Annotated in this window: 41 protein-coding genes and 3 tRNA genes (2 of these 44 running past the window's edge); 18 read left to right on the top strand and 26 right to left on the bottom strand. The window is 68.5% G+C overall.

The features are described 5' to 3' along the window. The 4 genes from R9X44_RS04550 to R9X44_RS04565 form a co-directional block, all read left to right on the top strand. A protein-coding gene (locus R9X44_RS04550; protein WP_319812666.1) for a 3-isopropylmalate dehydrogenase crosses the window boundary here: on the top strand, positions 1 to 74 show its 3' portion. Its footprint begins 976 nt before the window's first position; 74 of the gene's 1,050 nt are visible here — the last part of the coding sequence; its start codon lies off the left edge, out of view; its stop codon occupies positions 72 to 74. Positions 75 to 278: 204 nt separating this feature from the next. Next, positions 279 to 1,370 carry a branched-chain amino acid aminotransferase gene (locus tag R9X44_RS04555; protein WP_319812667.1) on the top strand — a complete coding sequence of 364 codons (1,092 nt, stop codon included), beginning with the start codon at positions 279 to 281 and terminating at the stop codon, positions 1,368 to 1,370. Positions 1,371 to 1,611: 241 nt separating this feature from the next. Continuing rightward, entirely contained in the window at positions 1,612 to 3,186 is a 1,575-nt protein-coding gene (gene cimA, locus R9X44_RS04560; protein ID WP_319812668.1) for a citramalate synthase, read from the top strand. Positions 3,187 to 3,205: 19 nt separating this feature from the next. After that, positions 3,206 to 3,484 (top strand): GNAT family N-acetyltransferase, encoded by a 279-nt coding sequence (locus tag R9X44_RS04565; RefSeq protein WP_319812669.1) that lies wholly within the window; start codon positions 3,206 to 3,208, stop codon positions 3,482 to 3,484. 51 nt (positions 3,485 to 3,535) lie between these two features. Here R9X44_RS04565 and R9X44_RS04570 read toward each other — a convergent pair whose 3' ends face one another. Next, the gene (locus R9X44_RS04570; protein ID WP_319812796.1) at positions 3,536 to 3,898 is read right to left on the bottom strand and encodes an antibiotic biosynthesis monooxygenase; all 363 of its coding nucleotides are present in this window, start codon (positions 3,896 to 3,898) and stop codon (positions 3,536 to 3,538) included. 256 nt (positions 3,899 to 4,154) lie between these two features. Between R9X44_RS04570 and R9X44_RS04575 the strand changes: the two genes are divergently transcribed. The 3 genes from R9X44_RS04575 to R9X44_RS04585 all read left to right on the top strand — a co-directional run bounded on the left by R9X44_RS04575 (position 4,155) and on the right by R9X44_RS04585 (position 6,094). Continuing rightward, positions 4,155 to 5,147: a cellulose binding domain-containing protein gene (locus tag R9X44_RS04575; RefSeq protein WP_319812670.1), complete on the top strand. Its 993-nt coding sequence runs from the start codon at positions 4,155 to 4,157 to the stop codon at positions 5,145 to 5,147. A gap of 25 nt (positions 5,148 to 5,172) precedes the next feature. After that, a complete protein-coding gene (locus R9X44_RS04580; RefSeq protein ID WP_319812671.1) occupies positions 5,173 to 5,940 on the top strand; it encodes a fumarylacetoacetate hydrolase family protein in 768 nt (255 codons plus the stop codon). 82 nt (positions 5,941 to 6,022) lie between these two features. Beyond that, positions 6,023 to 6,094 (top strand) — tRNA-Gln (locus tag R9X44_RS04585). A gap of 225 nt (positions 6,095 to 6,319) precedes the next feature. On the opposite strand, the gene R9X44_RS04590 is transcribed toward R9X44_RS04585, so the two are convergent. From R9X44_RS04590 to R9X44_RS04625, 8 genes are all read right to left on the bottom strand, one after another. After that, a complete protein-coding gene (locus tag R9X44_RS04590; RefSeq protein ID WP_319812672.1) occupies positions 6,320 to 7,171 on the bottom strand; it encodes a hypothetical protein in 852 nt (283 codons plus the stop codon). After that, positions 7,168 to 8,349, bottom strand: coding sequence for a hypothetical protein (locus R9X44_RS04595; protein ID WP_319812673.1), 1,182 nt, complete (start codon positions 8,347 to 8,349; stop codon positions 7,168 to 7,170). Before R9X44_RS04595 ends, R9X44_RS04590 begins: the two co-directional genes overlap by 4 nt. Beyond that, positions 8,346 to 11,270, bottom strand: a complete 2,925-nt coding sequence (locus tag R9X44_RS04600) for a DEAD/DEAH box helicase (protein ID WP_319812674.1) — start codon at positions 11,268 to 11,270, stop codon at positions 8,346 to 8,348. Before R9X44_RS04600 ends, R9X44_RS04595 begins: the two co-directional genes overlap by 4 nt. A gap of 16 nt (positions 11,271 to 11,286) precedes the next feature. Next, positions 11,287 to 12,126 (bottom strand): hypothetical protein, encoded by an 840-nt coding sequence (locus R9X44_RS04605; protein ID WP_319812675.1) that lies wholly within the window; start codon positions 12,124 to 12,126, stop codon positions 11,287 to 11,289. A gap of 532 nt (positions 12,127 to 12,658) precedes the next feature. Then, positions 12,659 to 13,480 (bottom strand): DISARM system phospholipase D-like protein DrmC, encoded by an 822-nt coding sequence (gene drmC / locus R9X44_RS04610; RefSeq protein ID WP_319812676.1) that lies wholly within the window; start codon positions 13,478 to 13,480, stop codon positions 12,659 to 12,661. Continuing rightward, positions 13,395 to 15,443 carry a DUF1998 domain-containing protein gene (locus tag R9X44_RS04615; protein ID WP_319812677.1) on the bottom strand — a complete coding sequence of 683 codons (2,049 nt, stop codon included), beginning with the start codon at positions 15,441 to 15,443 and terminating at the stop codon, positions 13,395 to 13,397. The genes drmC and R9X44_RS04615 overlap by 86 nt, the downstream gene beginning before the upstream one ends. Continuing rightward, on the bottom strand, positions 15,440 to 19,120 hold the full coding sequence (gene drmA / locus R9X44_RS04620) for a DISARM system helicase DrmA (RefSeq protein ID WP_319812678.1): 3,681 nt from the start codon (positions 19,118 to 19,120) through the stop codon (positions 15,440 to 15,442). Before drmA ends, R9X44_RS04615 begins: the two co-directional genes overlap by 4 nt. 187 nt (positions 19,121 to 19,307) lie before the next feature. Further along, positions 19,308 to 20,093, bottom strand: coding sequence for a tyrosine-type recombinase/integrase (locus R9X44_RS04625; protein ID WP_319812679.1), 786 nt, complete (start codon positions 20,091 to 20,093; stop codon positions 19,308 to 19,310). A gap of 124 nt (positions 20,094 to 20,217) precedes the next feature. On the opposite strand from R9X44_RS04625, the gene R9X44_RS35690 reads away from it, so the two are divergent. Next, positions 20,218 to 20,769 carry a type IIL restriction-modification enzyme MmeI gene (locus R9X44_RS35690; protein WP_413774899.1) on the top strand — a complete coding sequence of 184 codons (552 nt, stop codon included), beginning with the start codon at positions 20,218 to 20,220 and terminating at the stop codon, positions 20,767 to 20,769. Positions 20,770 to 20,827: 58 nt separating this feature from the next. On the opposite strand, the gene R9X44_RS04630 is transcribed toward R9X44_RS35690, so the two are convergent. Further along, positions 20,828 to 24,853, bottom strand: coding sequence for an Eco57I restriction-modification methylase domain-containing protein (locus tag R9X44_RS04630; RefSeq protein WP_319812680.1), 4,026 nt, complete (start codon positions 24,851 to 24,853; stop codon positions 20,828 to 20,830). After that, complete coding sequence (drmD, locus tag R9X44_RS04635) at positions 24,850 to 28,035, bottom strand: DISARM system SNF2-like helicase DrmD (protein WP_319812681.1); 3,186 nt, start codon at positions 28,033 to 28,035, stop codon at positions 24,850 to 24,852. Before drmD ends, R9X44_RS04630 begins: the two co-directional genes overlap by 4 nt. 1,314 nt (positions 28,036 to 29,349) lie before the next feature. Between drmD and R9X44_RS04640 the strand changes: the two genes are divergently transcribed. Continuing rightward, positions 29,350 to 30,513: a hypothetical protein gene (locus tag R9X44_RS04640; RefSeq protein WP_319812682.1), complete on the top strand. Its 1,164-nt coding sequence runs from the start codon at positions 29,350 to 29,352 to the stop codon at positions 30,511 to 30,513. Positions 30,514 to 30,563: 50 nt separating this feature from the next. Here the strand turns inward: R9X44_RS04640 and R9X44_RS04645 are convergent, their stop codons facing one another. The 10 genes from R9X44_RS04645 to R9X44_RS04690 form a co-directional block, all read right to left on the bottom strand. Then, entirely contained in the window at positions 30,564 to 31,301 is a 738-nt protein-coding gene (locus tag R9X44_RS04645) for an ABC transporter permease (RefSeq protein WP_319812683.1), read from the bottom strand. 11 nt (positions 31,302 to 31,312) lie between these two features. Continuing rightward, a complete protein-coding gene (locus R9X44_RS04650; protein ID WP_319812684.1) occupies positions 31,313 to 32,275 on the bottom strand; it encodes an aliphatic sulfonate ABC transporter substrate-binding protein in 963 nt (320 codons plus the stop codon). Continuing rightward, positions 32,272 to 33,054 carry an ABC transporter ATP-binding protein gene (locus R9X44_RS04655; RefSeq protein WP_319812685.1) on the bottom strand — a complete coding sequence of 261 codons (783 nt, stop codon included), beginning with the start codon at positions 33,052 to 33,054 and terminating at the stop codon, positions 32,272 to 32,274. The genes R9X44_RS04650 and R9X44_RS04655 overlap by 4 nt, the downstream gene beginning before the upstream one ends. 181 nt (positions 33,055 to 33,235) lie before the next feature. Next, positions 33,236 to 34,954: a CocE/NonD family hydrolase gene (locus R9X44_RS04660; protein ID WP_319812686.1), complete on the bottom strand. Its 1,719-nt coding sequence runs from the start codon at positions 34,952 to 34,954 to the stop codon at positions 33,236 to 33,238. Next, on the bottom strand, positions 34,947 to 35,894 hold the full coding sequence (locus R9X44_RS04665; protein WP_319812687.1) for an MBL fold metallo-hydrolase: 948 nt from the start codon (positions 35,892 to 35,894) through the stop codon (positions 34,947 to 34,949). Before R9X44_RS04665 ends, R9X44_RS04660 begins: the two co-directional genes overlap by 8 nt. A gap of 5 nt (positions 35,895 to 35,899) precedes the next feature. Further along, positions 35,900 to 36,820 (bottom strand): alpha/beta hydrolase, encoded by a 921-nt coding sequence (locus tag R9X44_RS04670; protein ID WP_319812688.1) that lies wholly within the window; start codon positions 36,818 to 36,820, stop codon positions 35,900 to 35,902. Between the two features lie 3 nt (positions 36,821 to 36,823). After that, positions 36,824 to 37,951, bottom strand: coding sequence for an FAD-dependent monooxygenase (locus tag R9X44_RS04675; protein ID WP_319812689.1), 1,128 nt, complete (start codon positions 37,949 to 37,951; stop codon positions 36,824 to 36,826). An 11-nt stretch (positions 37,952 to 37,962) separates the two neighbouring features. Continuing rightward, a complete protein-coding gene (locus R9X44_RS04680) occupies positions 37,963 to 38,919 on the bottom strand; it encodes a phosphotriesterase (protein WP_319812690.1) in 957 nt (318 codons plus the stop codon). A 31-nt stretch (positions 38,920 to 38,950) separates the two neighbouring features. Further along, on the bottom strand, positions 38,951 to 39,937 hold the full coding sequence (locus tag R9X44_RS04685; RefSeq protein WP_319812691.1) for a phosphotriesterase: 987 nt from the start codon (positions 39,935 to 39,937) through the stop codon (positions 38,951 to 38,953). 179 nt (positions 39,938 to 40,116) lie between these two features. Continuing rightward, positions 40,117 to 41,745, bottom strand: a complete 1,629-nt coding sequence (locus R9X44_RS04690; RefSeq protein ID WP_319812692.1) for an MFS transporter — start codon at positions 41,743 to 41,745, stop codon at positions 40,117 to 40,119. A gap of 191 nt (positions 41,746 to 41,936) precedes the next feature. On the opposite strand from R9X44_RS04690, the gene R9X44_RS04695 reads away from it, so the two are divergent. After that, entirely contained in the window at positions 41,937 to 42,551 is a 615-nt protein-coding gene (locus R9X44_RS04695) for a TetR/AcrR family transcriptional regulator (RefSeq protein ID WP_319812693.1), read from the top strand. A gap of 9 nt (positions 42,552 to 42,560) precedes the next feature. On the opposite strand, the gene R9X44_RS04700 is transcribed toward R9X44_RS04695, so the two are convergent. Further along, on the bottom strand, positions 42,561 to 43,871 hold the full coding sequence (locus R9X44_RS04700) for a protein kinase domain-containing protein (protein ID WP_319812694.1): 1,311 nt from the start codon (positions 43,869 to 43,871) through the stop codon (positions 42,561 to 42,563). Between the two features lie 2 nt (positions 43,872 to 43,873). After that, positions 43,874 to 45,295, bottom strand: coding sequence for a DUF4407 domain-containing protein (locus tag R9X44_RS04705; protein ID WP_319812695.1), 1,422 nt, complete (start codon positions 45,293 to 45,295; stop codon positions 43,874 to 43,876). Positions 45,296 to 45,527: 232 nt separating this feature from the next. Here R9X44_RS04705 and R9X44_RS04710 point away from each other — a divergent pair, with 232 nt between their 5' ends. From R9X44_RS04710 to R9X44_RS04740, 7 genes are all read left to right on the top strand, one after another. Next, entirely contained in the window at positions 45,528 to 46,901 is a 1,374-nt protein-coding gene (locus R9X44_RS04710; RefSeq protein ID WP_319812696.1) for a hypothetical protein, read from the top strand. 5 nt (positions 46,902 to 46,906) lie between these two features. Next, entirely contained in the window at positions 46,907 to 47,869 is a 963-nt protein-coding gene (locus tag R9X44_RS04715) for a hypothetical protein (RefSeq protein WP_319812697.1), read from the top strand. Position 47,870: 1 nt separating this feature from the next. Beyond that, positions 47,871 to 49,781, top strand: a complete 1,911-nt coding sequence (locus R9X44_RS04720; RefSeq protein WP_319812698.1) for a hypothetical protein — start codon at positions 47,871 to 47,873, stop codon at positions 49,779 to 49,781. A 12-nt stretch (positions 49,782 to 49,793) separates the two neighbouring features. Continuing rightward, on the top strand, positions 49,794 to 51,497 hold the full coding sequence (locus R9X44_RS04725; protein WP_319812699.1) for a hypothetical protein: 1,704 nt from the start codon (positions 49,794 to 49,796) through the stop codon (positions 51,495 to 51,497). 161 nt (positions 51,498 to 51,658) lie between these two features. Continuing rightward, positions 51,659 to 51,734: transfer RNA gene (locus R9X44_RS04730), tRNA-Glu, on the top strand. 55 nt (positions 51,735 to 51,789) lie between these two features. Further along, a tRNA-Glu gene (locus R9X44_RS04735) sits at positions 51,790 to 51,862 on the top strand. Between the two features lie 72 nt (positions 51,863 to 51,934). Beyond that, positions 51,935 to 54,193, top strand: coding sequence for a HelD family protein (locus R9X44_RS04740; protein WP_319812700.1), 2,259 nt, complete (start codon positions 51,935 to 51,937; stop codon positions 54,191 to 54,193). Positions 54,194 to 54,214: 21 nt separating this feature from the next. Here the strand turns inward: R9X44_RS04740 and R9X44_RS04745 are convergent, their stop codons facing one another. Both R9X44_RS04745 and R9X44_RS04750 read right to left on the bottom strand, forming a co-directional pair. Beyond that, positions 54,215 to 55,696, bottom strand: coding sequence for a serine/threonine-protein kinase (locus R9X44_RS04745; RefSeq protein WP_319812701.1), 1,482 nt, complete (start codon positions 55,694 to 55,696; stop codon positions 54,215 to 54,217). A gap of 61 nt (positions 55,697 to 55,757) precedes the next feature. Beyond that, the gene (locus R9X44_RS04750; protein WP_319812702.1) at positions 55,758 to 56,129 is read right to left on the bottom strand and encodes an ATP-binding protein; all 372 of its coding nucleotides are present in this window, start codon (positions 56,127 to 56,129) and stop codon (positions 55,758 to 55,760) included. 293 nt (positions 56,130 to 56,422) lie between these two features. Between R9X44_RS04750 and R9X44_RS04755 the strand changes: the two genes are divergently transcribed. Beyond that, entirely contained in the window at positions 56,423 to 57,115 is a 693-nt protein-coding gene (locus R9X44_RS04755; RefSeq protein ID WP_319812703.1) for a hypothetical protein, read from the top strand. A 50-nt stretch (positions 57,116 to 57,165) separates the two neighbouring features. On the opposite strand, the gene R9X44_RS04760 is transcribed toward R9X44_RS04755, so the two are convergent. After that, a protein-coding gene (locus R9X44_RS04760) for a hypothetical protein (RefSeq protein WP_319812704.1) crosses the window boundary here: on the bottom strand, positions 57,166 to 57,671 show its 3' portion. It continues 2,551 nt past the right edge of the window; 506 of the gene's 3,057 nt are visible here — the last part of the coding sequence; its start codon lies beyond the right edge, outside the window; the stop codon is at positions 57,166 to 57,168.

Genomic DNA, 57,671 nt, shown 5'->3' on the forward strand with positions numbered 1-57,671 from the left:
ACCTGACCGAGCGGACCGGCGCGCGCAGCACCCAGCAGGTCGGCGACGCGATCGCCAAGCGAGTAGCCGGGTAGGCGGCAGCCACCTGGTTCCTCGAAGGATCTTCCCCCAAGGGGCCTCAAGGACGGGCGTGCCGCCGACGCGGCGCGCCCGTTCTCGGCTTTCCCGGGTGTGTGCGCCGCGTCCCCCGAGGCCCGCTCGCGTGAACGTGAGACAGAGCACACAATGGAGTGCACCGGAGGTCGTTCCCCGGTGACCCGGAAGAGGTTTGGACAGACATGATCGAGTTCACCGTCAAGCTCGCCGAGCAGCGCAGGTCCCCCGAGGAGCGGGAGGCGGTGCTTGCCGAGCCCGGGTTCGGGCAGGTGTTCACCGAACACATGATCACCATCGAGTGGGACACCGAACGCGGCTGGCACGACGCCCAGCTCCGGCCGTACGGTCCGCTCTCCCTGGACCCGGCCACCAAGGTTTTCCACTACGCCCAGGAGCTGTTCGAGGGCCTCAAGGCGTACCGCCAGCCCGACGGCTCCATCGTCAGCTTCCGGCCCGAGGCCAACGCGGCGCGCTTCAACGTCTCGTGCCGCCGCATGGCCATGCCGGAGCTGCCGGAGGAGACCTTCGTCGAGGCGCTGCGGCTGCTGGTCGACGCCGACCGCGACTGGGTGCCGACCCGTGAGGGCCACAGCCTGTACCTGCGGCCGTTCATCATCGCGACCGAGACGGGCATGGGCGTCAACTACCCGTCGAGCAAGTACCTGTTCTGTGTGATCGCCTCGCCGTCGGCCGCGTACTTCTCCGGCGCGATCAAGCCGGTGTCGGTGTGGCTGTCGACCGAGTACACCAGGGCCGCGCCCGGCGGCACGGGCTTCGCCAAGTGCGGCGGCAACTACGCCGCGGCGTTCGTCGCGCAGCAGGAGGCCGTCGCGCAGGGCTGCGACCAGGTCGTCTGGCTGGACGCCGCCGAGCACCGCTGGGTGGAGGAGATGGGCGGCATGAACCTCTTCTTCGTTTACGGCTCAGGCGCGGACGCCCGGGTGATCACGCCGCCGGCCACCGGCACGATCCTTCCCGGGATCACCAGGGACTCTCTTCTTCGCCTCGCGCCCGACCTCGGGATCAAGGTGTCGGAGGAGCCGATCAGCGTCGAGCAGTGGCGCGACGACGTCGCCTCCGGCGCGCTCACCGAGGTCTTCGCCTGCGGCACCGCCGCCGTCATCACCCCCGTCGGCCGCGTCAAGGGCGCGGACGGCGAGTTCACCATCTCCACCGAGGGCGGCCCCGTCACCCTCCGCCTCCGCGAAGAACTCGTCGGCATCCAGTACGGCAACCGCCCCGACCCCTACAAGTGGATCAGCCGGCTCGCCTGAGCTGACCACCAGAGGGCCGGACGCCGCGCGCGTCCGGCCCTTGTGATGTGTGTCTCGTAATGTGAGATCCGTGTGACGGGCTCGTAACACGTGTGGCAGACTGCGTAGCGTTATGCGCTCCGGCCTGATCATTATCGGACGGCGCGTCGGCTAAAAGGACATCGCCGGCGCGCAGACCTCTCACGTCCCGTGGGGGGTCTTTTTGTTTCGCCGGACCTTGCGATCTGAGGGGCACCCACCGATGAGCGACGGCTTCCACGTCTACGACACCACCCTGCGGGACGGATCCCAGCAGGAGGGACTGAACCTGAGTGTGCAGGACAAGCTGGTGATCGCCCGGCACCTCGACGCGCTCGGCGTGGGCTTCATCGAGGGCGGCTGGCCCGGCGCGAACCCGAAGGACACCGAGTTCTTCCGGCTCGCCCGCACCGAACTCGACCTGAAGCACGCCAAGCTCGCCGCGTTCGGCGCGACCCGCCGCGCCGGACTGAAGGCCGCCGACGACCCGCAGGTCGCCGCGCTGCGCGACTCGCGCGCCCCGGTCGTCACGCTGGTGGCCAAGGCGCACGACAGGCACGTCGAACTCGCGCTGCGCACGACCCTCGCGGAGAACCTTGCGATGATCCGCGACACCGTCGCGCACCTGCGGGCCGAGGGCCAGCGGGTCTTCGTGGACGCCGAGCACTTCTTCGACGGCTACAAGGCCAACCGCGCGTACGCCCTCGAGGCCGTCCTCGCCGCCGCCGAGGCCGGGGCCGACGTCGTCGCGCTGTGCGACACCAACGGCGGCATGCTCCCCGACGAGCTCGCCGACGTGGTCCACGACGTCGTGTCGTCCGGCGCGCGCGTCGGCATCCACTGCCACGACGACTCCGGCTGCGCCGTCGCCAACTCCCTGGCCGCCGTCCGGGCGGGCGCGACCCACGTCCAGGGCTGCGCGAACGGGTACGGGGAGCGGTCGGGCAACGCCAACCTCTTCACCGTCGTCGGCAACCTCCAGCTGAAGCGCGGGATGGACCTCGTCAGCGCCGACCAGCTCGCCGACATGACCCGGATCGCGCACGCCGTCTCGGAAGTCACCAATATGACCCTCGGGTCGCAGGCCCCGTATGTCGGGTACTCGGCTTTCGCGCACAAGGCCGGGCTGCACGCCTCGGCCGTCAAGGTCGACCCCGACCTGTACCAGCACATCGACCCGGCGAAGGTCGGCAACGACATGCGGATGCTGGTGTCCTCGATGTCGGGGCGGGCTTCGGTCGAGCTGAAGGGCAAGGAGCTGGGCTACGACCTTTCGGGGGAGAAGGCCGCGGAGGTCGTCACGCGGGTGAAGGACCTCGAGTCGCGCGGGTACACCTTCGAGGCCGCGGACGCGTCGTTCGAGCTGCTGCTGCGCGAGGAGCTCGCCGGGGCGAAGACGTCGTACTTCAAGGTCGAGTCGTGGCGCGTGATCGTGGAGCAGCGGCCGGACGGGGTGCAGGTCAGCGAGGCGACCGTCAAGGTGCACGCCAAGGGCGAGCGGATCGTGTCGACCGGCGAGGGCAACGGGCCCGTCAACGCGCTCGACACGGCCCTGCGGGTCGCGCTCGAGCGGCTGTACCCGGAGCTTGCGACGCTCGAGCTCGTCGACTTCCGGGTGCGGATCCTCGAGGGGTCGCACGGCACCGACGCCGTCACCCGGGTCCTCATCGACTCCTCCGACGGCAAGGCCGAGTGGGGGACCGTCGGCGTCGGGGAGAACATCATCGCGGCGTCGTGGGAGGCGCTGGAGGAGGCCGTGACCTACTGCCTGCTCCGCGCGGGTTACGACGCGTCCTGAATTTGGTAGAAACCCGATCATGCCTAAGGTAGCGGACAACCCGCAGCGACAGAGGTACGAGGTCTTCACCGACGACGGGGAGCTCGCGGGCTTCTCCACGTACACGCTGCGGCAGGGTGTGATCACGTTCCTGCACACCGAGATCGACATGGCCTACGAGGGCCAGGGGCTCGGCAGCAGGCTCGTGCGGGGCGAACTCGAGGACGCGCGGGCGCGGGGGTTCAAGGTCGTCCCGCGCTGCCCGTTCGTGAAGGAGTACATGTCCCGGCATCCGGACTTCGAGGACATCCGGGCCTGACCGGCCGCCTCGTCGGGCCGGTGCGATCGCTGATCGCACCGGCCCGCGCGCTTACTTCGGCTCCACCTTCTGGATGACCTCGAAGCCCCATAGCTCAGCGGCCGTCGAGGCCGGGCCGCCGTGCCCGTGGCCGTGTCCGTGCCCGTGGCCCTGGCCGGACGCCTGCGCGTCGGCCGCCGCCTTGGCGTGGCCCTGGACGAACGCCGAGCTCTTCGTCCAGTTCTCGAAGTCCTCCTCGCTGCGCCAGCGGGTGTAGACGAGGTACTTGTCCGTGCCGTCCGTGGGACGCAGCAGCTCGAAGCCCTCAAAACCATCCGAACCCTCAACAAGCCCGGCGCGCGCCCCGAACCGCTTCTCCAGCTCCGCGCCCATCCCCTCGGGCACCGTCAACACGTTGATCTTCACGACCGACACGTCATCGTCTCCTTCGTCGGGCCCGGCCCCGATCAAGCCGGGCACGGAAACCCACGGTACTGGGGGCGGCGGCGCGCGCGGGGGCGCACCCGCGCTGTGGCGTGCGGGGCTCGGCGCTGGCCGGACCCGGTCGTACCGGACGGAACGGGCGTCGGGCGGACGGCCTCGCACGTTGCCGGGAGGGCTGGCGAACCCGTCGCGTGGGCGGGGCGTCGGAACTCGGTGGGACACGTCGGACGGGCGGGGAGGAGCAGGGGTGGGCGGCGAGAAGGAGCGGGCCACGCGCGGGGACCTGCCGTTGCCGGGCAGGGCCAGGGTCCGGCGTGACAGGCCGAGGGACGACGTCCCGGTGGCGGTCGCCGCGGCGAAGGCCAAGGAGGAGCTCGAAGAGACGGTCGTAGACGGCGTACAGGGGGATCCGTCGGAGTGGACCGTCGTAGACAAGCCCGTCAGGCAGCGTGACGTACCTGTGGCCGGTAAGGGCGTCGGGGAGACGACTGTCGTAGACGATGACGACACCGGGCCGCTGGCGCTGCCGCTGCTACCGCCGCCAAGGCCGGAGCCCGACGTGGTGTTCGGACCCGTCGTCGGAGCCGACGACGAGACCGGGCCGCAGCCTCCGCTGCCCGTCCTCATGGAACTGCTCGGGCGCGCGCCCACGGCCGGCGACGGGGCCACACGCGGGGACATGCGCGTCCACCCGCCGATCTCGCCGATCCTCGCCGAGGCGCTGCACAAGCCGCCGAAGCCGAAGGGGAAGGTAGGGCTTGTCATCCCGGGTGTGATCGTCAGCGGGCTGCTGGTGATCGGGGTCGTCGCGGCGCTCATCTGGCCCGAGGCGTCACGTCGGCCGCAGAGCGCACCCGCGTCCGGGGCCGCGCCGACGAGCGCCGCGCCGAGCGCACAGCCGTCGGACGGGGTGCTGTCGGGGGTCACCCCCGACGGGGTCGGCGTCGTGTACGAGACCGTCGAGGTCGCGACCGGGTACTTCGAGGGGACCCTCACGCTCACGAACGGGACGGGCAGCGTCATCCCGTCGTGGACCGTCACCTTCACGTATCCCGGCGCGTACATCCGCAACGTGTGGGGCGGGCGGCTCACCGACCCCGGCAACGACGTCACGATCGTGAGCGACGCGGCCACGTCGCCGATCCAGCCGGGCGCGAGCGTCGAGATCAGGTTCGGCGGCGGCGGGAGCCCGTCACGGCCGCAGGACTGCGCGTTCGGCGGCACACCCTGCGGGTTCTGACCCGGCCCTGTGGAAAACTGGGCTGATGCGCATCGCTAGGTTCGCCATCGGGGAAGAAGTCGCTTTCGGGGTCGTCGAGGGGGAGGAGATCGCGGCGATCACCGCGCACCCGCTCCTCGGCGACATCACCTTCACGGGGGCCCGCATCCCCCTTGAGGACGTGCGGCTCCTCGCGCCGATCATCCCGAACAAGATCATCGCCGTCGGCCGCAACTACGCCGAGCACGCCCGCGAGATGGGCTCGGAACCGCCAGTCGAGCCGCTGATCTTCAGCAAGCCGTCGACGTCGGTGATCGGGCCGAACCAGGCGATCCTCTACCCGGAGAAGCTGTCCCAGCGCGTCGACTACGAGGGCGAGCTCGCCGTCGTCATCGGCCGGGTCTGCCGTGACGTCTCCGTCGCCCGCGCCCACGAGGTCATCTTCGGCTACACCTGCGCGAACGACGTCACGGCCCGCGACCTCCAGAAAAAAGACGGCCAGTGGACCCGCGCCAAGGGCTTCGACACCTTCTGCCCCCTCGGCCCCTACCTCGTCACCGACGTCGACCCCTCCGACCTCCCCCTCCGCACCCTCGTCAACGGCGAGGTCCGCCAGGACTCCCGCACCTCCGCCATGATCCACCCCATCCCCACCCTCATCGCCCACATCACCCAGGTCATGACCCTCCTCCCCGGCGACGTCATCCTCACCGGCACCCCCGAGGGCATCGGTCCCCTCGACATCGGCGACACCGTCACCATCGACATCCCCACCATCGGCACCCTCACCAACACAGTCCACTCCCGCCCCTAACCGTTTTGCCGACCACTCCCACCATCCTGTAAGCTTCCAACGGTCGCCAGGGAGCCCCCCACCAGGGAGCCCCCCACCGCGATGGGGTATGGTGTAATCGGCAACACGACTGATTCTGGTTCAGTTATTCTAGGTTCGAGTCCTGGTACCCCAGCTAAAAACTTCGACCCACGGCGCGTCTCTCTAAAGAGGACGCGCCTTCGTCATTCCCGGCCCCTGCGGGCGCGCATTGGGAGCACGGTCGATGGCCCCCTACGGCTCGATGCTCTCCTGCGGTCTACGGCCAGAGAGAGCCGTCCAGATCACAGAGGACAGCCTTCTCCCTCAACGCCGCATCTGGAATCCTATGATTTCTTAGAATATGGCAACGGAAGACCCTTTAGTCCTCGTCGCGCCAGGATCTTTCGTAGTAATAATCGTCCTCCTCTTCTATCTGCTGCTGTCTCCTGCGCGTGTCCTCCTCTTCTTCCTCCTCTCGCCTCCTGCGCTCGTCCTCCTCGTCCCAGCGCCTTTGCTGTTCGAGTCGGTCATAGTAATCATCGTCGTAGTCGTAGTCGTAGTCGTAGTCGTAGTTGTCATCCTCGTAGGAGGAGTACGGGACTCTTCGGCGGTACTCGCGGGGAAGAGGCAGCGGAACGATGGGTGGTCGGACGTGGTGTAGGAAGTGCAGTTCGGGGAGCTGAGCCAGGTGGGCTCGGCCAGAGACGAGGCTGACAAGGGCAACAGCGGCAAAAGTCGCCCAGGGGCCTGATAGCCGGACTGGGGACAGGCCATGCATTTCCAAGATCACAGCGCGTTCCTTTGGCCGTGCCCACACCCTGGTGAAGTCGCGCAGAGGTAGCCGGATCCAGCCGGTTCCCGCGCACGCGAGGATGCCTTCGCTGGTGAGAAGCGTCAGGAAGGTGCCGTGGGTGCGCCAGTGAGCTGCGGAGGGCAGTTCTGCGAAGGTGCGGCGTCGCGGGTCGCCCAGCATGTTGCGGAGGATTCGGGAGGCGTGGATGAGCGTCTCGGCCCCGGGGAGATCCGCCTCAGGGGGAGGGAGCCTAACCTCATGAGACAGCCTCGTGGTGAGGTGGACGTGCTCGCCCGGACGAAGAGGAGTTCCCGGAGGGGCCTGTACGAACGGCATCGGTCCGCCCTTTAGCAGAGACCGGTAGAGCAGCGATGCGTTGTGGAGGGATATGGCGTCCTCCGGATGGATTCCGGGTGAGAAGAGTCCTATTTCGCTCACTCCTCAAAGTCGAGAGTGCCGTATCCGGCACGGCGGGCGTGCGTGCGAAGGTCGGAAAGGGTGACGGCCGAATCCGGTTCGAGTTGGCGGCAGACGCGTTCGAGGAACTCCTCGATGTCCGCCGTGGTGCGCCGGGTCGCCGTGGCGTAGGCCAAGGCCCGGTTCAAGACGGCTTTTGTTCGGGTCGGGGTGTGATCGCACCACAGTTGGAGGACATGGCTGCGGGGGGCCACGTAGGAGCCGAGCATGGAGAGTGAGAAGTCACCCTTGCCCCGGCTGCCAGTGTTCTGGTCGGTGTATCGGGAAGGTGGGAGGGAGAGCCGGAAGCTCTGGTCGCTGGCCCGGGAGAGGGACCGCGGGTCGATTCCCCGCTCGCGCATCCATTCCTTGAAGTGATCACGGGGGCTGTCGCTGTCGGCGTCCTCCAATACGCGGGTGGCCGTCGGCCAGGAGTTGAAGATCTTCTCCAGGTGATGGTCGCGCAGGTCGGTGACGCCGGAGTAGACAAGCGTCGTGAGACGTTCGCGGTCGTAAGCCCTGATGGCGTAGAAGGGCAGGAACGCCCGGCTCACTTCGAGGACCTTGAGGTTCAGCAACTCGTCGGGCAGGTCGTAGTCGCCTCGGTCAGGACGGGCGGTGAGTTCGCCGACAGCGTTTGGGCGGAAGCCACAGGTCTCGGGAAGGAGGCGGAACGCCCGCTGGGCGTGGGCCGCGTCCCGGTCGAGTATCCGGACGCCGTGGGCGTAGTGTGCGGTGCGCAGCGGTCCGCACCGCACACCGTCGAAGTAGAGGCGCAGCCGCTCCTCCTTCTCGGTGTAGCGGCGGTCGTCGCGGACCGCGCGCAGCCCCCGTTCGGTGAGGACCAGATGATCGCTGGTGCCGCCCAGATGGCCGATGCCGCCCAGGAAGCGCAGCACCCGATCGACCATCTGCTCGGTGACGCCCAGGAACTCGGCGATCTGCTGGCGGTCGGTGAAGCCGGCTTCGGCGATGGCGAGTCCGACGTAGCGGTCCAGTAGATCGAATGGGCCGCGTTCCTCGATCGTGGCAGACAGTTCGGCGCTGTGCAGGGGGAAGGCGAGCGCGTGGACCCGCAGCGGCCGAATCCCTGGCAGCGCCGCAGCGTGTTCCACGGCGCGGGCCTGGGCATACAGAATGTCGGCGGATGTCTTGCTCATGAGTCTTCCCCGAGGCGGCTCATGACATCGCGGTAGCTTCGCAGATCGCCTTCCTGCCGGACGTGGTGGTGCAGGGCCTGCGCCATATCGCGGAATCCCGGGTCTGTGGCGTTGAGGAGCGTGGACAGGTCACCGACGAGGATCAGCCGCTGCTTGGCGCGAGAGAAGGCGACGTTCGAGCGCCGGACCTCCCGCAGGAAGCCGATCTCCCGCTGGGGGTTGCTGAGGGTGAACCCGAACAGGATCGTGTCGTGCTGGCCGCCTTGGAAGGAGTCGACGGTCGCGACCCTGCGGGCGACCGCGTCCTCGTCGCCGATGCTCTTGGACAGCAGGTTGGTGACCAGCCCGATCTGGGCTGAGTAGGGAAGGATCACCGCCCAGTCGTCGGACCGGGAGTGGTAATGGGCTGCCAGCAGCGTCAGGAGCCGGGCCTCGGCTTCGTTGAGACGGCTGTCCTTGGGCCAGGTCTCGGGCGGGCGGGGCTTGCGGTCCCGTCGTTCGCGCTGCGGAAGCTCCGCGGTGTCGATCAACGCCATGGGAGCGGTGAACAAGTCGTCGTGGTGGACCCGTCGTACGTCGCTCTGGAGGAAACCGCCGTAGAAGTGGGCGGAGATGAACCGGGCCAGGGATTCTGGCATCCGGCGCTGGTAACGCAGTACCTCCTTGTTCTCCTCGGGCAGGGAGGGGAACAGCGTCTCGAAAGCGCTATGCGTGAGGAGTCTCGTCAGCTCGGGCTCGTCAGGGTGCTCGGCTAGTGTCCAGTTGACCAGCCTGGTGTCGGGCAAAGGAGGTAGCTGCACATGGTCGCCCACGAGCACGGCGCGCTGAGCCCGGACCAACGGGACGAGCAGGTCCGCGGTGCTGATCTGACCCGCTTCGTCGACGATGGTCAGGTCGAAGCCGACGTCGTCGAGATGCTCGCTTGTGGCGCTGCCGATGCAGGTGGCACCGACGACGTCGGCGTATCGCACCAACTCGCCGTAGAGTTGCTCGGTCCGTCTGTCGAGCTGAGCGCGCCAGGACGTCAGCAGATCCAGTCTGCGTCGCATCAGGGCGAGCGCCGAGCCCGCGGCGGTCTGGAAGGTCGCCAGACTCGTCGGGTCCGCGGTGACGGTGGGCAACTCGCCTTCGAGCAGGTCCCGCAGGGGCACCGTGACCTGTGCGGCCCGTTCGGCGCGCAATCGCTGCTCGGCCAGGGCGCGGTCATGCGCCTGGCGGACCGCCACAAGCTCGGGATGGGTCGCACGGAGTCGGTCCATCTCGGCCTCGACCAGGTTTCGATCGTGGGTGATGGAGTCGAGCACGCGCCGGACCGCGTCGACCTGGGTGCTTGCTGCGGCCCGGTCCCGCTCCAAGCGGACCGCCCTGCGGCGGAAGAACACACCGATGAGGGGGAGTCCCGCGATACGCCGGGCTCCGCCCAGGGCGTGATCGAGGCGCTGCAACTCGTGGACATGACCGGTGAGCACTTCTTCGTGTCGTTGGCCCGCTTCGAGTAGGGAGTCCATCCGCTGCCCAAGGTGACCGGTCACGGCAGAGTCGCGTTCGGTCACAGTGGCGGCGCTGCGATGAACGTCCGCTGTCGCCTCCTCCAGACGGCCGAGATCGGCTGCGAGCTGGCGGAACAGGGCGTCGGCCGTGCCGTCCGGGGCGGCGGAGCCGTAACGTTCCAGGGAGGGTTCGGTCCGTGCGGCTATCAGCCGCTGAAGCTCGACCGCGCGGGCTTCGAGCGTCAGTCGCTCGCAGCCCGGAGTTATGCTGTCCTCTCGGCCGACCCGCAGGACGAGCAGATCGTCCGGCAGGTCCTTGAGCACGTTGTCGACGGCCCGGTTGGTGTACGAGGAGATCAGGACCTTTCGGCCCTGGATCGCGCACGCCAAGACGATCTGCCGGATCGTGTGCGTCTTGCCAGTACCCGGCGGCCCCTGGATCAGCGCGAGGTCGGGCACGGCCAGCGCCTTGTGGAAGGCCCTCAACTGACTGTCGTCAAGGGCCTCTGTGGGCGGCTCCCCGCCGACCGGGACGAAGCGTTGGAACCTCCGATCGACCAGCGAGGTCAGCAACAGGGGATTACGTGAGCGGCCCTCACGCAGGATTTCGATGGCCTCACGCTGCTTGTCGAAGGTGACCAGGTTGGGGGATTCGGTGAGGGCGCCTGTCTCGGGAATGCGGGCGAAGTCCACCGGCCGCTCGAACCGGACCTTGGCCACGCCCTCGTCGATCCGCTCGACTCGGCCGCGTAGGTCGGGTTCGCCGTCGATATGGACACGAGCACCGGCTGTCAGACGGTTGGCGTCGATGAGTTGGAAGGAATGGACGGACCGGGCGGATCTTCGGGTCGCGGCGACCGAGGTCACCCTTCGGTAGAGGACGCGGGGACCGGAACCGCCCGCGGCCTCGATGCGCCGTCCCTGGTCAATGAGGGTCGCGAGCCGGTCGAGATAGCGGACGTGGGCGTTCGGGGTGGGCTCACCGGCGGTGGTCTGGCCGGAGGTTCGAGCGGCCCATGCCGCCTGGACGGCTGGCCACCCGGAGAAGTGGCGCAGTTCGCGGGGGTGGTTGTACACCCGCCAGCACCCGGCGTGCAGAAGCAGACCGCCTCGGACGATCTGGTCGTGGTCGTCGAAATGCATCGGATGGATGCCACCGACCCAGTAGCCGCGCTGGTCCCTGGTGTGAAAGATCCGGAGGGCGTAGCGACCGTCGATGTAGATTTTGAGAGAATCGCCGCGGCCGTCCCGGCCGCGTTCCAGGCGGGCCGGAACCAAGTCTTGCGGACCGATCCCCCACAGATCCTGGCTGATCCCTTCCAGGCCGGGCAGCAGAGGGTGGCGTTCACGTTGCTTGAGTAGTGTGCCGGGGAACTTCGAGGACCGGACGAGACCGGCCTCGGGGCCGAGTTCGACGAACGTACCTTCCATGCTCTGCTCCTTTGAGTCAGGGACACAGCCCCATGGCGAGGTCTTCAACGCTGCCGCGCTCTTCCGGTTGGGGGGAGAGCGCGCGGCCGAGTGCTCGGGCGAACCTCTCGGTGACGGCAGGATTTAGGACGGAGGCAGAGACGAGAGGGACGGGCAGGCGTCCCGTCACGGTCAGATGGATGAGTTCGGCCAACCGCTGGACGTCCTCGGCGGGTTCGGCATCGCCCAGCACCGCCTGGCCGGTGTCTCGCAGGAAGAGCCGCCCCTCGCGATCGGTCATGATCGAGTCCAAGCCGAGGTCTCCGTGGGCCAGCCCTCGGGAATGCAGGGAGGCCAGCCCGGTGCAGAGCCTGCCGAGCCCGGCCCCCAGGACCCGCACGGCCTCGGCTTCCCGCCCCCGTCCGGCGTAGAAGCCGCCCATGGTCGTGTGGGAGGGCACTTCGATGATCACTACGGCAGATCCGGGCGCGGTCTCGGCGGCGAGAAGCGGCGGCAAGCCGGGGAGCCCTTCAGCCAGGAGATCTGCTTCGGCGATCAGGATGGCGCGCCGTCGCTCGGACTCAGGGTCGGCCGTGCGAGCGGCGGACCTCAGAATCCAGGCATGGCGGCCGTTGAGGGCAAGAGCGAACGCTCGGGATATGACCGCCTTGTTGTCGGCGGACCATTCCTCCTCGGGATCGCCCACGATCCGGTAGGTGACGTCCCCCGCCTCGACGGTTTCACCGAGGCCAAGGAACTCCTCCTCAGGAGGTTTCGTAGGTTCTGGCCAAGTCCTTAGGACTGCCACCCACCCCTCGTACTCGGCCTTGATGGCGTGGAGATCTACCTCGGGCCATAGGCCCGGCTCCTTGTCCACGGTCTGATGACAGCTTGGACACAACAGGATGAGGTTGTCGATGCCGTCGATCTCGGCAGGCCTGGCCGCGCTGCTCCGAGGCCCGTTCGGGGAGTGGGGGGCGATATGGCCCATTTCGCCTATATGTCGCGAACCGCCCGCTATGTCCAGGGGTCTGTGGCATAGAGTGCACAGCCTGTCGGTGGCGTCGAAGAGCGCTCGCCGTGTCTTTGGGGGGATTCGTCTGCGCGGATTTCTCGCCACGCGAAAGATGATAACGACGCCCTGTTTCGAAGGGGGCGGAAGGTCCGTTTTCTTCGGCGGGTTGCCGTGCTGAATTATCTATATCGGGTCGGGCCGTAAATGGGTGGTTTGGGCGTGCTCAATGTCGTCGAACGGGAGGGCGGCGTTCCCATCCTCTTGAGGACCTAGGCAAGTGCTTTGTCGGAGGTATGGGTGCGTCTGTTACCGCATCATGGAGATGCCTCGCCGATGGCCGGGGCCGGGGATGCCCGGGGGGCAACGGGTCCGCTGGGCCTTGTTCGAGTCATCGTCACTCCATGGGGACCGGCTCATACAGAATTCCTACGGCAAGATGGAGTTGCCGCTCTACAGCCTCGGTGAGGCCGGGATCGTCGATGACCACTCCGAACTCGACGTTGCTGTGCTCCGCGCTCCGGGAGAAGTTCGCGCTGGTCACGAGGAGCAAGCGGTGATCTACCGCGATGAGTTTGGCGTGGTTGCGCACCATGTCTCCGTCGAATTGTTTCGTCCGTAGGACGACTCCGGGGTGTAGATGGGCTGCCACTTCGGCGGTGCTCGGAGAGCGCGAGCTCGATCGTTGGTCGGCTGCGGGGGTGTCGAGGTAGACACGGACTTCGCATTCCGGGCGGTGCGCCGCGCGCCTCAACGCCTCCCAGAGGCTGGACGACCGTTGGAAATTGAAGGTCGAGCAGGTGACCGATTGGCGTGCGCTGTCAACGAGGTGCGCGACGGAACTGGTGAGTGGTCCTGACCTGGCTAGATGCCCAGGCATCGTCCAGAGCATGTCAAGTGAGGTGAGGACCGACCGGGCGCCTTCGATCGCTCTTAGTAGCGCGATCATGTGTGCTCGACCAGGGAGCCCCGCTAGGAGCCCGGTCTCCAGGAGCGATCGGACCTCGCGGCGGCGAGTCGCACTGACGACCAGAAGAGCGGCTGCCATGCTCTCGCCGGCGGTGAGCCGGTCGGCTATGCCACGGGCCTCGGTACCGGTCAGGAGCGAACCGAGACGCCTTGCCGCTGCGGGGTCAATCGGCACGTCCGAAGAAGCCAAGTCCGCTCCCGGGGAGGTCGATGAGGAATCGGCGGTCGAGGAAGCGGTTGGCGCGCTCACAGGAGGTCTCCGAGGCCATGACGCAGCAGTGACATGCTGCACCGTGGAGGAAGTCCTCCGGATCCTGCGGAGTACGCGTCGCGCAGATCGGATCTGAAGAACAGCGTGCAGCGCGGTAGAGGGCGTTGGACACCACTCGTTGGAGTTCGCCGGGGTCGCTCAACTGGACGAGACCGCCCAACGTTCCATCGCTGTCGGAGGCCGTGGTGCAGATCAGCAAGCCGGCCGCCGCGGCGTGTTCATCGGCCTCCGGCCACGCGTACAACCGCTCGCTGAGACTGGCCGCGGAGTACCCACAGGTCATGGCCATCTCGCGGATCAGCACGTGGGCGAAGGTGTGAACAAGCCAGTACCGAGGGGGCCGCAGCCGGTCATCCGGGTTGATGTACTCTGCCGTGTCCGAGAATCGGCGGCGGAAGTTCCGATCGTGTGCGGCCCGGTGAGCCTCCCAGATCTCCGTGTCTTTGATCGCGGCTTCCCACTTGGCCACGGCCCTGTCGTCGAGTTGTAGAAAGATCCCCTCTCCTCGGTCCTCGGTGGCGACGGTCCAGGTTGGGCGAGGAGACCGCGTCAACGGGACGAGGCGGCGCTGTAGATCGCCTACACGGTCGGTTGCGTCGATGCGAGTGAACCCGATCAGCGCGTTGACCTTGCGCAGACGCTCGACCGCGAGCACACGGGTGATCTCGTTCGGCAGGTCGGGATCGAGGCCACGCTTGGAGAGCGTGAGGCCGCTGGAGGGGTCTTCGACCCTCGGGCCCGGAACATCCCGTTGCAGGTAGCGCCATTCGGGGAGAAGCAGGCTGACGACCGGATCCCAGGCGCGCTGACGCTCTTCTTGCTCTGGCTCGGTCGGCGGAGGCACCGCCGCGGCCGTGACGACCTCGGCGAGTTCGTCATCAGACAAGCCGGCGACGTCGACTTTGCCACCCAGTACGTCGCGCAGGGTCTCCAGGTCCTTGCCATACTTTGCGAGCTTCTCCTCGCCGAGCGCTATCCGGACCTTGTCGGCCAGATCGCTGTGGCCTTCCTCAATGGATTCGGCGGGCATGACGATGACCGACTGGGTGGCAGGGAACCAGAGGTTCGAGGCGCCCACCAGCATCAACCTGGTCTCGTGGCGGCACCCTCCGGGCTTGAACGCGTCGAGATGGGGATGGCGTCCACGGCAGCGCGGCAGCTTGGCCCGAGCGGCCTCGCCCTGGGCTTCGTTCATGGGTCGCCGCTGGTCGCACGACCCGCAGTGGATGACTGCGGACGCACCTTTGCCCGCCATCCGGTCGACCATTCTCAGGCTGGGGAACTCCGCCTGAGAACAGGTCCTCCCATGGTGGACCCAGAGGTCGTAGGGGAATTCGTCAAGATGCCCGTCGATACAGGCGAGGAGATATCGTGCCGGCACTGCCGTGCGACGGGTGTTCTTCCCTGACGTCCTGGCGCCCGGCCGCCCAGGACACCGAACATGCTCAAAGCAGGCAAGGTCGGGGCGGAACGGATGGGTGTTGCGGTACTCGAACTTGGCGAGAGGGCCGAGCATGTCGCAGCCGGTGCACCGAAGCCATTGCGGGAAGACCCTCGCCGGCACACCCAGATCGCTGCCCTCCGTTGACATGCTTGTCTTCTTCGGCTGCCACGGGAAGAACCGGAGGGTGATGTCCTGGGACTTCAGCAACGTGCCCACAGCCCGGCGGAGTCGTGGCGCCTGAATCTCTTGGGGCTCGTCACGACGCCTCCATATTCGATCCCAGTCGTCGAAACCCGAGGGCATGATCGTGAACTGCGGTAGATCCATGATGGCGCCGGGGCCGTAGGTGTAGAGCAGTGAAGAGGGGCGCCCAGAGCCGACTTTGGCCCGATTGTGCTTCTGACCTGTGGAAGCGAGCCGTTCAGCGTCGCCCAGGGGGTCGACTGCGTTGGACTCGTCGTAGAGGAACTGACCCTCGGTGAGAGGTTCAGCGGTCATGACTCCTCCTTGAGCGCGGTGAATTCCCACCCAGGGGCGTCGTGGGGTTCGGTGAAGATCAGGTTCTCCTTGATCGGGCTGACCAGGAGATTGATCTCCGGCTGCACCTCACGCATGGAGTTGGCGACGGTGAAAGGGGGAGCGTTCTTGCTGACCCTCGCCGCCTTGACGTTCTCGGCACTGATCATGAGGGTGTCGAACGCGGACTTGTCCGAGACGCGTTCGTAGGCGAGCCGTATCTGATGGTTCGCGAGGTAATCGCGCCGCTTCTCCCACTGATCGCGTCGGTTGCGCAACTGCTGCCTCGCCCGGTCGGCTGAGTCTTCGTCGGATGCGCGCTCCACCCGCTCGACCAGGGCGTTGATCAGCTGCTCAGTGAAGGCGTGCTCCCGCACGATCAGGCCCGCGCCCTCCTCATGCGACAGGCTGTCGCGCTGCGCGGCTTGCCGGACTCGCGCTGCGCTGACGAGCAAGCCGTCCAGGCCACGCTCCAGAGAGGTGACCGAGAACGGGGTGACCGACAGGGCTTCCACCTTCGCGTAGAAGGTCTCGTGGTAGTGCCGGAACTGCTCGAAGTGAGCGAGGTCGCGAGGGCGCGCCCAGTTGCCCAGAGAGACCACCAGGCCCGGTTTGCCGGCGGAGCGGCCGACGCGAGAGGACGCCTGGATGTACTCCGCGGTGTTCTTCGGCTGACCCACGACGAGCATCAGACCGAGCCGCGTGACGTCCACCCCGACCTGGAGCATGGACGTGGCCAAGATCGTGTCGTAGGGGTTCGCCTCGCGGGTCGGAGCGCGCTTGCCCGCCTGCCGCAGCGCCCGCAGATTCTGCCTTCCCTCGGCGGAGTCGAAGGCGACGTCGAAGGGGACCGCCATCTGATCCAAGGTGCCGGTGATGTCGGAGCTGGACACTCGCGAGGTCAGCTCCGCGGTATGCAGGGACCCGTAGTCGGTGCCGAAACGACGTGGGAGCGGCGACCAAGGACGACCCTTGGCGAGAGCAGTCTGGATGTCGTCGCCCAGGTAGCGGGCCATGCCGGCGAGTTCGCGTGTTGAGCTGAAGTAGCCGACCAGGGTCATATAAGGGTCGGCGGCGGCACCCGCGACGTCGAACAGAGCCTGAGCGCCCGCCATGAGGACTTCCGAGACGCGGATCTCCGCCGTGGTCAGCCGGACCCCGGTGGTGCTGATGCCGATGTAGCGTCGGCCGGGAAAGAGCTCCGAGACCGGTTCCTCCTTGGAGAAGAAGGTCTTTCCCACGTCGAGGACCTGCGGGGGGAAGATCGTCATGCCACGTCCGTAAAGCGCCCGGACCTGATCGGACGCACGGCGGGCGGTTGCGGTCGAGGCCACGACGAGGGGACGAACGGGATCGCCGTGTGAATCGCGCCAGGCGGCCATCACGTCGATCGCGACCTCGAAGAGCCCCACGGTCGTGCCAAGAGCGCCGGTGATCAGATGGAGTTCGTCTTGGATGATCAGGTCCGGTGGACGCAAACGCTCGACCGGACTGACGCCTTCCGGGGGGCGGCCCTCCTCGGACGGGTGTTTCCGGCTGTCGGTGATCTTGCAGGACTGCGAGTCCTGATGGACGTAGCCGTGCCTCAAGCACCGTCGGGACACGTAGCCGAACAGTGATGCGGCTTCGCCCTCACGGGCCAGGCGGGCGAACTTGTCGACCGTCGCGATGAGGAAGGACGGAGTGAGCCGGTAGATCTCTTCGTCGACGGTGAGGACCGGCAAGCCTTCCTCAACCGTGCCGCCCTCGGCGAACGGGCATTCCGCCAGCTCGTCGCTGCAACGCACATGGATACGCCGCGTGGCTCTTTTGGCCTTGACGGTGGACGGGCCGATCTTGTTGCCGCACCAGGGGCACCGCTGGATCTGGAGGACGGTCACACGGTGGCCGGAGCGATCGTTGGCCTTCTCCAGCTGTGTTTCCGCTTCACCGTAGTTCTTGGGGCTCACATCGGTACCCACCCACAGACCGATACGGAAAGGCTCATCACCCCAGACCTCCGGAGACGCCAGCCGCGCCAGCTCCGCAGCGCACACCAGCGCGGCGGCACGCTGAAACTGCTGCGCCGTGAGAAGCCGCAGTGTGTAGCGCATCAGCACGGCGACACCGGAACCACCGTTCAATGGGCCATCCGGGGTCTCCAGCCGTCCCTGCCGACGGCGGATGGCGAACGTATAGGCGGCGAGTCCCAGGTACGCCTCGGTCTTTCCACCACCCGTCGGGAAGAACAACAGCTGTGCTTTGGCCAGGTCGCCGGAGCGGCGGGCAGATCCCGGATCGGTCAAAAGCGGCAGCTGCATCAGGATGAAGGCGAGCTGGAACGTGCGCCATGAGTGCGCCCGGGACGGATCTTCGCCGAGTACCGCTGCTCTTGCCGCCTCGATGCTCAGGCTCGGGTTCTTGGCTCGGAGCTCTCCGATCTGCGTGTGCACACGCTGGTCGGCCATGACCCTGTTCATGAACCGGAAGCAGAGGAGGGCGTCTTCGTCGCGGAGCAGGTGCTCCAATCCCTCCGAGAGCTGTTCCTGTACCCCGCGCGCGTCGTCGACGGTATCCCGGCCGACCCTTCTGAGATGTTCGGGAAGGGACTCCGTACGCCGCTCTTCCGCGTCAAGCCACCTCGCATAGCCGTCGACGATGGGTGACAGACCGGAACGCAGCGCCTCACGGCTCGCGACGGCCAGCTCGGCCATGTCGAGAAGGGCCTCGCTGATCTCCTCCGCGGTCGTCTGCGGCGTCTGGCAGGTCGGGAGCCAGGTCGTCCAGACCGCACTGGCGCGACGGGCGCCGTCAGCCACCTTCCAGTCGACCGAGCAAGTACGGCCGACCGCGAACTCCAACCGGTCGCGGTACTGCAGATTCAGCCGCTCCAGCTCCTCATCCGTCTCACGGTAGGTGTCCTCCATGGCATCGGAGACGGGGAGGAAGACCTCCTGGCCGTGGGCGGTCACTGCCAACCTGGTCTGGTACAGCCAGGCTTCGACCGGAATCTTGCGGGGCGTCTCGCGATCGTTGCACAGCGCGATCTCGATGATCAGACGACGGTGCTCAGGGTCGTCGTGTCGGTCGACCCGGAGGACGATTTCGTCCTTCAAGGGGACGCTCTTCGTCACCCCGGCTTTGAGGTCTGCCACTGCGATCGATACGGGGATCTCGATCGGCGTGCGCTTGTACCTGCGGCCACGGGACCCGTCGGCGGCCGCGGGATCCACCGGAACGCTCTGGTACATGCCCCATGAGGCGGTGACCGTGAACGCCGTGAGGTCGTGCGGAACCTGGAACCGGAGCCCCATCGAGGCCGGAATCATCAATCCGCGCTGTTGCGGCTGGTCCTCCGTCCCACCGTCCTCGGACGAGGAGGCGGTCGGCACGCCTCTGCCTTCGTCCGCGTCGATGGCGTCGCCGACGTCTGTATCCGCTTCGTCCGAGTTCGCGGAGCCGGGGTCTGTACGTCCGGCCGCGAGCTTGAACGGGGCGATGCGGCCGACGAGGTAAGCCGCATCAGGAGGGCCGTCAAGGACCTCCTGCGGGCCGCCGATCGGTCCGAGGAGTTCGCGTTCGAGGATGTCGACCAGGTTCTCTCGAACCGTTCGCGACCCGCCGTCCAGATCGTGGACGAAGGGATACGGGGTCTGATCTGCGAAGCGGGGGACGGTCACTCCGGATGCTCCTCGCAAAAGTTCGATCGCGGCCCTTCAGAGCACCCCGATCGGATTCCTGAGGAGTGTCCCGCGACGGCTCATCTGACGCTATCGCGGGAAAGTGGCATTTCGGACTGAAATCGCCATGTATGTACGCCGCTCCGTTCCATCGTTGTACTTCGGAGTTGCGGCGTCTGTGCTGGTCTCAGGCGGCGAGGGCTCCGGGAAGATCACGAACAACGTCCTGGAAACGATCGTCGGCTACGGCCGCGTAGCCGGCTGTCGTCGCCGGAGAAGCATGGCGCATGAGGCGTTGCGTCATCAGCAGGTCCTGGCCGGAAGCTCGATAGACGGCCGTTCCGAATCGATGGCGCAGCTGGTGGTAGCGCATCTTGACGCCGATGGCGGCAGCAGCACGCGAAATCGAGCGGGAGACCTTCTCCGGACGGAGGTCCGGCCAGAAGCGTCCACGACCTTCACGATCGAGGGCTGCCAGCACCACCGGTGGCACGGGGATGACGTCGGTTCTGCCTCCCTTCCCGACCACGCGCAAGACGGTCTGTCCGTCGCCGGTTTCATGCAAGTCTTCGGCACGGAGCTTGGCCGTCTCGTGAGCGCGCAGGCCGCAGAACGCGCCAAGCAGTACCCAAGCCTTGTGGTCGGGGCGACGCGTTGAACGGAGCAAGTCCCTGAGATCTCCCTCGGCAATCGGATCAGGCGTTGATCGAGGAGCAGGAGGTTTCCTCAGGCCCTCGATGAGGTTGTTGCCGAGCCACCGCCCGAAGGAAGCGAGATGGTTGAGGTAGGTCCGACGAGTCCAGTTGGTGAGCGAGCGAGAGGAGAAGTAGGTCTGCACGTGGTCGGGCCTGATCGCATCGGGCGGCAGGCCGAAGTACTTGGCGATGGCCTTGATGCAGTTCACCCGGGCACGGATGGTGTTGGCCGCATACCCGTCGGCGCGCTGCGCCGCGATGTACCTCTCGATCACCATGTGAAAATGGTTGACATCCTGTGCATGAGATGTCAACCAAGGAGCCACCATCCGATCGCTACGGTATGTATGTTAAGTCCTCTTGGCTACTAATTTAGCATTAAGCGGCTTATGTCCGTTCCTAGTGGTAGCTCGCGTTAGCAAAACCTGCATACCAGTCTTTGTTCGAACAGGACAGGTTATCAGTGAGACAGTTGTCGTATTTTCCAGCGATGATATTTCCGAACTCGCTCTAATTAGCAGTGGAATACATTATCTATGGGCAAGCACCTGGGGGTCGAGCCTTAAAGGAGACCTGCGTTACACTCCGTCGGATGTATATGAAACATTTCCATATCCACAGATTTCTCTATCGAGTGAGCTATTTACCCCGGGCTTGGATCTGGCCAATATGCGATCCGAGATCATGTCTGAGCGCCGGATTGGCCTAACAAAGCTATACAATATGCTTCATGACCCGAGGGTCAAGGATGGCGATATAGAGAATCTGCGGCATGTGCATGATCGGCTAGATATGGAAACTGCAAGGGCTTACGGGTGGGGCGATCTCGACCTAGAATGGGAGTTTTTCCCAGGAATGCACGGGATTCGCCGAACCTTCCCGAAGCCTATTCAGAAGGAGATCCTAGACCGCCTTCTTGAGCATAACCATCAGACGCATAGCCAGCTCGGCTAGCTGTTCCCCTCCGAGGCCTCCCCTCTGGCAGCCGAAACTGCGACCCAGAGGAAGGTGGTCATCTCTCTGCAAGTTCGAGCTTGTAGCGCTCGTGATTCAACTCCAAGAGTCGGTCGAGAATCTCCGATTTTGCGGGGGCCTGCAGGCCAAGGAAAACCCTCTGTCTCGATTCATAGAAGCCATGCTGGATATCCAGGTCTTGCCAACCATACGCATTAGCAATTGCGCGGTCTATCAGCTCATGAACCTCTCGAATTTTCTCGATCCCCGCCTCGGCCACATGAGGGTTATGAACATGGTTGTAGATCTTTGTTAGCCCCTCGCCGCGCTCCATCATGGCTTTCGATCTTATTCTATAAAGCTCTGCTCCTAGATGTGAGACCTCTGAGTCGAGGTGCGGTTTGGGTAGCGTCTCATACACATCAGACGGGGAATAGTTGAGATCGGCCTTCATTGTTGAAGAATTCCTCCACGCCCACGCGCTGTGGAATGAGCTGGACATAAATGCAAGATGCTCATCCCCGTCGACCGAAAATATGCCAAGCTTATGGGATAGGACCTGGCGGTTTGAGGTCCATGTAGGCATGAGTGTCTTGCTGACGAGAGCTACCACTAGGACACGGTCAAGATCTTTTATGGCGTCATAGAGCTTCGGAGCACGCTCTGCGTACTGCCACCAGCGGTCTCGGCGAGCAGGTCGGCTGTTGGTTGCGCGGACGGGTTTCACGAGGCGTTCGACGATGTCGAATACTTCTGGGTAGCTCCGGGCCCGCTCTTCGGACCAGTCGTGGAAGTTGATCACCCAGCGGCTCGCGGATGAGTCTGGGCGGGAGTTGAGGTCCTCGCCGTTGAGGTAGGGGAACAGGACGTCCTTGTTCCGAGGGTCACGCTCGATCAACTCCTGCGCCTGCTCAGGCGGCATGACGAAGCCGGTCCCCAGGACGTAGGAACCGATGTAAGAGCGGCCCTTGTTGGCTACCAGCCGGAACGGGCGGCCCGTGACGCGGGACTTGCGGTCGAGTGAGGAGGTGATGCCGGTGACAGGTTCGTTGTCGAGGACGCGGACGGCGCTGGGGTCCGCGGGCCTCTTGCTCGTCCACACCGCGCAGTATTCGAGGGCTGCTGATGCTGACGGCCAGCGTTCGCTCTTGATCGCACGCAGGATCTCGACGCCGCTCTCGGTGATCTGGTCCAAGCCGACTTCGCGGGTATCCCCCTGGGCCAGGGTGTTGGTGGCGATCAAGCCCGAGTATCCGCGGGGGGACAGGAGTTGGTGGGTGCGCAGTTCGAAGTAGGCGACCAGGTCGGCGCTGCCCTTGCGGCCGTTCGCGATGGTGTTGACGAACCAGTCGCGAACATTGGTGCCCATGGCGCCGGTGAGCTTCTGCCCACCGAGATATGGGGGGTTACCGATGATGGCGTCGAAGCCCCCGCGCTCCATGACGTCCGGCACGGCGAGTATCCAGTGCAAGGGCTCCCAACGGGCGTAGTCAGTGGCGACTGTGGGGGTGAGCCCGGCGGAGACGAGCCCGTCGAGCATCGCGAAGTCTGGCTCACGGTCATCGGCTGGGTAAGCCAACCCCACCGCGATGCGCAGGTTCTCGTACGCCTCGGTGAGGCTCTTGCCGGCTTTTCCTCCGAGCCGCAGGCCGGCGGCGATGATGCCGTCCGCGACGTTCGCGAGCTGGCGGGTGAGGTCCTGGTACTCGCGCCACTGCCGGCGCTTGGTGGTGGCGGACCGCTGTGGGTCATCGTCGTTGACCTCGGTCGCCAAGTTGGTGCGCAACCGGCTTGCACGCGCGAGGACGCCGTCGATGTCGAGGTGACGGATCGCGTCGTTCCCCGCGCCGAGGTCGAAGAGGGGTGCCGCTTCGGCTTTGGCAGGCGTGATGTGCAGCGCTCGGAGCTGTTCCGCGTCAGTCAGGCCGAGGAGTGAGTTGCCGTGTAGCACCTTGTCGTCGACAAAGGAGAACGGCAGTTTCGGGTCAAGAGAGACCAGCCACAGGGACAGCTTGCACATCTCCACGGCCATGGCATTGATATCTGCGCCATACAGGCATCGCGCGACGACCAGCCTGATCGCGTGGACGTAGAGGTCATGCGCAGCCCCGGTCGCCACGCGCTCGTGCCTCCATGCCTCGACGAGCCGGGCAGCCAGGTACCGGGCTGCGGCAACGAGAAACGCGCCAGAGCCACAGGCGATGTCCGCGATCTTGAGGTCGAGTATGTCCTCGGAGGAGACGAGCTCCCATGCATCGTGATCAGCTGTCTGATGAGGTCCGGGATTGAACACGAGAGGTTGCAGGGAGTACGTGACGACCTTTTCCGCCAGGTCCTTGGGCGTGTAGTGCGCCCCGGCATTGGCTCGCGAGGGAGTCTCGGTCAGGAGTACCCCGCCGGGCTCGACGACGAAGGGCCGATTGCGCAGGTCTCGACGGATGATGCCGATGAACGGCCGTAGGCGATCGCGTAGACCTTCATCGGCGGTTGCCGCGCGTAGGGCGCGTTCGACATCCTCGACGAGGTGGTTGTCGCGGATCGCCTTGGTCAGCGCCGCCCTCGAAGGGGCGCTGGCGGCGGGCTGGTTCACCTTGGTCCAAGCGAGGAGCGCCTCCGCCATGGCCGCTGGCTCGACGTTCTTGGAGGCGAGTGCTTCGAGTTCGGTCAGCGAGATCTCTGGTTCCTCACCGAGCTTGCCGACGAGTCCTACGACGACCTCGTCGACTTCCTTGCTCGTATAACCGAGAAGGCCCTCGTAGATGTAGCCGATCTGCTCGACATCGATGTCTCGGAAGGAAATGCGTCGGGCCGGCTCCCCGCGGAGCTGGGCGAGCTGGACCGAGCGAAGCACCTCAAGCATCACCAGGTCGCTCACCGTGATGGCGAGCCTTCCACGAGGCGTGCGATCCATAAGGAACGGGAATCGGTCGGGATCGAACAACGAGCCGCCGTAGGAAGGCAGGCGCAGATCCTCGAACGAGGCTCCCTGGGAGAGAGCCAAGGAGGTCGAGAGAAGCCTGTGCCAGGTGAGGTGGGTGTTGTCGAGGGACTCTCTGCGCTCGTCCTGCTCGCGTCGCTCAAGACGGTCCAGTTCACCGCTGATGCCATAACCCATCGTGAACAGCTCGCTTTGGGGAAGCAGGCCGCGTTCTTCGGCGAAGAGGAGGAAGACCACCCGCATCATCACCGTCACGGCGGCCTCGTAGAGCTTCCCGCGATCCTCCGGGAGAGGATCGGGGTCACCGTGTCGGACAGTATCCAGGGCGGCCTCTGAGAGCGCCTTCACGAGCAGTTCCACGGCTCGCCGGACCTGAACGCCGAGCGCCTCGGTGACCTCTTCCGCGGCGGCGACGGAGTCGCCGAACAGTTCAGTGAGCCGATCCTCGGGCCGACCTCCGAGCAAGCGGCGGAGGCGGAGGAGCTCAATGAAGGCGTCGCGGGCACGAGTCTCCTCGAACCACAGATGCGCGTCGACGACGCCCGAGGCGAGCATCGTGTTCTTCCGGGCGCTGACGATCGCCCACCATCGGCCGTCGGTGACGACTCCGATCGGAGCCCCCGCCTGCCGTAGCAGTTCTTCCATACGGTCGATCGGGCTGACCGCCCAGCCATCGTTGAGCGGATCGCGCAGCGAGTCGACAGGTTCGACGACGAGGACCAGCGCGCCGAGAAGCTCACCACGTGCGAGAACCCCCGTCGGTCGGACGGTGACTCTGTGGTCGGGTGAACGAACCCCCGCGGCGAGCCCTGCGAATGATGTTCTGGCTAGATCCGTCGCATAGTGGTCACCCCAGCCGAGGACGTCCCGCAGGACGAGTTCCACCCACGTATCGCGGGCGTCTTCGTAGCGATCGCATGATGCCTGGTCGCTTCGGTGAAGGTCCCACGCTTCCCAGGCATTCTCGAACGCGGGTACGGCTTCGCGAAGCAGAGCTGCTTGGTCCGAGCCCAACTGGGGAATGCCTTGCGGCCAGACCCGAGCGAGGATGGGAGGGGAGAGGAAAGGGCCGTCGGTGTCGACGAGTTGCAGCCAAGGCCGGTGGAGGTCGGAAGACCTCGAAGATCCAGAGAGCTTACGCTTCACGACCAGGTCCTTCCTGATTCCGCGTCGGCCGGGGTCAACGAGAAGACGACGGCAGCCGCGGACACGTGCGGCTTGACGTCGGCGTATCGCTCCTTGATCACGGCGATTTCCCGATGCTCTTCTTCCTGGAGACTCGCCAGACGGTCCTCCATGGCGCGCAGGTCACGACGGCGCTGCGCTTGCTGTTCGTCGGTGAACAGCTGCTCTTCCTGCGCGCGGATCTCCCGGGCCAACCTGCTGCGGGACTCGGAGAGGTTGACACGGAAGGCCGCGAAGATTTCCTGCGCGCGGACGATGTCCGAATCCCTCCGCGCGTGCAGGGCATCGGTGACCCGGCTCTGGTGGGACTCGGCGCGACGTGCCACCGCGGTGAGCAGCCGCCCTCTCAACCGAGACTCATCCGCGCTCCAAGCGGCGGAGAGCGCAGCTCGAACCTCTGCGTTCGCGAGCACCAGATGCTCGGAATCCAGTGCCTTGTCGAGAACCTCCTCGACCTTCGCCTCAGCCATCGCCTGACCTCGGAGACGTACTCCGGTGAGGAAGACCTCCTCGTGCAGGCGTAGGCCTCCCCGTCCGACCAGGACAAGGCGGGATACGGCGGCTACGCACGATTGCGGAAGATCGTCCACCACCACCGCCGTCACGCGGTGAACTGGCGAATCGACCCCGAACAAGGCGCCGCGCAGGAGCCGGGCTGACCGCTGCATGAGCGCATGGCCGAGGTGGACGTGCACCAGATCAGTGCGCCCTCGTGCTGCCTCGTCGTCGAAGGTGATCGGCCGTAGAACGCCGGGATGCAGACGCGTGTCCAGGCCGTCGAGCGCGTGCTGCCACGACGGCCCGAGCGCCGGGATCGTGAACACCTTGGCGTCGGTGCGCTCGTCGTCGATCTCCTGAAGCGGAGGTTGGGCAGCGAGCTCCAGAGCGGTGTCCACCACCCGCCGGGCGTTGCCCGGCGTCAGGTGCATCTCCAGCTTGCGCTCGCTGTATGTGCGCGAGAGTTCGGTCAGATGACGGTTGAGCTCCATGCCGCCGGCGAGCGCCCGGGTAATGATCGCGTCGCCACCAGAACGATCTACGGCCTTCGCCTTGCGCGCCCCGGTCGGGCTGAAGTGCTCCTGCAACTCCGCGTCGATGACCTGGTTGACCGACCCGAGATCCTGCGCGACGCTGCCGACCTTCTCTGCGATCCGCCGCATGAAATCCATGTCCGCGGCGTAGGTGGTCGATGTCGAGTTCGGTTGGAACTGGTAGATCTCAGGCGGATGCTCCTGCCCGTAGCGGTCGATGCGGCCGATCCGCTGTTCCAGCCTCGAAGGATTGAACGGGACGTCGAAGTTGATCAGCCGGTGACAGTGTGCCTGGAGGTCGATTCCCTCTCCGGCGGAATCCGTAGCGATAAGTACGCGAACGCGCTCTTTGCCGGGATCTTCGGTGAACCGGGCGCGGATCTCCTCGCGGTCCTCCGTCGGCGTCGAACCCTGGATGGACGCGAGAACCTCTCCGTAACCGTGTTGGACGAGGACTCTGCTGATCCAATCCAGGGTGGTGGCGTACTCGGTGAACACGACTACTCGCTCGTCGGTCCACGAAGTGCCGTCTGGCCGGCAGACCTCGTCGATGAAGTCGATCAGTGCCCGGAGGCGTGCGTCCGGGCGATCCTGATAGCCGCGCCCCCAAGAGACGAGAGCTGAGATCTCTTCGGCGGTCGCGGAGACCAGAGGGTCGGAGCGCTTGCTGTTCCGCAAGGCGGTGAACTCGGGGTGATCGGAGTGGCCCTCTTCCTCGTCGGACTGGCCGCTCCCGAGGATCTCCTGGTAGTACTCGTCGTTCTCCAGATCGGGTAGGGAGCCGGCCAAGCTGGACTGTTCGTAGAGTTCCAGCGTGCGGGCGAACGACCACGGGCTCGACAAGAAGCGCTTCTTCAAGAGCATCGCCACGATGTCGCCGGATCGCTTCTTCCCGTTGGCTCGAGCGCTCTCCGCCAGGATGCGTTCCAGTAGCGCGAACTGCTTCTGCTCGTCGGTATCTGGGGAGAACGGGATCGGCTTGAGCAGGCGGGCCTTGAACCCCTTGTCCTTGAGTTCGGTCTTCAGCCGCCGCACCGTCACCTCGCGGAGCGCCCGCTCATCGAGTAGGGCGCCCCGGGTGAACCGGCGCCCGTCGATCATCTCCAGCAGCGCCGTGAAGGACTCCGAGTAGCCGTTGTGCGGTGTCGCGCTGAGGAACAGACGGTGCTCGCACTTCTCCGCCAGTTGCCGAGTAGCGGTCGTGCGCTGGCTGTCGATTGCGTAGCCCCGGCGGCCATCTGCGGAGCTGGGGCTCGCCGGCGCCACATGATGGGCCTCATCGACCACCAGGACATCGAACGCGAAGCGCCGAGCGGTGGCCGTATCCCGCGCGTCGGCGTACACGGAGCGCAGCAGACGCTGCGCGCGCAAGGTGGGCAGCCAGGAAAGGCTGACGATGACGCGCGGGAAGAGCCGAAAAGGGTTGGCGTGCAGCCCATGGCTGCGCCGAACCTCCGCCATCAGCTCCCGGTTCACGATGACGAAGTCCAGGCCGAACTTCTCGCGCATCTCGTCCTGCCACTTCAACGCGAGGCTCGGTGGGCAGACGATGATGACCGAACGGGCTCTGTGCCGCAGCAGAAGTTCCTGGATGACCAGGCCCGCCTCGATGGTCTTTCCGAGCCCTACGTCATCGGCGAGAAGGAGGTTTGTGCGAGACGATTGAAGGGCGCGGCGCAGAGGTTCCAATTGGTAGGCCTCCACGTTCGCGCCACTACGAAATGGCGCTTGGTAGGAGTCGCTGTCCGCTGAAGTGACAGCGCCCCAGCGCACCGCATCAACGAAGGCCGCGAGCCTGTTGGGATCGTCGAAGTCGTCCCCCCGGATGGTCTCCGGGAGTCCCTGATCTGGTGCTACGGTGTGGCCGACTTCCAGTTCCCAGACGACAGAGAGTTCGTCACCTCTGCGATCTTCTTCCAGAGACTGAAGCACGACGACATGTGCCAAATGCGCAGCGCCTTCATCGGCCGGGCTACGGGGCAGGCCCTGGGTGCGCACATCCGTCACGGCCCAGGTGGATCCACGAACGTTGACGACCTGACCAGGATCCGGGACCGGCGACAGGGCCGAACCTTTCTGCTCGCGCGGACGCTGTTCGGCCCAGATCGTCATACTGCGCTTTCACCTTCCCTGTCAGCCGACCCGGCGGAACCACGACTCCGAACGTGGCGCCCCGACGGTCGTTGAGCTAGTGCACCCCTGCACGAAGCCCGTTCGGCCATCAGCGGTAAGGACTGCCGCCCAGTGGATGAGCTGGCAAGAAGGACATTTCGTGACGGACTACGGGCTTCTATGCGCTGTTCTACCTTGCCGCCGCCGTTTTGTCCGTCAAAACAATGAAACGCGGTACATATGGGGATGTGCTAGGTCAGTGCGTTTTGAGATTCGGACTATGACGCTTGCAGAGCCAGGCGGTTGGCAACCGCGCGAAGGGCTGATGGGGGGAGTGGTGTTGTTGCTGGTGGGAGCGCATCAGATGTTGAAGTGCTGTGGTGCGGGTTGATTATCTGGGCATTTAAGGATATATTTCCTATAGATTTTGGAGTATCCGAAACGGTGATCCGGGGGCAGGGTCGGGTGGATCGCGGCTGCCCAAGACGGCCCGTTACTGCCGGCTCTCTTGATCGCGCTGTCTTCTGCTTGCCGGCAGGCGACTGGACGCCGGTATCGGCGCCTGTTGGTAACCCATTGAAGAGCCGTGGCAGGTGGCCGCTTGGGAGCGCATTGGGAGCGAGCGGCCGACGCTGGCCGGATCTGATGGCCGACGGCCAGACATGGGATTGAAGCGCGTGGGGGGGTATGGCTGGTGAGAGCTCATTTTCCGTGACGGAAGGGGCGGCGTTGCGGCGGGAGTTTGGGGGTTATGGGCTGATCCTGGTTCAGTTCTTCTAGGTTCGAGTCCTGGTACCTCAGTTCGGGGTGGGGTGCGCTTGGGTGAGGTTGGTCCAGAGGGTGACTTGGTGGTGGGAGTTGGTTGTTGTGGTGTGGTGGATGAATTTGGTGGCGGGGGGGTGGGGTGGGCTTGGCGGGTTAGGAGGGTTAGGGGCCGGGTGGGGTGGTGGGGGCTGTTTGGTCGAAGGGGTGCCAGGTCCAGGGGGGGTGGAAGTGTTAGGCGCGGGCGGTGGCGTCGGCGAGTTCGTCGCCGGGTTCCAGGAAGTCGTAGGGGCGGTGGATGTGTTCGATGGGGAGGGGGATGTCGTCGTTGGGGTCGGTGTTGTGGTTGCTTTTAGGTGGTGGGGTTTGGGTGGGTTGGGGGGTGGGGTCTTTTTTGGTGGGGGCTTATTTGTGGGTTGGTTCTGTCCGGAAAAGGTGGGGTGTTGGGTCGGGGCGGGGGGTGGTGGGGTTGGGTGTTAGGTTGGTGGTGTTTTGGGATGATGGGGAGGTTTTATGAGGTTGTGGTTGTTTGTGTGTCGGCGGGGTGCTGGTGTGGCTGTTGCCGGCACTGTGTTGGCGGCGGGTGCGGCGTCGGCGGCGCATGCCGTGGGGCCTGGGGAGATTCAGTTTGTGCCGCTGGGTGCGGGTTACTCGGTGGCGTTGCAGGAGCAGGTGGATTATTGGAATCTCAATCGGCTTGCGGCCGCCGGGCTCAATGAGAACAGTGACGGGACCGACGCGGTCGCGCCTGCGGCGGGGTGGGATGACACCGCGCGGCCTTGGGGCGGGTCGGACACGGTGCGGCGGACCACCGGGAAACTGGTGATGCGGATGCGCAATGCGGATGGGGTGAACTGGGAGACGCTCGCGCCCTGTACCGCGACTGTGGTGCGAAGCCAGAACAAGAGCGTCGTTGTCACCGCGGCGCACTGTCTGCGCGTCAACTGGGGGAGCAATATCGACCCCGGGCTCAACGTCATCGCGACGAGCGTCCTGTTCATCCCCGGGTTCCGTGGTGAGAACCTGCCGCGGCTCGCGCCGGGGGCCAGTGCGGAGACCGGGCCGGCGATCGGTGCGGACGTCGCGCCTTACGGGGTCTGGCCGGTGACGCGGGCCTGGCTCACCGAGGGGTGGACGGGCAAGGCCAACCACGTGAATGACCACGACATGGCCGCGATGGTCGTCGACAATCCGGCGGATTCCCGGCCGATCGAGGACGTCGTCGGCGGGCAGCCGATCGCGTTCAACCAGCCCCGTGCCGCACCGCGCGTCAATTTCGGCTTCCCGACTGTCAATTTCAAGAGCTACAGCGGGCCCAACACCGCAGCCGACGGCACAAGGGTCATCAACGGCGCCCCGAACGTCAACAATGTGCCAGCCGTGAACCAGCGCATCTACGACGGCCGCACGCTGATGTACAGCCAGGGCGCGTCGTGGATCGGCTACGAGTGGTGGTGGCAGACCAACAACAACATCATGAAGACCCAGTTCAGCCCGGGGGCCAGTGGCGGTCCCTGGTTCAAGGACCTCGACCCCGTCACCGGGGAGGGCTTCCTGGTCGGCGTCACCTCCCATTTCGCCCAGTCCAGCGCGGGCGGCCTCGACGCCATCGCCGACATCGAACTCCGGGCCCCCAGCCCCTATATGGCTGGCACCAACTTCACGAACCAGGAGAACGCCGCCTACCAGGCCGCCGCCACCGTGTCCGTCCCCTGACGGAGCAGACGCCCTGACGGCCCCCGCGGCATGACCGGCGGGGGCCGTTCTCAGGTCGGAATGCGGCGTTCGAGGAGGCCAAGGGCGGTGTCGGTGAGTTTGCCCAGGAGTGCCAGGAGGAGGATGGAGAGGAGGAGGATGTCGGTTCGGCCGGTGTTCTGGCTGTCGACCAGGAGGAAGCCGAGGCCGGCGGCGGAGGCGATGAGTTCGGCGGCGACGAGGAAGAGCCAGGCTTGGGCCAGGCCGAGGCGGAGGCCGGCGAAGGCGGCGGGGGCGATGCTGGGCAGGAGGATGCGGGTGAGGAGGGTGGGGCCCTGGAGGCCGTAGGCGCGGCCTACTTCCAGGAGGTGGGCGTCGGCGTGGGCGAGGGCCGCCGAGACCGTGGTGTAGATGGGGAAGAACGCGCCGATCGCGACGAGGGTGATCTTGGGGCCTTCGCCGATGCCCATCCAGAGGACGAGCAGGGGGACCCAGGCCAGGGAGGGGACGGCCCGGACCGCGGCGATCGTCGGGGCGGCGAGGTCGCGGACCGGTTTGACCATGCCGACGAGCGCGCCGAGGACCAGGGCGGCGGTCGCGCCGAGGAGGAAGCCGGTGAGGACGCGGCGGCAGCTCACCGCGAGGTGCTGCCAGAGTTCGCCGCGACGGATCAGCTCGGCCCCCGCCTCGACGAGGTCGGACGGCGGGGGGAGTTGCTCCCTGCCGTAGAGGCCCGTCGTCACCGCGGTCTGCCAGAGGACGAGCAGGCCGAGCGGGACGACGAGCCCCTTGACGGGTAGTGCTCTCACGCGTGGTGCTCTCACGGAGCGGTGGCCTTCTGGGCGAACTGCGGATCGAACAGGGTGTCCAGCGCGGTCTTGGCCGAGGACTCGTCCTTCACCTGGCCCTCGTCCACCAGGACGGGCAGGATCCGCTCGAGCACGGTGCGCTGCGCGTCGCCGGGGACCGGGCTGACGGTGAAGTCGGTGCGCTGCGTCAGCACGACCTTCGCCACCTCGGGCGAGACGCCGGATTCCTTCGCGAGGAGCGCGACCGCCTCGTCAGGGTTCGCGGTGATCCACTCGCGCGCCTTCTGGTAGGCGTCGACGACCTTCTGCGCGAGGTCGGGGTGGTCCTTGATGAAGGCTTCGCGGGCGTTGAGGAACCCGTAGGAGGTGAATCCGGTGTTGCGGTAGAAGAGCTTGGACCCCGAGCCGACCTCGGACGTCGCCATGATCGGGTCGAGTCCGGCCCAGGCCGCGACGTCGCCGCGCTTCAGGGCGGCCTCGCCGTCGGCGTGCTGGAGGTTGACGACCTCGACGTCGCCGCCGGACAGCCCGTGTTCGCGCAGCGCCTGAAGGAGGAAGAAGTACGGGTCGGTCCCCTTGGTCGCGGCGACCTTCTTGCCCTTGAGCTGGGTGACCGACGTGATCGAGGAGTCCTTGCCGGTGACCAGCGCGGTCCACTCCGGATGGCTGTAGATCTCGATGGCCTTGATGGGCGTCCCGTTGGCGCGGGCCTGGAGCGCGGCCGCGCCGGCGGTCGATCCGACGTCGACGGTGCCGGCCCGCAGGTTCTCGTTCGCCTTGTTGCTGCCCGCCGACAGCACCCACGTGACGTCGAGGCCGTCCTTCTCCAGCCAGCCTTGCTCGCGGATGACGAGGCTCGCCGGGTTGTAGTAGGCGTAGTCGAGTTTGACCTCGGGCTTGCCGTCCTCCGCGGAGGAGGAGCAGCCCGCCGCGAGGAGGGCGACGGCGGCGAGGGCGGCGGCCGTTCTGATCATTGGGCTGTCTCCTGTTCCTTGGTGTGGTGGCTGGGGACACCCAGCTGTTCGAGGAGGTCGGCGCTGAGCGCGGCGAGGGCGGGGCCGCCCCGGTCGCGCGGCCGGGGTTCGCGGATCTCGGTGACCGAGTTGATCACCGCGCCGCCTGGCTGGGTCCTGAGCAGGACGATCCGGTCGGCGAGGTGCAGGGCCTCGCCGACGTCGTGGGTGACCATGACGACTGTGCTCTCACCGCGCACCTCGTCAAGGAGGTCCTGCATTCGCAGTCTGGTGAGGGCGTCGAGTGCGGCGAAGGGCTCGTCGAGGAGCAGGACGCCGGGGTCGCGTGCCAGCGCCCTGGCGAGCGCGACCCGCTGGGCCATGCCGCCGGACACCTGACGCGGCCGGTGCCCGTGGAAGCCGGCGAGCCCGACGAGGTCGAGCCAGCGTTCGGCCTCCGCGCGGTCGCGGCCCTTGGGCAGGCCGAGCGCGACGTTGCCGGTGAGGTCGCGCCAGGGCAGCAGCCGGGGTTCCTGGAAGACGATCGCGGTGCGCTGGTCGACGCCGTCGACGGTCTGGCCGTCGAGGAGCACCTGTCCCTCGGACGGTTTGTCGAGGCCGGAGATCAGCCTGAGCAGCGTCGACTTGCCGCAGCCTGACGGCCCGAGCAGCGCGACGATCTCGCCGGGCGCGATCTCCAGGTCAATGGAGTCGAGCACCGGGTGCGGCTCGCCCTTTCCGACGCTGGGAAAGCTCCGTCCGACGCCGCGCAGGCTCACCGCCGCGGGTACCACAGCCACACCATCACCCCATTCCCTGTCAAGACGGTCTAAAAAGTAGCCTATGCACCCGGCCCTGAACAGAAAGGCATTCACGATCCCCCTCAAGCACAACCCTTCAACCCGCCGCGACCTCCCGGGAGACGCCGAAAGCCGGACGAAGCGCTTGGCTTCGTCCGGTTCTCGGGATCGTTCCGTAGGGCTAGCGGGTGGTGAAGGGGAGGAGGAGGCGGGAGGGGTGGGCGGCGTCGCGGTAGATCTTGTGGGTGACGGGGCGGCCGACGGGGAGGTGGAAGGCGTCAGGTGGGAGGAGGGCGTTGTGGGCGTCGGCGAGGGGCTCGTTGTTGGAGAGTTCGGCGACGAGGCGGTGGCCGGGCAGGAATGTCGCGGCGAAGGGGTAGACGCGCAGGACGTACTCCTCGATGACGCCCGGGGTGACGGGGACGGCGCGGGTGTGCGGGTGGTGCGGGTCGCCGTCGGTGGTGCGGGCGGGGTCGAGTTCGCGGTGGGACGCCTTGAGGTAGGCGGTGGTGATGAGCTGCCGCTTGCCGCCGGGGGCCTCGTCCCAGATGCGGAGGATGAAGTTGGTGTCGGGCTGGTCGATCTCGGCGAAGAGGTGTGCCGCGCCCTGGCCGATCAGCTCGGTCGGCGCGGTGAACGGCTCGGTGGCCCAGGTCAGGGTCTCGACCTTGTCGGTGACGGTGAGCGGGGCCTGGTAGAAGCCGTCTGGGGCGGCGTGCTCGGGGCCCATCGGCTCGGGCTCGGCGGACAGCTTGCCGCGCGGCCGCAGGTAGAGCGGCCTGTGCTCGACGTCCTTCGGCGGCCACTGCGCGCCGGTGACGTACTCGCGCGACCCCTCGACGTGGACGGTGACGGCGGGATCGTCCATGATCCCGTTGTCGACGCCCTTGATCCAGTACTCGTACCAGCGGAACATCTTGTCGTGCTCTTCGATGAAGGGCCGCGACTGCATCGGCGGATAGGGGCCGATGTCCAGCTTCTTCGGTCCCTTGAGCGCGTTGAAGGTCTCGATGGTGCCGTCGAGGGTCCAGCCGCGGCCCTGGTCGATCTGGAGCCAGACGGGGATGTCGATGTTCGCGGCGAGGTTGACGGGGTTGCGCTCCTCGTACCAGTCGCCGTCGAGGTCGTTCATGACGATGTCGAACCACGCCTCGTGGTTGGTCGGGTAGTGCAGGACGTGCACGAGGTTGGGCCAGGCGGCGACGTCGGGGTCCTGGAGGCGTCGGGAGACGCGTTCTCTGATCTCCTCGGGGGAGTACGTCTCCAGCATCCGCGACTTGACGCGGTCGGTGAACGCCCAGCCGGAGTCGCCGCCCCTGCCTTCGCGGGCCGCGCGCGGCATGAACCACATGACGCCGCCGTGGTAGGTGGTCTCGTAGAAGTCGTAGTGGCCGCCGCTGACGAAGATCGCCTTGAGGCTCGGCGGACGCTCGGCGGCGGCGAGGATCTGCATTGACCCGAAGTAGGAGATGCCGATCATGCCGACGTTGCCGTCGCACCACGGCTGGGCGGCGACCCATTCGATGAAGTCGTGGGCGTCCTGGCCGAGGGAGACGCCGCCTGCGTTGTAGTTGCCGATGTGCTCGCCCTCGGACGCGCCCGAGCCGCGCAGGTCGCCGATGACGTGGACATAGTCCTCTTTGACGACCCGCGCGATGTCGCCCGCCTCGATGCAGCCGTCCCACATCGGGGAGGGCCGCCGCTGCGGCGGGGTGGTGAGCGCGAGCGCCTGGAGCTCCTTGCCGTACGGGCTGAGCGCGACGAGCGCGGGCCGCGGCCTGTCGTCGAGGCCCTGGTAGGCGTCGGCGGCGAGGGTGACGCCGTCGCGCATCGGCACACGGAGGTCCTTGCGGACGGCGATCTTGTCGAGGCCCGCCTGGACGGTGTGGAGGTCAGCCATGCGAGGCTCCTTCGTGGGTGAAGTGCGTGCGGTAGCCGTGCAGCGACGTGAAGAACGGCGACGGCTCGAGCGTCGGGTCGGCGGTGTACCCGATGTCCCTGGCGACGGGTTCGAACGGCGAGTACGCCGAGTCGGTCTCGGTGAGTCCCGCGCACAGGCAGGCGTGGGCGGCTTGGCCGACCCGGTTTTCGATCTCGAGGCTCTCGCGCAGCGCCTCGGCGGCCTGCGCGGCGTCGAGTTCGACCCCGTACGCGACGCCGTCAGCCCGCCGGTAGGGATGTCCGAGGTACAGACGGCTCGGCCGGACCTCATCACGCAGGTAGGCAAGGCTCGCGCGGTACGCGGCGGGGTCCGTGAAACCGGGGAACCCGTTGGCCGCCCCGTGCACCTGGACGGCGTCGCCGACGAACGCGGCCCCGTCGAGCACATAGGCGACGGACCCCGGCGTATGCCCAGGAATCGCATGGACGGATACCTCGACGCCCCCGCCCAGCGAGATCGTCTCCCCGCCCCGGACGGTCATGCCCGGCTCCATCTCCCCGGAGATGACGGCCTCCGCCGCGCCCGCGACCTTCGCCGCCCCCTCGGGGTCGCGCAGGTACCGCCCGCGCCCGGCCAGGTACTCCTCGACGTGCGCGCGGCGCGAGCGCAGCAGCGGCGCGTCGGCTTCGTGGATGACGACCCGCGCCCGCCGCCCGGTCAGCTCCCACAGGGCGTGCGCCCCGCCGACGTGGTCGATGTGCCCGTGTGTCAGCAGGATCCAGCGCACGTCCTCGATCCTGCGCCCGATCGCCGCGAGGGCCGGGGCCATGCCCTCGGCGGGCGAGGACGCGATGCCGGTGTCGACGATGGCGGGTTCGGGCGCGTCGATGTAGAAGCTGTACAGGCCGAATCTGCCCCACGGGGAGACGATCGGGTGGATTTTCCCCGGTTCTGTCATGGGTCTCAGCGCTCCAGGAACTCGCGGGTCTCGGCGTAGGCCCTGTGGTACTCGGGGATCCACGCGAAGTGCTGGACGAACCCGTGTCCCGCGCCCGCGTACCTGCTGACGGTCACGTCGACCCCGGCTTCCCGCAGGCGCGCGCCGTACAGCTCGCCCTCGTCGCGCATCGGGTCGAACTCGCCGGTGACGATCAGCGCGGGCGGCAGCCCGGTGAGGTCGGCGCGTTTGATCGGGGAGACGCGCGGGTCGGCGGGGTCGGCGCCGCTGTCGAGGTAGAAGGCGTTGAACGGCTTCAGCCCCGCGGTCTCCAGCCCGTAGCCGACGGCGTTCTCCCGCAGCGACGCGTACCGCTCGACGTCGAAGTCGAGATCGAGCGACGGGTAGAACATCACCTGGTGGGTGATCTGCCGGAACCCTTCGTCGTGAGCCAGCGCGGCGACGGCGGCGACGAACGTGCCGCCCGAGCTGTCACCGGCGAGGGCGAGGGTGCGGCCGTCCCATGCGAGGGCGTCGCCGTTCTCGGCCGCCCAGCGGACGACGCTGTAGCAGTCGTCGAGCCCGGCGGGGAAGGCGTTCTCGGGCGCGAGCCGGTAGCCCACGGAGACGACCTTGCACCCGGTCTCCTTGGCGAGCTGCCTTGCGACATGGTCGTGCGTCTCGAGGCTGCCCAGGAAGAACGCGCCGCCGTGGAAGTAGACGATGACGCCGTAGGACGCGGCCTCGACCGGCGTGTAGATCCGCACGGGCACGTCGCCGACGGCGGTCTTCGCGGTGACGTCCTCGACCGCGTACAGCGGCAGCCGCTCGGCGACGCGCGGGACCTGGGCCTCCTCACCCGCGCGCATCGCCACGGGGTTCAGCGGCCCCGGCGGCGGCGCGGGGAGGGAGGCGACGATCCTGGCGATCTCGGGATGCAGCGGCACGGTTCAGACCCCCTGGCTCTCGAAGCTCTGGGACGCGGGCTTCTGGCCGGGGAACACGTCGTTCACCTCGTCCTCGGTCCAGCCCTGGCGCGAGATCCGCTGCAGCTCGTCGGTGACGGGCTTGCGGGCGGCCTGGTAGTGCGCCAACGCCTCCCTGACGGACCCGGCGTCGCGCAGCGCGTCGGCCAGCGCGCCGGCGTCGAGGATCGCGGAGTTCGCGCCCTGGCCCTGGTGGTGCAGCATCGAGTGGGCGGCGTCGCCGACCAGCACGACCGAGCCGGAGTGCCATGTGGCGACGGGGTCGATGTCGTAGACCGCGCGGCAGTTGACGGTGTCCATGTCGAGGTCGCGGGTGATGTTGACGATCCGCTCGTCAAAGCCCTCGACGGTCTTCAACATGTCTTCCTTGGTGACGCTCGGGGCCCAGGTTCCGTCCGGGCACAGCGCGGTGATGTCGAAGGAGACCTGGCCGCGGTGGCGCAGCGGCAGCAGGTAGACCTTGGTGCCGCGCCCGATGTACATGCGGAGGTTGTCGTCCACGGCCATGCCGTAGGCGGCCTCGACGTCGATGACCGCGCGGTAGGCGTGCTCGCCGGAGAACACCGGCTGCGCGGTGCTGAACAGCTGCTCGCGCACGACGGACTTGATGCCGTCCGCGCCGACGACGAGATCGGCCTCGACGCTCGTCCCGTTCGTGAACGTCAGCACCGAGGCGTCGCCGTTGTCGTGGATCGCGGCGAGTTTGTGGCCGAGCCTGACCATGCCCTCGGGCAGCGCCGACAGCAGCGCCTCGATGAAGTCGCCGCGGTGGATCAGGTGGGTGGTCAGCCCGAACACGTCCTTCTCCGGCCACTCCTCGCGCATGATCGGCTCGCCCGTCGCGGTGAGGATCGAGAAGTGGTCGCTCGGCGAGCTGACCCGCTGGATGGCCTCGGCGATGCCCCACTCGCGGAACCGCGCCATCGTGGAGGGGCGCAGGCCGATGCCCGCGCCGACCTCGCGGATCGCGCTCGCCTGCTCGTACACCGTGACGTTCGCGCCGAGCAGGCTGAGCGCCTTGGCCGCCGCCGCGCCGCCGTACCCCGCGCCGACGATGGCGATGGTCAGGTTCTTGAGGTCTTGAGGCAACATCGGGTGGTCCTTCAGTTCTTGATCGAGAGGAAGTCGGCGGGGTTGTCGACGAAGATCGTCCTGATCGCGGCCTCGTCAAGGCCCGCCGCGCGCAGGTCGGGAATGAGGTCCTCGAAGATGTAGTTCACGGTGTGGCCCTTCACCCCCGGCCAGCCGAGCGCCGAGCAGTTGGCGTCGGCGGAGGCGAGCACCTGCCTGATGCGGCCCTCGCCGCCGATGAACCGCAGGAAGTGGTCGAGGCGTTCCTTGCGCGGCCGCGCCCAGAACGGCGGGTCGGGGAGCTCGGTCTCGTAGCCGAAGGTGTCGAAGCCGATCCGGCCGCCCTGCTCGGCGATCCAGGTGTCGCGGGTCTTGTCGGCGTTGACGCCGTCGTCCACATGGCCGAAGAGCACACGGTCGAGGGGGAGCCCCTCCTCGTTGAAGATGGCGATGGCGTTCTCGGCGTCGATCGCGAGGTGGGTGAGGACGCCGACGCCGGTGGCCTTGGCGGCGCGCGCCGCCGCGCGGTAGATGCGCTTGTCGAGGTCGGTCATCCTGCCGCCCCGGCTGACGCCGACCTTGATGATCCCGGCCTTCGCGCCGCTGTCGCCGATCCCGACGGTGATCTCGTGCGTGAAGTGCGCGGCGAGGTAGTCGACGCTGGCGCGCGCGAAGAACGGCAGCGCGGTGTCGCCGCCGACGAAGCCGGTGGAGGCGACGATGTGCACGCCGGTCTTGGCCGACAGCGACCTGTAGTAGTCGACGTCGCGGCCGTTGCAGATGCCCGTCGCGTCGACGAACGTGCCGCCGCCGTACTCGTGGAACTTCCGCAGCTTCGGGACGGTCTCGGCGTAACGCTCCTCGGGCGTCTTCCACCACCGGGTGTCCAGCTCGGAGCCCGGCATGCCGTAGCCGATGTGCTCGTGGACGGCCACAAGACCCAGCTCCTCGGTCGGGATCGCTCCCAGGACCGTGTTCACTCTCGACACAACACTCACCTCGGATAGGGGTTCTGGGTGCTCAGCGCACCGACAGCAGGGCGCTGGGGTTGGCGACGAGGATGCGCCTGACGTCCTCGTCGGCGAGGCCCGCGGCCTTGAGCAGGGGGACGAACGCGGTAAGGACATGGCTGTAAGGCAGGTCGTTGCCTTCGTGTCCCTTGGCGACGCCGGTGGCGTTGCTGGACACCAGGACGCGCCCGCCGTGCCCTTCCGCGACGAGCCCCGCGACGAGCTCGGCGCGCTCGGCGTCGGTGACATGGGCGGCGTCCTCGGTGCCGACATGGTCGATCGCGACGTACGCGCCGCGCCGCGCGACCTCGAAGGGCACGCCCGCCGCGACGGCCTCCGCCCGGTCGAGCCCGCCGACGACGACGCGATCGGCGGCGATCCCCTCGTCAAGCACGACGTCAAGCTCGCGCACCGCGTCGCCGCCGAAGCGCAGCGAGACCGGGACGCCGGTGGCCAGCGCCGCGCGGGCCGCGCCGCGCAGCAGGCTCTCGTCGGTCGCGGTCATGCCGGTACGGGTCGCCGCGGTGGCGACGAGCCCGGCAGCGCCGCGCCGCTCGACCCGTGGCACGACCATGCCCTCGGCGGCCTCCTTGGCGAAGAGCTCGGCGAACCGCTCGGCCGGCCACGGGGTCGGCGGGTTGGTCTGCGGGGTAAGGAAGTAGCCGCCGAGCATCTCCTCGGGGCCCTGCCCGGTGGAGGCGACGATGTGCACGCCGGTCGCGCGCGAGAGCGCCTCGTACAGCCGCACGTCCCGGCCGTGGAACATGCCGGCCGCGTCCACGACGGTGCCGCCGCCGTGCGCGCGGAACTCGCGCAGCTTGCCCGCGATGGCCGCGAAGACCTCGGCGCGGTCGATGACCACGTCGAACGCGTGCTCCGCGCCGGGGACCACCGACAGCAGCGCCTCGTGGACCGCGACGACCCCGAGCTCCCGCGCGGGGACCGGGCCGAGGACCGTGTTGACCGCGCCGGTGTCCCCGGCGGACTGCCTACCCATCACTGGTGCTCCTTCTGGTCTCGGCGAGTGACCGTGATCACGCCTTCGCTGTGAATGCTGTCACCTGAGTTGACGTCATGTCAACTCAATAAGCAGCATGTAATGCTGGTTGACCTCGCGAAAGGCCCCCGCCCGTCGGGGCGGAGGCCGCTTCCCGGCGCCGCTTTAAGTGGGCTGACTCACGCGCCGACGAGGTCGGGCGAGCCGTCGCCGTCGGCCGCGAGACCCACGGACGCCTTGTCGGTCCTGCCGAACAGGCCGACGAGGGTCAGCACGCCCGCCGCCGCCGCGCACAGCCCCGCGACGAGGAAGGCCGTGCTGTACGCGCCGCCCAGCGCGGTGAACGCGAGCTCGGTCAGCTGCTGCGGCATCGGCACGGGCGGGGCGTCCGGGCCGGGACCCGGCACGACGGGCATCGAGTTGATCGCCATCGCGCCGGCGTTGTGCGCGATGCCTCCCGCGATGTCGGAGTAGGGGGCTTCGAGCCCGGACGCGCCGATCGCCCCGCCGAGTCCGTCGGTCATGTCGCCGTTGGCCTTGCTGATCGCCAGCGCGGCGATGAGCACGGGACCGAGCGCGAAACCGAGGTCGCGCAGCAGGTTCGTGGTGGCGCTGGCCATGCCCGCGAGCCTGACCGGGACCGTGTTGATCGCCACCGCGGTGATCGAGCCGACGGTCAGCGCGAAGCCGAAGCCCATGACGGTCATCGGCGCGATGAACCGGGTCCAGCTCAGGTCCGCGACGTCGAAGGTGGAGCACCAGAGCCCGGCGACGGCGATGAACGCGAAGCCCACGCTCAGCACCCAGCGCGGCGCGACATTGCGGATCAGATGCGACACGACGGGCACGAACAGCAGCGCGGGTCCCTGGATGAACAGGAACAGGAAGCCGATCTTGAGCGCGCTCTGGTGCTGGATCGCGCCGAGCCAGATGCTCATCGAGTAGCAGATCGCCAGGAACGCGAACATGCCGATCACCGTCGCGATCGCCACGATCGCGTAGGCGCGGTTGGCGAACAGCCGCAGGTTGAGCAGCGGCACCTCGGCGCGCAGCTCGATCACCACGAACGCCGCGAGCAGCACGACGCCCGCGACGGTCGCGGCGATGATCTTCGGGTCGGCGAAGCCGGTCTCCGAGCCCTGGGTGGCGGCGAACAGCAGCGCGACGAGGCCGACCGCGAGCGTCACCTGGCCCGGGATGTCGAGCTTGCGGCCCTCGGGCGCGGAGGAATCGGTGGCCTTGAAGGTGATGAGGATCGACACGATCGCGGCGGCGATGACGACGCCGTACGCGCCGCGCCAGTTGCCGCCCTCGGCGAAGACCCCGCCGAGCAGCGGCGAGACCGCGGCGCCGATGGACAGGAAGCCCGCCCACAGCGCGATCGCCTTGGCGCGGCCCGCCTCGTCGGGCGCGACCGCGGCGATCATCGCCAGCGAGATCGGGTAGAGGATCGCCGCGCCGAGCCCGGCGACGACCATGCCCGCCCACATCGCCTGGACGGTGCCCGCCACCGCGCAGACCAGCGAGCCGACGACGGTCAGGGCCGCGCCCGCCTGGAGCAGCCGCTTGCGGCCGAACATGTCGCCGATGACGCCGGTGGTCAGCTCGAGCACGACCATGGGGATGGCGAAGGCCGCGGTGATCCAGGTGAGCTGCGACCCGGTCGTCGCGAACTCCTGCTGGAACGTGCCGTTCAGCGCGCCGGGCAGTGAGTAGGCCACCTGGGCGAGCAGTACGGCGAAGCAGCCTGCGATCACCGTTGGGGTGTAGCCCGGCGTGCGCGCGCCGGGCAACGGGTTCTTGGCCATGGGAGGGAACTCCTTGTCGAAGCGGGGGCGCGGCCGTCACAGATCGGGGGAGTGGGCGTCTGTGATCGAGGTCACCCCGGTGTGACGTGCACGGTGTCATATCGACTTACATAGCGTCAAGTTACTTTTGGCCGTGTACCGTGAGGAGGCTTGATGGAAGGCCCGGGCCCGGCCTGCGCTAGGGTGCTCCGGTGGCCAGCCTGCGCGAAGCGAAGAAGGAAATGACCCGGCGGATGCTGCTCGACGCCGGGCTCAAGATGTTCACCGGCAAGGGCTACGTCGCCAGCACGGTCGAGGACATCGCCGGCGAGGTCGGCACCACGCGGATGACCTTCTACGCGCACTTCCCGTCCAAGGGCGAGCTGATGAAGGCGCTGGTAGCCGAACGGCTCAACGAGGTGCTGCAACGCGAGCGGTCCGCCGAACACGGCTCGACCGCGCTCGGCCTCGTGGAGGCGGTGCGCGAGGGCAGCCGCGAGGCGCTCGAGGCATGGCTGCGCCGCACGTCCGAGCAGTGGCCCGCGATCCACCCGATCATCCGGATCGGCCGCCAGGCCGCCGCCGCAGAACCCGAGCTGCGCGATCTCGTCGAGCGGTGGCTCGAGGAGGCGATCAGCGACGTCGAGGACGGGCTCGTCGCGGCGGGCCGCTTCGCGCCGCACCAGCGCCGCTTCCGGGGCGTCCTGGCGATGGCCCAGCTCGACTACGTCGCGCAGAACTGGGGTTCGGCGGACTGGAAGCTCGACCGCGAACAGATGATCGAGGAGCTCGCCTCGAGCTGGTTCGACCTGCTCGGCGCGCGCTGACCCGTCGCGTCAGCGGTGCCGCAGCACCTGGGTGCGCACCGAGTCCGACAGCGCCGCGAGCAGGGCCGCCGCGCGGGCGTCGGAGCCCGAGGCGAGGATCGCGGCGGTGGCGCGCGGCGGCACATAGGTGAGGACGGCCGCGGCCTGCTCCAGCGGCAGCGCCGCGATGACGCCCGCCGCCTCCGGCACCGGCATCCCGCTGACGACCCCGGCCGCGGTGCGCGAGTCGGTCTCGGCGATGACCGCCGCCTGCGCGGCCGGCCCCAGCGCGTCGAGCAGCGCGGCGACCTGGCTCGGCGACAGATGGCCGAGCGCGCGCCCCACGAGCGCGGCCGGGAGCAGCCCGACGACGTCGGCGGCGGCCTCACTGCCGATGAGCGCGGTGATGAGCGCGAGCCGGTCGGTGAACGAGGCGGCGTCAAGGATCGCGGATGCGCGCTCGGCGGGCGGCGGGATCAGCGGCCGTGGCTCTGGCCTGGACACCTCCGGGAACGTCGGGATCGGCTCCCTGGGGTGCAGGACGTCGCGCAGCGCCCTGGCCAGCTCGGTCAGCGTCATGCGGCGCAGCGGGTCGCGGTCGAGCAGACGGCGCAGCACCGGCGCGAGGGCCCCCGCCCGGACGGGATCGGGGACCTTGCCGTTCACCACCGCGTGGATCGTCGCGGGGAGCTCCATCGCCTCGTCGGGACGGAACGGCGAGTACCCCTCGAGCGCCTGGAACAGCGTGACGCCGAGGGACCACAGGTCGCCGGGCGGCTGCGCCTCCTTGCCCGCGAACCGCTCCGGGGCCATGTACTCGACGGTGCCGATCATCATGTGCGCCTCGGTCATCGGGTCCGCGCCGGTCAGGCTCGCGATGCCGAAGTCGACGAGGTACACGCGCTCGTCCGGCGACAGCAGGATGTTGTGCGGCTTCACGTCGCGGTGCAGCACCCCCGCCTTGTGCGCGGCGTTCAGCGCCCCCGCCACGCGCAGCCCGATCTGCGCCGCGACGCGCTCGTCCACCCGCTTCTCGGCCGCGATGACCTCGGCGAGCGACCTGCCGGGCACGTACTCCATGACGATCCACGGGTCGCCGGCGTCGATGATCACGTCGTAGACCTGGACGATCGCCGGATGCCTGAGCCGCGCCAGCGCCCGCGCCTCGCGCAGCGCCCTGCGCCGGAACGCCTCGTGGTCGCGCGGGTCGCGCTGGCGGACCAGCTCCTTCAGCGCGACCCTGCGGTCGAGCATCGCGTCCTCGGCGAGCCAGACGCTGCCCATGCCGCCCCTGCCGAGCCGTGAGACAAGACGGAACCTTTCACCGAGGACGCGTTCCATCCTCAGAACTTCTCGTCGCCGAAGAGATCGTCGTCGTCGCCGAGCCCGTCGCCGGGGACGTCGAACGGCGACCTGTCCAAGTCGCGCATGTCGCGGATCTTCACGTGGTCGACCGAGGTGTGGGCGTCGGAGCCGCCGGGGGCCTCGTCGGGCGGCAGCGGGAGCGTCGTCGTCCGCTGCGGGGTGACGCGTTCGCCGCGCCGCGCCGCGCCGGGATCTGCCGCGTCCGCCGGGGGCTGCGCCGTGCCGTCGGCGGGCCGCGGGTCGCGTTTCCAGGTGTCGCCGAGCGTCCATTCGCCGCCCGCGCCGGAACCGCCGGAGCCGCCGAGCCTGAGCCGCGAGTAATTGCCGCGCGCGCGGCGCAGCTCGTCGCGTTTTTCGATATCCAGGATGCGCTCGTAGTTCTCCGCCCGCAGCATCAGCTTGACCAGTACCGGAAGGCATTCGAAGAGCAGGAACAGAAGGAACAGCAGAACGCGCGCGCCGACCAGCGTGGCATTGCTCCCGGTGATCTCGTTCAGCGCCTTCAACCTGATGAGCAGGCCGTTCGCCGCCTTGTTCTCCAGGTCGAACTGCGTCTGCAGGTCGGTCTGCCGCTGAACCGCGGCGTCGAGCTGCTCCTTGGCGGCGGGCAAAGCCTCGGTCGCCTCCCCGACGCGGTTCTCGCGCGTCTGCTCGTCATTGGCGGCGAGTTCGTCCTTGCGGTCCTCGATCTGGCCGGTGATCGACGTGACGCGTTTGCGCGCCTTCTCGTAGGCGTTCCGGCTCGCGTCGGCCAAGGGGCCCTGGCCCTTTTTGGTGCATCCGGCCCCGCCGTAAAGCTGGCACTGCCATTTGTCGTAGTGGGTCTGCATGTCCTTGCGCGCGTCCTTCAACTCCGCCGTCAGGGCGACGACGCGCGCGTCGGTCGCGGGGTCGGCGGGCACGTCGCCGTTCTTGGCGATGACGTCCTGGAGGCGCTCGACCTCTTCGCGCAGCGTGGCGACGTCCTTGCCGTTCGCGCCGCTCTTCTGCCGCTCGACGAAGGCGTTCATGTCGCGCTGCTTGATCACCACCATCTGCGCGTTGATCTCCGACTCGAAGATCCGCAGCACCAGCGGGGTGGAGATGACGAAGCCCATGAGCAGGGCCATCGCGACGCGCGGCGCTGCGGTGCGGAACCTGCGCGCGCCCTCGGTCGGCAGGGTGCTGACCAGCCACCGGTCGATGCCGAGGATCATCACGCCCCACACCAGCGCCACGGGCAGCGCGACGGGGGCCGAGACGCCGACCGCGCTGGACAGCGCGAACCACATCGAGAAGACCGCGAGGACCGCTGTGGTGAGGACCGCGCCGCCGATGCCCTGGAATTTGGGACGCTCGCTGGGGCACTGTGCCAGGACCTTGCGATTGGCCCCGGACAGGATGATCAGAAAATCGCGCAAGACCTCGCCCCTCGGCAGGACGCCGTTCCCCTTTACCCCGGCGTCTCGGCTTCTCCGACGGTCACCCTAGTTCGCCGGGTAGCCGAAATGACCGTTGTTAAGGGAGTGACACCGATGGCCGATTGCGGCCAATCTGTGTCAGGCGTGGCAGAGTGCGGCATTGCGGTCCGACATGACGTATGCGGCGTGATCGGTTCGGCTAGCATTCCTCCGAATGAGCGGAGGGGGACGGTTGCCTGCGCCTGATGAGGACCTGGGCAAGGCGCTTGCCGGAGCACTCGCGAAGACCGCGGAAGGACGCGCGCTCATCGTCGTGTCGGTGACCGGAGAACGGATTTCCGTGTGGAAGGTGAAACGCGATGACATGGGGATTCCCCGTGCGCGTCGGGCGTCCTTCTCCCCGGATTCCCTCACCGAATCCGGGGAGCGTTACGGGCCCGCGACGGTGAATTCGGCGCTCGCCCGCGTCGGCGTCGCGGAAACCGACGCGGTGCTCGTCGTGGCGGCCCCGGACCTGGCGTTCGCCGAGGTCGGCGGGCGGCGCGTCATCGTCTCGGCGGCCCCGGTGCGCGACGCGCTCGGCACGGCGATAGCCGACGAGCCGCTTACCCAGATGTACGAGCTAGTCACCTTGCGCGCGACCGTAGGCGGACGGCTTGAACTCGGCGCGGTGCCGCTGTTCCCGATGGGCACCCAGCGCGGCGCAACCGCACGCGTACCTGTCCGCTTCACGGCGCGCGAGGAGGACGGCACAGTACTGGCCGTCGTGGCGAGCACCCCCTGGGAGCGCGTCTTCCGTCCGGTGTCCGTGCTGCGCGCGCACACCGCACCCGCCGCGCGCGACCTGCGCGTCGACCTCGCCGGGCCGGGCCGGGTCGGCTTCCCCGACGTCCCGGGCACTGTCGTCCCCGAGGCGCGGCCGTGGGCCGAACTGGTCGACGCCCTGCCGGGCAGGCGCGCGCCGCGTCCCGAGGGGACGACGCGCCACCTCGTCTGCGCGGTCGAGACGGGGTCGCCGGGGACGACGCGGCAGACCATGTCCGAGCGCGTCGCGATGCTGCGCAGCCTCGTCCAGACCTGCCCGGTGGGAACCCGCATATCGCTTGTCGGCTACGGCCCGCACACCTTCCCGCGCGCGGGCGACGGCTCCGCGCCCGAGGTCCTGTGCTGGGCCGAGCCCGTCCCGGTGTTCCTCGACCGGCTCGCCGAGCTGGAACGCAGACCCGTCGCGACCGAGGGATACCCGCTCGCCGCGCGGCTCGAGTGCGCGTTCGCGCTCGTCGCCGCGCAACTCGCCGCGCGGGCCTCGGACACCGCGCTGCTCGTCGTGGGCGCGCGGCCGCCGTTCCCGCCGCGGGTGCACCCGTCGCAGATCCTGCCCTGCCCGCGCCGGCACGACTGGAGCTCGCTCGCCGCCGCCCTGCGCGGGCGCGGCGTGCGGATCGCCGCGGTCCGCGACGGGCGCGAGGCCCCCGGGTTCTGGCGCGAACTCGCCCCCGGCGCGCTGTTCGACGCGGCCGCCAGGGACCAGGAAGGCGTCGCGGCCGCCTTGCGGCTCGCCGGGCGGGGCGAACAGTACGCGTTCCCACTGAGTGAGACGGGGTGAGTCGGGTGGCGCAGGCCATCGGCGGCCAGGAAGGGCCGCACAAGGCGGGCATCGTGATGTGGGGCGCCCCGGCCTGCGGCAAGACGACGTTCCTCGCCGCGCTCAGCATCGCGCTCGGCCGCCGCGACGTCGGCTGGAAGGTCGTCGGGGCCGACACCCCCTCCACCAACGCGCTGGTGAACTTCACGACCAAACTCACCAAGGACCGGGTGTTCCCCAAGGCGTCGGACCTGGTGATCGAGCAGTACCGCTGGCGGCTTGTCGGGGAGCGTACGGTCCGCCGATGGCGGCGGCTGATGCGCGCGGAGAAGCAGGAGGTGCGCATCGCCCTCGACCTCGCCGACCTCGGCGGGGAGGGGTACTCCTCCACCCTGGTGTCCCCGCCCAAGGGCCTCATAGACAACCTTGTGCACAGCGGCGGCATCATCTTCCTGTTCGACCCCGTACGCGAGTTCGAGGAGGGCGACTCCTTCACGCACTTCTTCGGGGTGCTGTCGCATCTGTCCCAGCACGTCATGGAGAACGCCGAGTTCGTCGGCGGACGGCTCCCGCACCACCTCGCCGTCGTCATCACCAAGTTCGACGAGCCGCGCGTGCTGGAGACCGCCGACCGGCTCGACCTGATCCAGTTCGACCCCGACGACCCGCTCGACTTCCCCAGGGTCGGCGGCGAGGACGCGAGGCAGCTGTTCACCGAGCTGTGCCGGGTCTCCGCGACCGGCGACGCCGAGATGGTGCTCAACTCCATCGAGCGGTACTTCCTGCCCGAGCGCACCAGGTACTTCGTCACCTCCGCGATCGGCTTCCACGTCGCCAAGGACACCGGCACGTTCGACGCCGCGGACTTCCAGAACGACATGGTGGACGCCGGCGGCTTCAAACGCATCCGCGGCGCGGTCAACCCGATCAACGTGCTCGAACCCCTGATCTGGCTGGGGGAGCGGCTTACCTCGGAGAAGGGGACCTGACATGGGCGGCGACCTCGTGCGGATCAGCGCCGAGTGGGCAAGGTGGGGCAAGCGCGAGGACGACCGCGGCTACGAGGTGCTCGCGTTCAGCGGCGCGCACTTCAGCAGGGAGAACTTCCACAGGCTGCTCCAGCGCTTCTCGCCGGGCACCCCCGAGCGGCTGCCGCAGGTGACGATCGGGTGGGCGGGCCAGCGGCAGGCCGATTGGGTCGGGATCGGCATCCAGGAGGCTTCTGACCGGCCCGACAGGGTCGGCCGCAGGGTCAGTGAGACCCGGTTCTTCTGCGTCCCCTACGACGCGCTCAGGGCCCGCCCGGTCTCCTATCTCGACCTGTTCACCAGGTTCTGGGACGTCGAGCTGCCGGAGGACGGCGGGCCCGTCGTGGTCGAGGCGCGGCCGCTGCGCCCCGAGCTGATCGACATCCCCCAGAAGGCCGAGAACGCCGCGGAACTGCTCGTCAGCCGCAAACCCGTCTGCGTCGTCGCCGACGACCGCGTCAGCCTGCACGACAGGCTCCGCTTCATCGACGCCGTCGCCGCCCTCCTGCCCTACGGCGTCCGCACCAGGTTCTCGGCCTCCACCTGGACGAGCTCGACCGCCGACCACAAGATCAGGCTCTCCTTCACCGACGAACCCCGCGAGGACTCCTACAACCTCTTCTGGAACACCACCACCCGCGAGGACCCCCGCGACCTGCCCGCACCACTCGACCTGCGAATCGCCGAGCAGTACGGCCAGCGAATCCGCGAGGGCGTCCGGCGCGATCACGTCGTGCGACGGCTGGCCGAGGCGGTCGCCCCCGTCTCGTTCGAGGACCCGCACCAGCTGCTCGCCGCGCTCCTGCGGGAGCGGCCCGAGGCCCGCGCGGGCGGCGACGGACCGGCGACGTCGGACCCCGTGGCGGCCGTGGAGGGGCTCGCGGCGGCCCTGAAGGCGGGGGAGAGGGAGAAGGCCGGGTCCTTCCTCAACCAGCTGAGCCTCGACAGCAAGGTCGACCCTCCGGAGCCGGTGAGGCGGCGGCTTCGCGACGGCGTCATGATGCACCGGCTGCTGTCCCGCAACGTCGCCGTCGAAGGTCCCGCACGGATCGAGCTGTACCGCGCGCTGTTCGCGCTCTGCTTCCAAAGGGTGCTCACCGATCGCGGATATGAGCAGATCCTCGAGTTCGTGGGCCGTGACTCCTACACCGGCGAACACGCCCTCGCCCTGAGCAGGCTGGCTCCCGTGAGCCGGCGGCTCAGGTTCACGCTCGCCAGACAGCACTCGCCGGGAGAGCTCGAGGCGCTGCTGGGCAACGCGGGGGCGCACGAGATCGTCGCGGTCGCCGCCGATCCCGAGACCGACAGGTCGCTGCGCGAGGAGCTCTACCGCGCGCTCCTGCGCTGCCCGCCTTCCGGGGAGCTGACCGAGGCGCTTGTGGAGTCCGTCTTCCTGTGCGACAGGTGGCGCGACATGTACCCGGGCTCCGAGGACATCCAGTTCGAGCGCCTCCAGAACCTTCTTTGGCTCGCCTACCCCGGTGACTTCGGGCCGCACCAGCTCCAGGAGGCCCTGACCCCGCGACGGGTCATGCCGACGCTCTCGCTCGTCGCGGCGGCGGCCGCGCGCTACGGCCAGGGGGCGGGGGCGGCCCTGGTCCACAACTTCCTCGCGGTCATGGTCGACAAGGCGGCGTTCGATCCGAAGGAGAGAGTGCGGGTCCTGCGGACGCTTGAGGACGTGCCCGTGCCGGTGTACTCGCCCGCCCAGGTCGCCCAGGCAGGCGCCCGGCACGCGCCGGAGGACGCGCGCCCGGGCAGGTTCGCGAGGGCCGTGGAGTTCGTGTCCGGGCACGCGACGGTCATAGGCGTCGGGTTGTTCCTCTTCGCGGTCGTCGTGGCCCTCGTGGCCGCGTTGATCGTGCTCATCTAGCGAGGAGGCGGGATGGCGGACGGGATCACGCTCGGGGTCGAGTGGGCGTGCGCCGACCCCGGCAAGGGGGTGCGGCACGGGCCGGGGGAGCTGCGCAAGGGCGACTTCGAGAGGGTGCTCGACCGTTACGCCGTCGGCACGCCGGAGGACCTGCCGCAGGTGACGATCGGGTGGCTCGGCCAGGACGTCAGGGCGCGGGTCTGCCTGATCGTGCACGAGCCCGCTCCGGTGCCCGACAGGTACGGAAGGCTCGGGGTGCGTCGGCGGCTGTTCTGCCTGTCGTATGCGGGACTCGCCTTGGGCGGGATCGGATACCGCGACCTCTACGAGGCCCTTGCCGGGGTCGAACTGCCCGCCGAGGGCGCGCTGTCGGTGACCTTCGCAGGACAGGGCGGCGCGCGACGGCCCGGCGACCAGGCGCTGACCACCGCCGCGCTGCTGCTGACGGGCGAGCCGGTCGCCGTCCTCGACCCCGGCGACCTCGGCCTCGCCGAGCGCATCGGCTTCCTCGACGACGTCGCCGCGCTGCTCCCGTTCGGCCTGCGGGCCAGGCTCTCGGTCTCGACATGGGTGAGCGGCACCACCGACCACGGCATCCGGCTGTCGTTCGCGCAGACCCCGCGGCTCCGGGGCCACAGCGTCGTCTGGGGGCGGCAGCCCGAGCTGCCAGAGCACCCCTCCACGCCGCGTGCGTACCTCGACCTCCTCGCCGCCCACTCAAGCCGTGACGTGCTCGTGCGCGCGCTTGCGTCGGTCACCTCACCGATGTCGTTCAACGACCCCGAGGCCGTCCTGTATGCGCTCGACGGGACCGTCCCGCTGCCTTCCGCGGTCCGGAGGGCGGCGGAGGGCTCGTCCGTCCGTCCCGACCTCGACAGGCTCGCCGCCGCCCTGCGCGTCGGCGCGGTCGATGACCTCACCGCGTGCCTCGCGGAGCTGAAGGCGCTGTCCGGCCTTCCACAGCCCGTCGACCACCGTGCTGAGCGGCTTGAGATCATCGGCTCTTACGGGCTGCTGGCCGCCGCCGCGGGCGCGCGCCTGCCCACGCGGACGCGCGAGGAGATGTACGGGGTGCTGCTCGCGCTCTCGGTAGGGACGAGGATCACCGCCGAGGCCGTCACCGAGGCGCGCCGGATGGCCGGGACCCTGCACGGGCCGCTCGCCGGGGTCATGCGCGCGCGGGCGTCGGACGTCGAGGAGTTCGACGGGCTGCTGCGGCCCGAGGAGTTTCACGGGCTGCTCGCCCACCTCGACCCCGGCGCGCTGCTCGACGTCGCGGCGCGGCCCGGCACGGACGCCGAGACCTTCGAGAAGATCCTCGACCTCGTCGGGCACGGGGGAGATCCCGGCGAGGCCGTCGCCGCGCACGGGTACCTCGGCGACGCCGTCATGCGGCTGTATCCGGACGACGGGGCGCGGCAGTTCCGGCTGTTCGGCGGGCTCCTGCGGGCCGCCCACCCCGAAGGGCTCGGCCCCGAGGAGTTCACCGCGATCACCGTGCCGGACCGCGGCCCGCTGCCGCCGCCCGCGCTGTTCGCGGCGGCCCTGCACCACTGCCGGGACGACGCCGGGATCTCGCTCGCCGAGCACTTCGGCGGCCCCCTCGTCGCGCGGCTCGGCCTGCCCAGGGGGCCGCGTGAGGCGCTGGCCGGCCGTCTGGCGGCCGAGGCGGCGGGACAGGGCCGTCCGGGCAGGTTCTTCCGGCTCGGCCGGTGAGGGGCGTTCAGGGGCGTGGAGAGGGTGTTCAGGGGGTACAGAGGAACGCGTTTTGCGTTGGGCTGGGAAGCCGGTATTGTTTACCTCGCTGGAGCGCCGGGTCGAAGATGAGCCCGGTGATCTGGAACGAGTCCCCTGATCCCATCGGGGATCGGCTCTGCGCCTCCGTCGTCTAGTGGCCTAGGACGCCGCCCTCTCAAGGCGGTAGCGGCGGTTCGAATCCGCTCGGAGGTACCACTTCCCAGGAAGTGAAGAAAGCAGTACCCGCAGGACAACTGAACACCCAGGCCCTGCCTCCGTCGTCTAGTGGCCCAGGACGCCGCCCTCTCAAGGCGGTAGCGGCGGTTCGAATCCGCTCGGAGGTACGTTAGCGAGAGCCCCGATCCCGGTAGGGATCGGGGCTTCTTCGGCTGCGGTGCAAAGGCGGCTAGGTCTTGGTGGAAAGCGCGATCCAGCGGGAACAGCGGAAGGTCACCTGGCTCTACGGGCTGCTCGACGCGGCGCGCGAGCGGGCCGAGCGGTCGGCGCGGGCGCAGGCCGGGGGCGGTGGCGGGTTCCAGCAGCGGGTCGACCGCGAGACCGCCGAGTACGAGCGGTACCGGGCCCTCGCCCAGTTCGCCGCCGTCGAGCACGGCCTGTGCTTCGGCAGGATCGACGCGAGGGACGGCGACACCCTCTATGTCGGAAGGATGGGGCTGCGCGACGAGGAGGGCGAACCCGTCTTGATCGACTGGCGCGCGCCGGCAGCACGCCCGTTCTACACCGCGACGTCCTTCGACCCCGGACCGCTGACCCGGCGCAGGCACATCCACACCCGGGGCCGTCGCGTGGTCGACCTCGACGACGAGGTGTTCGACCTCGCCGGGATGCGTCCCGCCGACCGCGACGGGCTCGTCGGCGAGGCGGCGCTGCTGGCGACCCTGCGCAAGGGCCGCACCGGCCGGATGAGCGACGTGGTCGCCACGATCCAGTCCGAGCAGGACGAGGTGGTCAGGGCGGCCTTCCAGGGCGTCCTCGTCGTCCAGGGCGGGCCGGGCACCGGCAAGACCGTCGCCGCGCTGCACCGGGCCGCCTACCTGCTCTACACGCACCGCGAGACCCTGAGCCGCAGGGGCGTCCTCATCATCGGTCCGAACCCGACGTTCCTGCGCTACATCGAACGTGTCCTGCCCGGCCTCGGCGAGACCGACGTCGGCCTCGCGACGCCCGGCGAGCTGTTCCCCGGCGTCCACGCCACCGCCGTGGACCCGCCGCGCGTCGCGGTGGTGAAGGGCGGCCCGGAGATGGCCGACCTCCTGCGCGCCGCGCTCGACCGCCGCAGGCCGGTCCCCGGCGACGACGTCACGATCGAGGCCGACGGGATGCCGGTCACGCTCAGCGCCGTCGCCGCCCTGCGCGCGCACGAGCACGCGCTCTCCTTGCGCGCCCCGCACAACATCCAGAGGCGGGTCTTCGTCCACGACGTGCTGGCCGCGCTCGCCGAGGACCAGCTCGAGCGGATGGAGAAGTCCGCCGACGAACCCCTGCTGAAGCTTCTCGAAGAGGGCGGCCTCACCAAGGAGCTCAAGGAGATCCTCGAGGACGACTCCTCCCTGCTGCGCGACGAGCACGACGCCGAGTACGCCAAGGAGGTCCTCTGGCAGGACCCCGCCGTGCGCGCGCTCATCGACGGGCTGTGGCCGGAGTTCACCCCGCAGGAGTTCCTTGCCGACCTGTACGCCGACCGAGAGTTCCTTGAAGGGGCGGGCTTCGCCGCGCTGCACCGGGAGCCGGGCGCGGCCTGGACGCTCGCGGACGTGCCCCTCCTTGACGAGGCGGCAGAACTGCTCGGCTACGACGACAGGGAGGAGCGGGCGAGGGAACGCCGCGAGGAGTCGTTGCGTGAGGAGGAGGTCAGGTACGCGCTCGGGGTGCTCCAGGTGACCGGGGTCGAGGGCGTGACCGCCGCCGACCTCGCAGAACGGCAGCGGGAGGACCGCGGGCCCGTCACCGCCGCCGAACGGCTCGCGGACCGGGACTGGGCCTACGGGCACATCATCGTGGACGAGGCGCAGGAGCTGTCGGCGATGGCCTGGCGGGCCGTCATGCGGCGCGTGCCCACCCGCTCGATGACCGTCGTCGGGGACCTCGCGCAGACCGGCAACGCGGCGGGGGCGAGGTCGTGGGGGGAGATGCTCTCGCCGTACGTGGGGGACCGCTGGCGTGAGCTCAGGCTCCTTGTCAACTACCGGACGCCCGCGGGCATCATGCGGCTCGCCGAAGATGTCCTCGCCCAGGTGGACCCCAAGGCCGAAGCGCCGAAGTCGGTGCGTGAGGAGGGCGACCCTCCGACGGCCGTAGCCGTCGACTCGGCTTCCGAGCTGCCCGCGCTCGTGGAGGCAGAACGCGTACGGGTCGGGGAAGGGCGGGTCGCCGTCATCACGTCGGCGGCCTGGCTTCCGCTGGTCGCCGCCGCGCTGCCCGACGCGCCGACCGGCGTCACGCCCGAGTCGCTTGACGAGCCCGTCGTCGTGCTCACGGCCGGGCAGTCGAAGGGGCTCGAGTTCGACGCCGTCATCGTCGCCGATCCGGCGGGGATCGTCGCGGAGTCCGACTCGGGTGGGCACGACCTGTATGTCGCGGTCACCCGCGCCACCCGTCGGCTGACCGTCGCGCACGCCGGGCCGCTGCCCGCGCACCTGCGCCGCCTCGCCTGAGCGGCCTCGTCTGAGCGGCCGTCAGCCCTCGCGCAGCAGGACGCCGTCGGCGCTGTCGGACTCGTAGGCCACCGAGCCGTCGTCCTGCCGGGTGAGCGTCTGGCGGCCGACGGACGCGCACGCGCCCTCGGGGTCGCTGTCGGTCACCGTGGTGCGCAGCACGATCTTGTCGGCGTCGGCCCAGACCAGGGTGCCCTCGCCCTCGCAGCGCGCGCCGTCGCTCTCGGTCCGCGTCTCCACGACGACCTCGCCGATCTTGCCCTTGTCGATCTCCATCCTGCGGATCTGCGCGCCGGTGATCTCGCCGATCCATGTGCCGACGAAGAACTCGGGCACCTCGGTCAGCGCGGTCAGCGCGGTGGGCGTGGCGGACGCGGTGGGCGTGGCGGACGACGGCTGTTGCCCGCCGGACGACTGGCCGGGCGGCAGCGGTGCGCCGTTCGCCGTGGACGGCCCCGACCCTTCGGGCGAGCCGTCCGGGATCAGCAGCGCGGCGGCAGCAAGGACCGCGATGACGCCCGCGCAGGCGGCGACGACCCAGGCGGCCCCGCCTCGTCCGCCGCGCGGCGGCACGTACGGGGCCGGCGTGTACGGCTGGGCGGGCGGGGGCGTCGGGGGCGAGGTCTGCGGCACGTGCGGAGGCAGCGTCCACGGGGGCGGGCTCGCCGGAGGGAGCCGTACGGTCGAGCCGGGCGGAAGGCTGAGCAACTCGGCGGCTTCCCCGGCCGTCGGGCGCGCGGAAGGCTCCTTGGTGAGGAGGGCTTCCAGAACCGGGGTGAGGGGTCCGGCGTTGGCGGGCGGCGCAGGCGTCTGCTGCACGATCGCGAGGAAGACCGCGCTCGCCGTCGGGGCCTCGAACGGAGGCCGTCCCTCGACGGCGTAGTACAGGGTCGCCCCGAGCGCCCAAAGGTCGGCCGCGGAGGTGACGGGCTGGGCGGCGACCTGCTCGGGCGCCATGTAGCTCGGCGTGCCGAGGAGCGACCCCGTCTGGGTGAGGTGCCCCTCGCCCTCGACCGCGGCGATCCCGAAGTCGGTGAGGACGACCCTGTCGTCCTCGAGCAGGATGTTCGCTGGCTTGATGTCCCGGTGCACCACCCCGTGCGCGTGCGCGGTCTCCAGCGCCGCCAGGACCGCCCGGCCGATCCGCGCGGCCTCGGCGGGCGCGAGGGGCCCGTCGGCGGCGACGGCGTCGGCGAGCGAGCGCCCGCGCACGAACTCCATGACGATCCACGGGATGCCCCCGGCGTCGGTCACCCTGTCGTGGACGGTGACGATGCCCGGGTGCTTCAGCCGCGCCGCCGCCAGGGCCTCGCGCTCGACCCGCGCCACGAGCTGGTCGCGGGTCTCGTCGCTCAGCCCCGGCGGCAGGACGAGCTGCTTCAGGGCGACATCCCTGCGCAGCCGCTCATCGGCGGCCTGCCAGACGACGCCCATCCCGCCGCGGCCGAGGATCCGGATGAGCCGGTAGCGCTCCGCGACGACTGTGCCGGGGGAGTGGTCCATGCGACCATCGTCGCACGACGAACCCCCACGAACCCGGCGGTTCGCTCACCGGCTCACCCGCTCACCGGACAAGCCGCAGCCGCGCTTCGACGAGCTTGCCCGTCGGCAACGGCGTGGTCGTCAGCTCGGCCAGCGCGCTGAGCACGGTGAGACCGAAACCGCCGGTCTCGTCACCCGGCCGCGGCGCGGGCGGGTCGCGCAGCGCGTCGCGGACGCCGACGCCGAGGACGCCGTCCCGCACCGACAGGGTGAGCCGCACCGGAGGCTTGCCGTGCCGGACCGCGTTCGTCACGAGCTCGGAGACCAGCAGGGCGGCGGTGTCGGCGAGCGCGGCGAGACCCCACTCGGTGAGCGTGCTGACCGCCGCGCCGCGCGCGTGCCGCACCGGGGCGGGCACGTCGTCGAGATTCCAGGTACGCGATCGGGCGTACATTGAGGCTCCTTCCTCGGGATTCTCCTGACAGACGCCCGAACTCCCGGACCATGACGCGGTTTCGTGCGCGATTTCGCGGCTTGTCCCGTGCGGCGTCCCGCGCGCGGTCCCGCGCACCGCCCGTGCCGCGTCCCGCGTTCCGCCCGCGCGGTGTGCGGCGGCGCGGGACGCCGGTCCGGATCGGCGCTCCGCACGGGCCACGACCGCGGTCTCTGGCCCGCGGGACGTCCGGGCCGCGACTGTTGAGCCCTGCCGCCGACCGGGCGGCACGGACCTTCAGAACGGGCGGAAAGATGACGGAGACAGCGGGCAGACAGCAGATCGGGCGGACGCGGGCGAGCGCGGCGGGAGGATCGACGCTGTGGGCGTGGGCGGGCGCGGCCGCGGGCGTCGCCGGCCTCGCCGGAATCCAGGCCAGCATGGCCATCAGCGCGGCCTACGACCCGAAGACCGTCCACGACCCCGCCCAGGTCGCCAAGGGACTCGGCGAGCACACCAACGCCATCATCGTCATGCACGTCACGCTGATGGTCGCCACGGTGCTGCTCCCGGTGTTCGGCGCGGGCCTGTACCGCAGGCTGCGCGGCGCGCTGCCCGCCGACAGCGTCCTGCCCCTCGTCGCGTTCTCCGGCCTCCTGCTGACGGCCGTCGCGACCCTCATGGGCACCGGCCTCGACACCGAACTGATCTTCGGCTACGGCGAGGACGGCACCCTGTCCGACGAGTTCCTGACCATGGGCTCCCACTGGGTCGGCACGATCCCGTGGCTGTGGGTCGGCTCGGGCCTCACCGGCGTGACCGTCGCGGTCGCCGCGCTGCGCCACAAGGCGGTCCCGACGTGGATCGGCGTCGTCGGCCTCGTCCTCGGCGGGCTCGCCCTGGTGACGGGAATGTCACCCCTGCAGTACATGGCGGGCTTCCCCGGGCCGCTGGCCGTGGCGCTCCTCGGCCTCGGCCTCGCGCTCTCCCGTCCCCGGGCCCTCTAGCCCGGTCGCCTACCGCCCGGCTCCGCGTTCGCGGGGCCGGGCTTGCGGCGTCAGCGGCGGCCTATCGTGCGGGCGGCGGCCGCGGCGATGGTCGTCGCGAAGATCCATCCGGCGGCGACCAGCAGGAACGAGAGCCACTGGTGCGCGCCCGCCGGGTTGAACGCGCGTTCCTGGCCGAGGTCGACGATCGGCAGCAGCAGGTCGAGCGTGTAGATGACCGCGTTGAAGTGCGGGTGCTCGTCGTCCTTGATCGGCTCGGGCGGGGAGAAGGCGAACACCAGCGAGCCGAGCGCGACGATGACCGCGAGCCACGTCGCCGCGCGCAGCGGCTGGTAGCCGAACCCGACCGTGACGTCCTGGAGACGGCCCCACACGCGTCCCGTCCACGACGAGTTGTCGGTCTGCCGCCGCTCCCTGGCCAGCAGGACGGCCTGCGCCTCACGCTCCTGGCCCGTGCTCGTGTAGTGCGCGGCGAGCTGCTCGTAAGGCTGTGGCTGGAAGCCGTCGTCGTCGCGGCGCAGCCAGTCGAGCCGCTGCTCGGCGCTGAGGCGCGGCT

It is taken from the genome of Actinocorallia sp. A-T 12471, assembly GCF_033875155.1.
Lineage (GTDB): Bacteria > Actinomycetota > Actinomycetes > Streptosporangiales > Streptosporangiaceae > Actinocorallia.

Excerpts from the sequence above, each read along its gene's own strand:
- R9X44_RS04555 (WP_319812667.1), top strand. The coding sequence starts at position 279 with ATGATCGAGTTCACCGTCAAGCTCGCCGAGCAGCGCAGGTCCCCCGAG.
- cimA (WP_319812668.1), top strand. The coding sequence starts at position 1,612 with ATGAGCGACGGCTTCCACGTCTACGACACCACCCTGCGGGACGGATCC.
- R9X44_RS04565 (WP_319812669.1), top strand. The coding sequence starts at position 3,206 with ATGCCTAAGGTAGCGGACAACCCGCAGCGACAGAGGTACGAGGTCTTC.
- R9X44_RS04580 (WP_319812671.1), top strand. The coding sequence starts at position 5,173 with ATGCGCATCGCTAGGTTCGCCATCGGGGAAGAAGTCGCTTTCGGGGTC.
- R9X44_RS04595 (WP_319812673.1), bottom strand. The coding sequence starts at position 8,349 with ATGAGCAAGACATCCGCCGACATTCTGTATGCCCAGGCCCGCGCCGTG.
- R9X44_RS04600 (WP_319812674.1), bottom strand. The coding sequence starts at position 11,270 with ATGGAAGGTACGTTCGTCGAACTCGGCCCCGAGGCCGGTCTCGTCCGG.
- R9X44_RS04615 (WP_319812677.1), bottom strand. The coding sequence starts at position 15,443 with ATGACCGCTGAACCTCTCACCGAGGGTCAGTTCCTCTACGACGAGTCC.
- R9X44_RS04625 (WP_319812679.1), bottom strand. The coding sequence starts at position 20,093 with ATGGTGATCGAGAGGTACATCGCGGCGCAGCGCGCCGACGGGTATGCG.
- drmD (WP_319812681.1), bottom strand. The coding sequence starts at position 28,035 with ATGACGATCTGGGCCGAACAGCGTCCGCGCGAGCAGAAAGGTTCGGCC.
- R9X44_RS04650 (WP_319812684.1), bottom strand. The coding sequence starts at position 32,275 with ATGATCAGAACGGCCGCCGCCCTCGCCGCCGTCGCCCTCCTCGCGGCG.
- R9X44_RS04660 (WP_319812686.1), bottom strand. The coding sequence starts at position 34,954 with ATGGCTGACCTCCACACCGTCCAGGCGGGCCTCGACAAGATCGCCGTC.
- R9X44_RS04665 (WP_319812687.1), bottom strand. The coding sequence starts at position 35,894 with ATGACAGAACCGGGGAAAATCCACCCGATCGTCTCCCCGTGGGGCAGA.
- R9X44_RS04675 (WP_319812689.1), bottom strand. The coding sequence starts at position 37,951 with ATGTTGCCTCAAGACCTCAAGAACCTGACCATCGCCATCGTCGGCGCG.
- R9X44_RS04685 (WP_319812691.1), bottom strand. The coding sequence starts at position 39,937 with ATGGGTAGGCAGTCCGCCGGGGACACCGGCGCGGTCAACACGGTCCTC.
- R9X44_RS04690 (WP_319812692.1), bottom strand. The coding sequence starts at position 41,745 with ATGGCCAAGAACCCGTTGCCCGGCGCGCGCACGCCGGGCTACACCCCA.
- R9X44_RS04700 (WP_319812694.1), bottom strand. The coding sequence starts at position 43,871 with ATGGAACGCGTCCTCGGTGAAAGGTTCCGTCTTGTCTCACGGCTCGGC.
- R9X44_RS04720 (WP_319812698.1), top strand. The coding sequence starts at position 47,871 with ATGGGCGGCGACCTCGTGCGGATCAGCGCCGAGTGGGCAAGGTGGGGC.
- R9X44_RS04725 (WP_319812699.1), top strand. The coding sequence starts at position 49,794 with ATGGCGGACGGGATCACGCTCGGGGTCGAGTGGGCGTGCGCCGACCCC.
- R9X44_RS04745 (WP_319812701.1), bottom strand. The coding sequence starts at position 55,696 with ATGGACCACTCCCCCGGCACAGTCGTCGCGGAGCGCTACCGGCTCATC.
- R9X44_RS04750 (WP_319812702.1), bottom strand. The coding sequence starts at position 56,129 with ATGTACGCCCGATCGCGTACCTGGAATCTCGACGACGTGCCCGCCCCG.
- R9X44_RS04755 (WP_319812703.1), top strand. The coding sequence starts at position 56,423 with ATGACGGAGACAGCGGGCAGACAGCAGATCGGGCGGACGCGGGCGAGC.